This window comes from Buttiauxella sp. JUb87, assembly GCF_004361975.1.
Lineage (GTDB): Bacteria > Pseudomonadota > Gammaproteobacteria > Enterobacterales > Enterobacteriaceae > Buttiauxella > Buttiauxella ferragutiae.
Window position 1 is genome coordinate 1,326,443 of record NZ_SNVY01000001.1, and the last position, 57,671, is coordinate 1,384,113.

Sequence of the window (57,671 nt, forward strand, 5' to 3'; positions counted from 1 at the left end):
TAACCAGACACGACGTTGCCTCTCCCCTGCGTTAACCACTGGCGCAACAAGAACGTCTTCGCCAAATAGATATTGGTCGGTTATCTGCCAGGCTTGCTCATCCTCGGGATAGTGATAAAACAGCGGGCGCATTAACGGCTCGCCTGTCTCATGGGCTTGCTGCATGAGTTTGCGTAGATACGGCCGCAGCCTTTCTCGTAGCGTTGCGTAACGGCTGAGAATTGCAAAGGTGGATTCACCAAAACTCCATAGCTCGTTGCCGGCTCCGGTGTTGCATTGTGCGATACCGTCGCGGTAAGGGATTTCTGGCTCAGTAATGGGGTCGCGGTGTCCATGCATGCGCAGCACCGGGCTGAATACCGCCCACTGGAACCAGCGTATTAACAACTCATGAAATGCGGGATCGCTGACATCACCGCCATGGAATCCACCAATATCAGTGGTCCACCACGGGATACCCGCCATGCCCATGCTTAACCCAGCGCAGAGTTGGTTACGCATCGACTCAAATGATGAGTGGATATCGCCAGACCAAACCAAGGCACCGTAGCGCTGGCTACCGGCCCATGCGCAGCGCACCAGGCTTACCGGATTACTCTGCCCCGCTTCGCGCAGACCGTCGTAAAAAGCCTCGGTATAATGCAGTGGATAGATATTGCCCGTTTCGAGGGTATTACCTATGTGATAACGATAGTTATCAAAATCATAGACACCATATTCTGGCTCAGCCTCATCAAGCCAGAATAGGTTTACGCCATTGTCAAAATAGTTCCTCTTACAGACATCCCAGACGAACTGGCGAGTCTCAGGATTCGTAGGGTCGATAAAGCGGCTATTACCTAAAAAATCGAAGTTGATGTTTAGCCCTTTGCGGGTATTCACCAGCAAGCCCTGCTCGTTCATCGCAGGATAATTTTCACTTTTCACATCTACCGTCGGCCAGACTGAAACCATCAATTCCGTACCCATATCCTTGAGTTCTGCGGTCATCGCAGCGGGATCGGGCCATTCCCGTGAATCAAATTTCCAGTCGCCCTGCACCGGCCAATGGAAGAAATCGGCGACAATCACCGCCAGAGGAATACCGCGATCACGATACTCACGTGCCACACTCAGCAACTCATGCTGGGTGCGATAACGTAATTTGGATTGCCACAGACCCAGGGCAAATTCGGGCATCAAAGGGGGTTTACCGGTGGCGTTCGCATAGTTTCTGATGATTTGCGCAGGGGTATCACCTGCCGTTATCCAGTAATCAATATGCGATGCGGCCTGAGCATGCCAGCGCGTTTCGTTATTCGCAAAAATAACTTCGCCTACCGCGGGGTTATTCCATAAAAAACCATATCCCAGACTCGAGACCATAAAGGGCACACTGGCCTGAGAATTTCGCTGAGCTAATTCAATAGCACAGCCTTTTAAATTAATAAAAGGCTGCTGATACTGTCCCATCCCACACATTTTTTCATTTGGATTAGCTTCAAACCTGACATTTATTTCCATTGCATTTCCAGCTAATGGTTTCATTTCCCGGCCAGATATTTTTAATGCGCTGACTTTATTTTTTGATTGATGGCCCTCATCCCAAAAATGCTCTCCATTGTCTCTTTGCCGCCATAATTCTTCCAGTAAACACTCTTTTTTCTGATTATAAAAAGCAATCCGTCCTTGCTGGTCAACAGATGCGCTGATATTCCCATTAATCAGCGTCAGACTTGTATCATCTCGTTCAAACCGCACAGTAATATCGGGTTGTTCCAGCAAAGCCCAACCCGGAATTTCACTACTATCAGGTTGAATACCTGAAATAATTCTTAAACTATCTTTACCCCAAGGAAAAATGGAAAGGTAATAACCATTCCATGACCAATACAGTGAGTTATCTTTAATTTGTAGGGTGTTCATCATGACCTCATTTTATTTATTGGAAGTTATAATTATTTTTCCGGAAACGTTTCCGATAATGGTTAACATTAAGCAGCAAGTCAATGAAGGAACTAACCCAATAAGTAAAAGGATCTGAGAGTTGTGATCTCGTGTTTATTATTCAAATATCCCCAGGTCAACCGTGATATATTTATGCGGCAGTCATCCCAAATGGTAAAACTTAGCAGAGTAAAATATAGATATGGCGTAATCGTCCATGTGTGGGAAAAGGAATAGATGAATATCAAAGAGTTGGCAAAAATACTGGATCTCTCCATTGCCACCGTTTCAAGAGCACTAAATAGCCACCCTGAAGTCAGTATGGCAACGCAAAAGCGCGTACTTGAGGCGGCAAATTTCTATGGTTATCGGCCCAATGCTGCGGGCAGAAATCTGCGCAAGGGTAAGGTCAACACCGTTGCGCTCCTGCTACCATCGGGTGAACGGGACAACTTCTACACGGCCTCTTTTTTCATGCGCGTTGCTGCGGGTCTGCAAACCCGCCTGCGCCTGCAGGACATCGACACCATCCTGCACCTGGCACTGGACGATGCAGATGAAAAACTGTGGCTACAAAAAATTGTTGAGCAACGCAAAGCCGACGCCGTCATACTGACCAACACTCAAATCAACGATCCTCGTATTGAGTATTTGCATAAAAATAATTTCCCGTTTGCCACGCTTGGACGCAGCTCTACCCTGAATGGCCAATTCAACTGGGTAGATCTGGATTTTGCCACGGTGGCAAAAGAAGCGGTGCAACAGGGAAAAATGGCGGGATATCAAAATATTGCGCTGGTCACGTTGGAAAAATCGAGTGCGCAGGGAGCAATCTTCACGCAGGCCTGGCGCGAAGCCTTACGCCAGCAAAACCTGAAAGTGAATGAAGAATATCTCTTCCGGGGTGAAATCAGTGAGGCGTCCGGTTTCGAGGCGCTGCGTTATTTCCACCAGCTACCCATCCCTCCTGATTACATCATCTTTCTTAGCGACTTACAGATGCTAGGAGCAAGCTTTTATACCCGGCAACAGCGCTGTCACTACCCGTTCTTTGCCGGAGTTTTTAGCAGCGATATCTCATCATTTCTGCCGATAAAACCTACGGGTTTTGACGTCCCTTTCAGGGTGATAGGTGAAGATTTGGCAACCGCTATTCTCAATGCCATGCAGGGCGAACAACCTCCGGTGCATTCCTTACCAGAGTTATGCCTTGTCACCCGACGGGAACACAAAATGGGTTAACCTTTTATCTTGGGATCCAGCGCGTCGCGCAGCCCATCTCCCAGTAAATTAAACGCCAGCACCGTCAGGAAAATCGCCAGACTCGGGAAAATTGCCACATGTGGGGCAATCACCATATCGGCGCGTGCTTCGTTTAACATCGCGCCCCACTCTGGTGTTGGTGGCTGTGCGCCTAACCCTAAGAACGACAGACTCGCCGCGGAAATGATCGATGTGCCAATACGCATCGTGAAATAGACCACTATCGACGAAACCGTCCCCGGTAAAATATGGCGGAAGATAATCGTCGCATCCGAGGCGCCAATACTGCGTGCCGATTCAATAAAGGTTTGGTGTTTTAGCACCAGCGTATTGCCGCGCACCAGGCGGGCAAAAGCAGGAATACTAAAAATCGCCACCGCGATTATCACGTTCGACATGCCGGTACCCATTACTGCCACTACTGCAATCGCCAGTAAGATCCCAGGGAAGGCGAACAACACGTCACAAATACGCATAATGACGCGATCCCACCAGCCTTCGTAATATCCCGCCAGCAGGCCGCAAACGGTGCCAATTACCGCGCCGATCAACACCGAGAACACCCCTGCCGCCAGCGAGATTTGCGCTCCCACCAGCACGCGGCTGAAAATATCGCGCCCTAACGAATCTACGCCAAACCAGTGCACTATCGACGGCCCTTCGTTGAGCCGATCGTAATCAAAATAGTTTTCCGCATCGAACGGAGAAATCCACGGCGCGATAAGCGCGATAGCAACCAAAAACAGCACGAAAGCCCCGGCAAACATCGCCACCGGCTGCTTGCGCAAACGGCGCAGAAATTCGTGCCACGGGGTGCGCACTTGATTGGGCCGAACTATCGGCATCGCGTTCAGTACCGCCTGGCGTCGCCAGTTAAAGAGTCGCATCCTTACTTGTACCTGATAGCTGGGTTAATGGCGGCATACAGCAAATCCACCACTAAGTTGATGACAATAAATTCCAGCGAGAACAGCAACACTTCCGCCTGAATCACCGGGTAGTCGCGCATCTCGACCGAATCCACCAGCAAGCGCCCAAGCCCCGGCCAGTTAAACACTTTTTCGACCACAATTGAGCCACCGAGCAGGAAGCCAAACTGTAGCCCCATCATGGTAATCACGGGGATCATCGCGTTGCGTAGCCCATGTTTGAGAACTATCAGTGTTTCGCTGACCCCTTTAGCACGCGCGGTGCGCATGTAATCTTCTTGCAGCACATCGACGAAGGAAGCACGGGTGAAACGAGCCATCACTGCCGCCACTGCCGCGCCAAGCGTGACAGACGGCAGAATGTAGTGCTGCCAGCTATCGGCCCCTACCGTCGGCAACCAGCCCAGTTCTACGGAGAAAACCTGCATCAGCAGCATGCCGAGTGCGAAGGCCGGGAAAGAGATACCGGAAACCGCAATCGTCATACTCAGTCTGTCCGGCCAGCGATTACGCCAGACGGCAGAAATAATGCCAGTGAACAGTCCGAAAATGACCGCCCACCCCATGCTGGTGAGCGTGAGCCAGAATGTTGGCATAAAGCGGCTGGCGATCTCTTCGGAAACCGGACGGCGCGACACCATCGAGATGCCAAAATCGCCCTGCAAAATGTTGCCGATGTAGTGTAAGAATTGCTGCCAGAGCGGTAAATCCAGGCCTAACTGTTTGCGCACCATATCGATAACGGTGGCGTCTGCATCAGGCCCGGCGATTAACCGCGCCGGGTCACCTGGCAGCATATGGACGAACAGAAACACCAGCACCGCGACAATCAGCAATGTGGGGATCAGGCCCAGTAGGCGTTTGAGGAAATAGTTAAACATTGTCCCCCCTCAACCTAACCCTCTCCCCCAGGAGAGGGGATTGGATCGCGTGTCGTTCCCCCTCTCCCTCAGGGAGAGGGTCGGGGTGAGGGTGAAAACACGCCACCAAAATCATCACTCTTTCAAATCCGCATCATCAAAACTAAACCCGGCATCCGGCATCACATAAAAACCGCTGAGGTTTTTGCTGTGCGCAGAAACCAGTTTTTCAACCACCAGTGGCACCCACGGATTTTCCTTCCAGATAGTGTCCTGCGCGTCTTTATACAGTTTCGCTTTTTCATCACGGTTGGTGGTTTTCAGCGCGTCCGTCAGGTCTTTATCCACTTGCGGATTGCTGTAGAACGCGGTGTTAAACAGCGTTGGTGGCCAGTTAGATGAGGCAAACAACGGCGACAATGCCCAGTCAGCTTCGCCAGTCGAGGCCGACCAACCGGTGTAGAACATTCTCACACCGCTCTCTTTTTGCCCTTTGCCTTCCACTTCAGCAGCTCGTTGCCCGGCATCCATCGCGGTAACCTTCACTTTGATGCCCACTTGCGCCAGTTGCTGCTGAGTGAACTGCAACACTTTCTGCGCGGTACTGTGGTTATGAGACGACCATAAAGTGGTTTCGAAACCGTTCGGATAGCCTGCTTCTTTCAGCAATGCACGCGCTTTGGCCGGGTCATACGGCCACGGTTTGTAAATTTGTGCGAAGTCGATAGACGGCGGTACCACGCCTTCCGCTGGTGTCGCATACCCGGCAAATGCCACTTTCACCAGCGCCTGGCGGTTAATCGCATAGTTAATAGCTTCACGCACCTTCGGGTTATCAAACGGCTTTTGCGTCACGTTCATGCTGAGGTAACGCTGCATGATGGAAGGCGAAGCCACCAGTTCCAGCTTGTCGTTTTTCGCAAGCACCCCTGCCTGTTCGTAAGGAATTGGGAAGGCAAATTGCGCCTCGCCGGTTTGCAGCATGGCCGCGCGGGTATTGTTATCCACCACCGGGCGCCAGGTGATGGTGTCGAGTTTAGGTAAACCCTGTTTCCAGTAACCGTCGAACTTCTTGACCTTCACAAAATCGGTCTGGTTCCAGGTGTCCAGTTGATATGGGCCAGTGCCGACCGGATGGAAACCAATCTCTTTGCCATATTTTTTCAGTGCCGTCGGGGAAATCATCGCCGTTGCCGGATGGGCCAGAATATTGATAAACGCCGAGAATGGCTGTTTGAGGGTGATTTTTACCGTACTGGCGTCAACCGCTTCGGTCTTAGCAATCGCTTTATACAGGTTGTAGCGCTTGAGGTGGTTTTCCGGATTGCTGGCGCGATCAAGGTTGGCCTTCACCGCTTCGGCGTTGAAATCGGTGCCATCCTGGAATTTAACCCCCGAGTGCAGTTTGATGGTGTAAACCAGCCCGTCGTCAGAAACGGTATAGCTTTCCGCCAGCACGTTTTGCAGTTTCATCTCTTTATCCAGACCAAACAGCCCCTGATAAAACGACTTTGCCACCGCCTGCGACAGCGTATCGTTGGCATCATACGGGTCAAGCGTGGTGAAATTGGATGCCACAGCAACAACGACATCTTTTGCAGCGAATGCCGGAGCGGCAATCACGCTGGTTGCCAGACCTGCGGCCACTAGCCACTTGGTACTTTTTAATACGGTCATGAAGTTCTCCTGATTATCCCTGCCAAAAATATCACTGTGACCGGGCAACAAAGTGCCCTGGTCCAACATTCACAAGCGTTGCAACATGCGGTTCAAACCCCAGTTTGTGCGTGCTACTGGGGATGTCATCGGAAAGCAAAACAGGTTTAGGCCGACGGTGCGCGGGGTCGGCAACCGGTACAGCAGCCATGAGTTTGCGGGTATACGGGTGCTGCGGGTTTTCAAACACCGCGCGACGCGGGCCGATTTCGACAATTTGCCCGAGATACATCACCGCCACGCGATGACAAATGCGCTCAACTACCGCCATGTCATGGGAAATAAACAAAAAGGCGATGCCAAACTCACGCTGTAAATCGAGTAGCAAGTTGATGATTTGCGCACGAATAGAGACATCCAGTGCCGAGACAGACTCATCGGCAATCACCACTTTCGGATTGAGTGCCAGTGCGCGCGCAATGCAGATACGCTGTCGCTGGCCGCCGGAAAACTCATGGGGATAACGCCACGCATGTTCGGGCTGCAATCCCACGCGTTCGAGTAACCACGCCACGCGTTGTTGCGCCTGCGCTGTGGACATCACGTTATGAACCAGCAACGGTTCCATAATCGAATAACCCACCGTCAGACGCGGGTCGAGCGAGGCATAAGGATCCTGGAAAATAAACTGGATGTCTTTGCGCACATGCTGCATGTCGGCATTGGAGAGCGTGTCGATACGTTGGCCGTTGAAATGAATGCTGCCACCCTGAGTTTCTACCAGCCGCAACAGCGCCCGTCCGGTGGTGGATTTGCCACTGCCTGACTCTCCCACCAGCCCCAGCGTTTCGCCAGGCCATAAGTCAAAACTCACTTTTTCTACTGCGTATACGCGACTGGTGACGCGGTTGAAAATGCCACTGCGAATATCAAAACGCGTCACCAGGTCGCGCACTTGCAGCACCGGCACCGCGCCAGGCGTAATAGTGTCTTGTTCGGTTTCAGGTTCTGTACGGTCAGGATGTTCTGGATTCACCAGCGGGAATTTGCGCGGTAAATCACGGCCATTCATCGCCCCAAGACGCGGCACCGCAGCCAATAGCGTTTTGGTGTAAGGATGAACAGGCGCGTTAAAGATCTGTTCCACGCTGCCTGTTTCGACGGCCACGCCTCGATACATTACCAGCACGCGGTCGGCCATATCGGCCACCACGCCCATATCGTGGGTGATAAATATCACGCCCATATGCATTTCATCTTGCAGCACGCGGATAAGCTGGAGGATTTGCGCCTGAATCGTCACGTCCAGCGCGGTGGTCGGTTCATCGGCAATCAGCACCGCCGGACGACAAGAGAGTGCCATCGCTATCATCACGCGTTGGCGCATGCCACCAGAAAGCTGATGCGGATAACGCCCCAAAATAGCTTTTGCTTCCGGAATGCGTACCCGTTCGAGCATGCGCCTGGCCTCTTCCATCGCCGCCTGTTTATCCAGCCCCTGATGCAGGCGGATAGATTCGGCAATTTGTTCACCCACCGGAAATACCGGGTTGAGCGACGTCATCGGCTCCTGGAATATCATGGCGATATCCGCGCCGCGCACATGGCGCATTTGCGATGTACTCAGCGTCGCCGGTTCAATCACCTCACCGTTGCGGCGACGCAGCAAAATTTTTTCGCTTTCAACAATGCTCGCGGTCTTTTCCAGCAGGCGCATTAAGGCTAGCGCTGTGACTGATTTCCCAGAGCCGGACTCCCCGACAATCGCCAGTGTTTCGCCGCGCTTTAGCACAAACGACAAATCGGACACCGCCTGGGTGTCGGCATTTTCCTGGCGAAAACGAACGTTCAGTCGGCTAACAGACAGCACTTCGTCGTCGGGCAGTTCGTGACTATGGGGCATCAATGCTCCTGGCTGTGATAAATTCCGACGTTTGGGGCGTCCCCGACATAACCGTAGCCGCGGTACATCCCTTCACTATTAAATGGCAACGCCACATTGCCTTCGTTATCGATAGCAATCACCCCGCCACTGCCTTGCAGCGCCGGAAGTTTTTCCATCACTACGCGTTCTGTCGCTTGTTGCAGACTCAGCCCGCCATATTCCATCAACGCTGCAATATCGTAGGCCGCAAGCGTTTTCATAAATACTTCGCCAGTTCCGGTACAAGAGACGGCCACATTGGCGTTATTGGCATAGCAACCCGCACCGATAATCGGTGAATCGCCTACGCGGCCTGGCATTTTGTTGGTCATCCCGCCCGTAGAGGTTGCGGCGGCCAAATTGCCATATTGATCGAGTGCCACGGCTCCGACCGTGCCAAATTTGGTATCTGAATTGATCGGCTCGTCACCATCGTGATCAAGCACGGTTTGCTGGCTGGTTCGGGCACGTTGTAGTTGATCCCAGCGTTCCTGAGTGAAAAAGATGTCCGGCGAAACAGGCTCAAGGCCTTGTTGCTGTGCAAAGTTTTCTGCACCGCGCCCAATCAACAGCACATGTGGGCTGTGTTCCAGCACCTGGCGCGCTGCCAGAACGGGGTTGCGAATATGGCTGACACCCGCCACGGCACCCGCTTCGAGGGTGTTGCCATCCATGATGCAGGCGTCCAGTTCATGGGTGCCGTCGTGGGTAAAGACGGCGCCGATACCGGCGTTAAACAACGGGCATTCTTCGAGCAAGCGCACCGCTTCGGTGACGGCGTCTAACGCGCTGCCGCCCGCACCCAGCACGGACTGGCCCACCTCAACGATTTCCGATAAAGCTTTAATATATAGCAGCTCTTTTTCAGGGCTGAGTTGTGCACGAGTAATGGCTCCCGCGCCACCGTGAATCGCGATTACTGCTTTGCTCATTTCGACATTGCCTTGTCAGAGTTCGTTATATTGTCGGAGTCCGTTGTGTGGTCAGATGACGCTGCGCTTATCCGACCAGGGAAAGCTATAAATATCAGATAAATTGAATCGCTATGAGACGATTTTTGAATATAGAAAGATGTAAATGTGATGTAAAGGAAAATGCCGAATTCGATTACTCCCAATGGAACATTCAGCACCAGGCATTTCTCTGACATAATGTTCGCCATATTTTTCCCGCGTTGCAGGAGCTTTCATGGAATTTACCGCCGGTCTTATCCCCCTCGAAACCGCAATGGAACAGATGTTGTCGCGTATTGTTCCTGTCACCGAATCTGAGTCCATCCCTTTGCTGAAGGCTGCCGGGCGCATTACCTCGCACCCTGTCACTTCACCAATTGATGTCCCGGGGTTTGATAACTCTGCAATGGATGGCTACGCGGTACGCCTGAAAGATTTGGCGTTAGGTACGGCATTGCCGGTGGCGGGAAAAGCTTTCGCTGGTCAACCTTTTAGCGGTGAATGGCCGGAGGCAACCTGCATTCGCATTATGACCGGTGCACCGGTGCCAGCAGGTACCGACGCGGTGGTGATGCAGGAAGAAACCACCGTCACCGAAAGCGGCGTGCGTTTTAACGAAGCCGTGAAAAACGGGCAAAACGTTCGCCTGCGTGGCGAAGATATTCGCCAGGGCGCGAGCGTGCTACCTGCGGGTAAAAAACTGACTGCCGCGGAATTACCTCTAATTGCCTCACTGGGTATCGCCGAAGTCGCGGTGCTACGCGCGATTCGCGTCGCCGTGTTCTCAACCGGTGATGAACTGCAACTGCCAGGCACTCCGCTTGGCGAAGGGCAAATTTACGACACCAACCGCCTGGCGGTGCATATCATGCTTGAGCAATTAGGTTGCGAGGTCATTGATTTAGGGATTATCCGTGATGATCCTGAAACTCTGCGAGCGGCATTTATTGAAGCTGACAGCCAGGCCGATGTGGTGATCAGCAGCGGCGGCGTGTCGGTCGGTGAAGCGGATTACACTAAACAGTTGCTTGAAGAACTCGGTGAAGTTGGTTTCTGGAAACTGGCAATTAAACCAGGTAAACCGTTTGCCTTTGGTCGCCTGAAAAACAGCTGGTTCTGCGGCCTGCCGGGTAATCCAGTTTCCGCGGCACTAACCTTCTACCAATTGGTTCAGCCGCTGTTAGCCAAAGTAAGCGGCCAGCAAGGTCATGCCCTACCATCACGCCAGCGTGTTCGTACCGTCGGCCGCCTGAAAAAATCCCCCGGCCGCCTCGATTTCCAGCGTGGCATTATGCGTACCGGTGAAGATGGGCAATTAGAAGTATTGAGCACTGGCCATCAGGGTTCACATATTTTCAGCTCATTTAGCCAGGCCAACTGTTTTATCGTACTGGAGCTTGAGCGCGGTAACGTTGAGGCGGGTGACTGGGTTGACGTTGAGCCATTTAATCATCTGTTTGGGGGCTAACCATGAGCGCTGAACTGAGCGATCAAGAAATGATGCGCTACAACCGGCAAATTATTTTGCGTGGTTTTGATTTTGACGGCCAGGAAGCGTTGAAAGCCGCGCGTGTTTTGATTGTTGGGCTCGGCGGTCTCGGTTGCGCCAGCGCGCCGTATCTGGCGTCGGCAGGTGTCGGCCACCTGACATTGTTAGATTTTGATACTGTGGCGCTGTCTAATTTGCAGCGCCAGACCCTGCACCGCGATGCCACAATTGGGCAGCTAAAAGTCGACTCTGCACGCAATGCGCTGGCCGCAATCAACCCGCATATTCAGATTGAAACGGTTAATGCGCTGCTTGATGAAGCGCAGCTGCTGGAGTTAGTAGCGAAGCACGATCTGGTACTGGATTGCACTGATAACGTGGCGATTCGCAATCAGCTCAATCAGTGTTGTTTTACGCTGAAAAAACCGCTGGTTTCCGCTGCGGCCATTCGTATGGAAGGGCAAATCAGCGTTTTCACTTATCAGGATGGCGAACCGTGTTACCGCTGCCTGAGCCGCCTGTTTGGCGACAACGCGCTCACCTGTGTTGAAGCGGGTGTGATGGCACCGTTAGTCGGCGTTATTGGTTCTTTACAAGCGATGGAAGCCATCAAACTGCTGGCGCATTACGGCACGCCGGCCAGCGGGAAAATCGTGATGTACGATGCGATGACTTGCCAGTTCCGCGAGATGAAACTGCCGCGCAATCCGCAATGCGAGGTGTGCGGCACTCACTCGTCATAAAGCCCTACGCTACTGACCGCCGTGTGACTCTTGTGTGGGCGAATGCGGCGCACCGATTCACGCACCACCAGCATGCCGTTAAGCAGTAAATTCCCCACTGGCGCATCCGGGCGTATTAAACGTTGCTGGAGAATATGCACCGCTTCCTCACCCAACTGGTCACGCGGGACATGCACCGAAGTTAACGGTACATCGTGGATAGCTGCCAGGTTAAAACCATCGATGCTCATCACTGAAATATCATGCGGTACGCGCAAACCCGCGTTTTGCAGCGCACTGACCACTCCTGCCGCCATAAAATCACCACCCACCAAAAAAGCCGTGGGTAACTGCTGGCGCGGCGTGTTTTCCAGAAATTCGCTGATTAACTTTTCACTCTCTTTGGAGCTGAAACTTTGCGCGGTAATCAGGTGGCGTGCGTCATCAAATTGCAGGTTGCTGGCCTCCCAGGCGTCGCGAATACCGGCAAGACGCAACTCCATGGTATAGCGCCGTAAGCACAGCAAAGTGACGATCTCTTTATGGCCCTGTTCAAACAGATAACTCGCGGCAAAGTCGCCAATTAACTGGTGATCCGGTGCCACTCCCGGCAAACGCATTTTGCGGTCACGGCAGTTGATCAACACGCAAGGCTTACCGAGATCGACTGCCAGATCGTGAATGTGCGGATCGTCAATGCCCAGTAAGATCGCCGCTTCCGTTTCTGGCTCATTCATTTTGCTCAGGAACATGTTGGCGTCGCTGTCGTTTTCTTCCAGCGCGCAGTAACGCAGCCGCACTTCATGGGGTATCAGCGCCTTGCTCAGCCCCTGGGTGACGCGATAATAAAAAACGTCAGATCGCTCATCAAATGCACGCTGCGGCGCAAAAACGACCAGGCTGTTAAGTAACATACGCCCCGCCGCCATGCCCTCAAGCACGCCTTTTCGCTCGGCGCAGTTGAGCACCTGTTGCCGGGCCAGTTCGCTGGTATTCGATTTCCCGGCCAGCACGCGGGAAACCGTACTGATGGAGAGCCCTGTTTCTGCTGCAATTTCAGTGATTTTTAGCTTTTTACTCATTATGTGATCTATGCCCATTTTGGCAATGAAAAAATTTTCACGACAAATTGTAGGGCTTTATTACTGGTTTTTTCGTTATCGAACGCACGTAATTGGCTTTCAAATGAAAATTTTTGCACCGAAGTCGCTATTGCGAATGTTCTTGCTGCTCTACGCTTTCTCCATTGCCGAGATTGAACCTGCTATTTCTTGGCAAGCATTCATTAAAATAATTATTAATCAATGAGATACAAATTTATTCAATCAATGAATGGATAAATTTTTCCGATAGATACAGCTGCTTCGTGGAGAACGACATGAGTCATGGCATTAATCCGGGTGTCACTGCCGTAAAGGGCAGGCGCACCATCCGCAACCTGCGTTGGTGGGTTCTGGTGCTGTTCTTGTTAGGCGTTACCGTTAACTACATTACCCGGAACTCACTGGGTATTTTGGCTCCAGAGCTGAAAACCAGTCTTGGTATTACCACTGAACAATATTCCTGGATTGTCGCTTCATTCCAGCTTGCTTATACCCTCTTCCAACCGATTTGTGGCTGGCTGATTGACGTAATCGGCCTCAAGCTGGGCTTCTTAATTTGCGCAGGTCTTTGGGCGATAGTGTGCATCATGCACGCAGGTGCCGGAAGCTGGCTGCATCTGGCTATTTTGCGCTTCTTTATGGGAGGTGCTGAAGCTGCGGCAACCCCGGCTAACGCCAAAACGATTGGCGAATGGTTCCCGAAAAAAGAGCGCCCTATTGCTGCGGGTTGGGCAGGCGTTGGTTTCTCGATTGGTGCCATGCTGGCACCGCCAATTGTCTATTTTGCGCATGCCTCTTTCGGCTGGCAGGGCGCGTTTATGTTCACCGGCGTGTTAGCCATGTTGTGGGTTATTTTGTGGTGGATGTTCTATCACAACCCGGAACAGCACCCGAACCTCAGCAAAGAAGAACTGGAGTTCATCAAACAAGATAACGAACCTGCTGCGGTGAAACTGCCTTTCCTGACTGCACTGAAAACCGTCGGCAAAAACAAGCGTTTCTACGGTATTGCTATCCCTGCTTTTATGGCCGAACCGGCATGGGCGGTGTTGAGCTTCTGGGTTCCGCTGTATCTGGCAAATGAACGTGGAATGGATCTCAAACAAATTGCCATGTTCGCCTGGCTGCCGTTCCTCGCCGCCGACCTCGGCAGCGTGGCAAGTGGCTATCTGACCAAGCTTTATACCCGCTGGTTTGGTTACTCACGAACCAACTCCATCGTCGCCAGTTCGGTGACCGGGGCTTTCCTGATGATCTCGCTGGCACTGGTTGCCATCACTAAAGATCCGTACGTCACCATTGCATTGATTTCGATTGGTGGCTTCGGGCACCAGATTATTTCCTGCATGTTGAGTGCGCTGGTTGTGGACTCCTTTGATAAAGGCCAGATGGCGACGGTTAACGGCATGCGCGGTTCTGCGGCCTGGATCGCCAGCTTCTTATTCTCACTGTTGATTGGCGTCACCGCCGACAAAATTGGCTACAACCCGCTGTTTATCGCCATGGGCTTCTTTGACCTGATTGGCGCTGTATTCCTGGTTTCTTTTATTGCTGAACGCCGCACTAAGCGCGCCTGATAGATGGATTGTGAACGATGAAAACGTTGAAAACCTGGACACTATTAAAATCTGATGCCAACCACGTTGAGTTAAGCGTGGATGGGAAACATCGCCTGAATTTGTTCGTGTTGGAGCAAGGCATGTTCCGCGTGCTGATTAAGCGCGAAAACAAACTGGCACTGAACCGCACCTGGAGCATTGCGCCAGAAAGTGATGTGCCGTGGGAAGGCCGCGACCGTGAAAGCCTGCAAGGTTTCGCTCTGCCTGGTTTCACGGTAGAAGAATTAGATGACACTCTGCGCATCAGCACCGATAAACTGCGCGTCACTGTTCACCAGCCGCTGTGGCTGGAGTGGGAATATCTGAATCAGGATTCCCAGTGGCAATTGCTGGCAAGCGACCGCCCAACCAGCGCTTATCTGCTGAACGCCCATGGCGATGGCGTGGCGCATTATCAGCGCCGCTTCAAAGAAGAACGTTATTACGGCCTGGGCGAAAAAGCTGGCCCGTTGCAGCGTACCGGTAAACGCTACGAAATGCGTAACCTGGATGCGATGGGTTACAACGCGGAATCCACTGACCCGCTGTACAAGCATATTCCGTTTACCATCACGCGCCGCCCGGACGTGAGCTTCGGGATGTTTTACGACAACCTGAGCTGCTGCTGGCTGGATTTGGGTAACGAAATCGACAACTACCACCTGCCCTACCGCCGCTGGCAGGCAGAATCAGGCGATGTCGATTATTACCTGTTCCTCGGCCCGCAGGTTTTAGACGTCACCAAAGCGTTTGTGCGCCTGACCGGTAAAACGCTGTTTGGCCCGAAATGGAGCCTCGGCTACAGCGGTTCAACCATGCATTACACCGACGCACCGGATGCGCAAAACCAGCTGATGAGCTTTATAAAACTGTGCGACGAACACGCGATCCCATGCGATTCGTTCCAGTTGTCATCGGGCTACACTTCCATCAAAAACAAGCGTTATGTGTTCAACTGGAACTACGACAAAGTGCCGCAACCAAAAGTGATGAGCCAGGCATTCCACGATGCGGGCATCAAACTGGCGGCGAACATTAAGCCGTGCCTGTTGCAGGATCATCCTCGTTATCAGGAAGTGGTTGAGCAAGGTCTGTTTATTAAAGATTCCGAGCAAGATAGCCCGGAACGCTCGATCTTCTGGGACGATGAAGGTTCACACCTCGATTTCACCAACCCGGCAACGGTCAAATGGTGGCAAAACGGCGTCACTACGCAACTGCTGGAAATGGGTATCGACTCCACCTGGAACGATAACAACGAATACGAAGTGTGGGATGGCGAAGCACGTTGCTACGGCTTTGGCCAGGAAATCGCCATCAAAAATATTCGCCCAGTCATGCCGCTGTTGATGATGCGTGCCTCACTCGAAGCACAACAAGCCTTTGCACCGGAAAAACGCCCGTATTTGATTTCGCGTTCAGGTTGCGCCGGGATGCAGCGTTACGTGCAAACCTGGAGCGGCGATAACCGCACCAACTGGAATACGCTGCGCTACAACACTCGTATGGGCGTGGGCATGAGCCTGTCAGGTTTGTATAACGTCGGGCATGACGTCGGCGGTTTCTCTGGCGACAAACCAGATGCCGAGCTGTTTGTCCGTTGGGTACAAAATGGCGTGATGCACCCGCGCTTCACCATTCACTCATGGAATGATGACCAGACTGTCAACGAGCCGTGGATGTACGCAAGTGTGACTCCGGCAATCCGTAGCGCGATTGAAACACGCTATCGCCTGCTACCGTATTTCTACACGCTGCTGTGGCAAGCCCATGCTGACGACGAACCGATGCTGCGCTCCACCTTCCTTGATCATGAGCACGACGCGAAAACCTTCGAAGAGTGTGATGACTTTATGCTGGGCCGTGATTTGCTGGTCGCAAGTGTGGTGGAAGAAGGCCAACGCGAGCGCGAAATCTGGCTGCCAGAAAACGGCGCGGGTTGGTACGATTACTACACCGGCCAGTGGTATAGCGGCGGCCAGACAATTGTGGTTGATGCTCCGCTCGAACGCCTGCCGCTGCTGGTGCGCGCCGGTGCTGCCCTGCCGCACTCTGCACGCATTACGCATGTGTTAGCGAGCGCTGATAATGTGCGCGAGTTGAAAGTGTATCCGTTGCAAGGGACTGGCGTTTCACACGGCAGCCTGTTTGAAGACGACGGCGAGTCATGGGGTTATCAGCAAGGTAATGCGTTGTGGCTGAGCTGGGAAATTCGCTGTACGGCAGATGAGATTCATGTGTCGTTTAGCCGTAAAGGGGATTATCAACCGGCATGGAGCGAGATGAAGTTGACGCTTCCTGCTGGGGAAAAACGCCGTTTGGTTGTTGATGGCATTGAGCAGGATTTATTGAAGATTTAAGATATAAAAAAACCGCCGAAAGGCGGTTTAAAAATGCTGACGAAGCTATTTCGTAGGTCGGATAAGCGCAGCGTCATCCGACAATCAGGTACAAATGGAGGATGACGCTAGCGCTTATCCACCCTACAAAACTAAATTAACCGTCAATACCTTTACTGCGCAGGTAATCTTCGTACCCGCCGGTAAAGTCAATCACACGCTCTGGGGTAATCTCAATCACACGCGTTGCCAGCGAGCTAACAAACTCACGGTCGTGAGAAACGAAGATCAGCGTGCCTGGGTACATTTCCAGCGCCATGTTCAGCGACTCGATAGATTCCATATCCAGGTGGTTGGTAGGTTCATCCATCACCAGAACGTTCGGGCGTTCCATCATTAACTTACCAAACAACATGCGGCCTTTTTCACCACCGGAAAGCACTTTAGCAGGCTTTTTGATGTCATCCTGGCTGAACAGCAGACGGCCAAGAATGCTGCGCACCGCTTGCTCGTCGTCGCCTTCCTGCATCCACTGGCTCATCCAGTCGAACACAGTCAGGTCATTTTCGAATTCGTATTCATGATCCTGCGCGTAATAGCCGATTTGCACATTCTCAGACCACTTCACAGTACCTGCGTCTGGAGTCAGTTCAGCAACCAGGGTTTTAAGCAGAGTGGTTTTACCCACGCCGTTAGTACCCAGAATCGCCAGTTTTTCACCCACTTCCAGCAGCATGTTAACGCCTTTGAACAGTGGGCCGTTATCAAAGCCTTTAGACATAGCTTCAACTTCAAGCGCATTACGGAACAGTTTCTTGTCCTGCTCGAAGCGAATGAACGGGTTCTGACGGCTGGATGCTTTAACTTCGTCGAGTTTGATTTTATCAATCTGACGCGCACGAGAAGTCGCCTGGCGAGATTTAGAGGCGTTGGCACTAAAACGGCTAACGAAGGATTGCAGGTCTGCAATCTGCGCTTTTTTCTTCGCGTTGTCAGACAGCAGGCGTTCACGCACTTGTGTTGCTGCCGTCATGTATTCGTCGTAGTTGCCTGGATAAACACGCAGTTCGCCGTAGTCCAGATCCGCCATGTGAGTACACACCATGTTCAGGAAGTGACGGTCGTGCGAAATGATAATCATGGTGCTGTTACGTTCGTTCAGCACGGTTTCCAGCCAACGAATGGTGTCGATGTCCAGGTTGTTCGTCGGTTCATCAAGCAGCAGAATCTCTGGGTTTGAGAACAGTGCCTGCGCCAGCAACACACGCAGTTTCCAGCCTGGAGCAACTTCGCTCATCGGGCCGTAATGTTGTTCTACAGGAATGCCGACACCTAACAGCAGTTCGCCCGCGCGTGCTTCAGCGGTGTAACCGTCCATTTCGCCGTACAACACTTCCAGGTCAGCCACTTTGTAGCCGTCTTCTTCGCTCATCTCTGGTAACGCGTAAATGCGGTCGCGCTCTTCTTTTACTTCCCAGAGTTCAGCGTGGCCCATGATTACCGTGTCGAGCACGGTGAATTTTTCAAAGGCGAATTGATCCTGACGCAACTTACCGAGGCGTTCGTTCGGATCAAGTGAAACGTTACCCAGCGTTGGCTCTAAATCGCCACCGAGGATCTTCATAAAGGTAGACTTGCCGCTACCGTTAGCGCCGATCAAGCCGTAACGGTTGCCGCCGCCAAATTTGACAGAAATATTTTCAAACAGCGGCTTACTGCCGAACTGCATTGTGACGTTGCTGGAAACTAGCACAGAGATGTCCTGGTAAAAGAAGTTTTAAGATGTGAGATCCGGCACATTATGCCATAACTCAATGTGCAGATCGCCCTGCTTGTTCACTGGCGATAAAATAATCAATATGGAAAAAAATGTGATTTAATCCACATCTGATTTCCCTGGTCGCGAGAATGCACATATAATGCGCGGCTAAACCGCTCCGTTTCTTCACTAACTAGCCTGCATGGCCGTAAATAATTCGCATACCATGAATATGAAACTACGCACTATTTTACTGGCATTTGTGGCTGTCGTGTCTTTTAGCAAAACAGCTTCTGCCGTGACCTATCCTCTGCCTACTGATGGCAGCCGTTTGATTGGTCAAAACCAGGTTGTCACCATTCCTGAAGGTAGCACCGCACCGCTGGAAGAATTCGCAGCACGTTACCAGATGGGTCTTTCCAACATGTTGGAAGCAAACCCGGGTGTTGACCCGTATTTGCCAAAGCCTGGTACCATCCTGAATATTCCTCAGCAGCTGATTCTGCCGGACACCGTCCATGAAGGTATTGTTATTAACAGTGCTGAAATGCGCCTCTACTATTACCCTGCTGGCTCCAACACGGTTATCGTGCTGCCAATCGGTATCGGCCAGTTGGGTAAAGACACCCCACTGAACTGGACAACAAAAGTAGAACGTAAGAAAGCGGGCCCAACCTGGACGCCAACGAAGAAAATGCACGCAGAATATATTGCTGCCGGTACGCCACTGCCAGCGGTTGTTCCAGCTGGCCCGGATAACCCGATGGGTCTGTATGCACTGTACATTGGTCGTCTGTATGCAATTCACGGTACCAACGCAAACTTTGGTATCGGCCTGCGCGTAAGCCACGGTTGTGTGCGTCTGCGTAATGAAGACATCAAATTCCTGTTCGAGAAAGTGCCGGTCGGTACCCGCGTTCAGTTCATCAACGAACCGGTAAAAGCCACCGTTGAGCCAGATGGTACGCGCTACATTGAAGTGCATAACCCACTGTCGACCACTGAAGCGCAGTTCAACTCCACTGAGATTGTCCCTATCACGCTGAAAAACAACGTGACCGCGATTACCGCTCAGCCTGACGTTGACAGCACAGTATTGGATCAAGCTATTCAGGGCCGTTCCGGTATGCCGGTGCGTTTGAACTAAGCGAAGATTACAGCTTTGAAGAGCGGCCTACGGGCCGCTTTTTTTGTCCTCAAAATACCTGTTGTGATAATGCCCAAAACTTTCTGGAACGTTCCAGACAGGAATGTTTGGTATGCTAATAATTCATGATGTGACCGGTAGCACATTTTTGAGTTTAATTGTATGATGAATGCGTTTTCTAAAAGGTAATCACTATGCGTAACTCACTCACCGCACTATGGCAGTACCTGCGGGCATTTATATTAATTTACATATGCTTATATGCAGGTATTGCCATTTCGTCACTGCTTCCTATCACCATCCCCGGCAGCATTATTGGCATGCTGATTCTGTTTGTATTGCTGTCGCTGCAAATCGTCCCTGCCAAATGGGTTAAACCCGGTTGCCAAATATTGATTCGTAACATGGCGCTGCTGTTTGTGCCGATTGGCGTAGGTGTGATGCAGTATGTCGATGTAATAAAACAACAATTTGGCCCTGTCGTGGTCTCATGTTTTATCAGTACCCTGGTGGTGTTAGTGGTGGTGAGCTGGAGTTCCCAGTTAATGCATGGCGAGCGTAAAGTGGTGAGCGAGCGCGAGGGTGAGACAAAATGATTCATCATCTTTGGTGGTCTTTACCTTTAACACTGGCGACTTTTTTCCTGGCTCGCCAGGTTGCTGTCCGTTATAAATCGCCGGTTCTGAACCCGTTGCTGATTTCCATGATTGTGATAATCCCAATCCTGGTCTTGACCCGTACCCCTTACGAACATTATTTCGAAGGCAGTAAAGTATTAAATGACTTGCTGCAACCGGCCGTTGTTGCCCTCGCCTTCCCGCTTTACGAACAGCTTCACCAGATTCGCGCGCGCTGGAAATCCATTATCACTATCTGTTTTATTGGCAGCATGGTGGCGATGATTACCGGTACTTCGGTGGCATTACTGATGGGGGCAACTCCGCAAATTGCCGCTTCGATTTTGCCGAAATCAGTGACCACCCCTATCGCAATGGCAGTCGGTGGCAGTATCGGTGGGATCCCGGCGATTAGCGCAGTCTGTGTGATTTTTGTCGGTATTTTGGGTGCCGTATTTGGTCATACCCTTTTGAATTTAATGAACATTACCACTAAGGCGTCTCGAGGTCTTGCGATGGGGACGGCATCTCATGCCCTCGGCACCGCTCGCTGCGCGGAACTTGATTACCAGGAAGGGGCTTTTAGCTCATTGGCGCTGGTGATCTGCGGCATCATTACCTCACTGATTGCCCCGTTCCTGTTCCCGGTTATTTTGGCCGTTGTAGGTTAAAACTTGCGAGAGATCGCGCATTTTCATTCTTTATTTCATACGTTGCATTTGTAATTAGATTAAGATCACATATAAAGCCTATACAGACCCGTAAACTACGGGTCAATCACTTGTTATGAGGCTAATTTCCATGCGCTCACGTTTTCAGGCTGCTCTCGCACAACTCCCGGCTGCACTGCAAACCGCACTGCAACCCTTGATTACTGACTCTCATTTCCCGGCAATGTTTATTGCTTCCGAAGTAGAATCACTGAAAGCTCAGACCGGCCTTGATGACGATGCATTGGCCTTCGCCTTATTGCCACTCGCAGCCTCTTGTGCACGTGCTGATTTATCACAGTTTTATGTCGGCGCTGTGGCGCGCGGTGTAAGCGGTAACCTTTATTTTGGCGGCAATATGGAGTTTCTCGGCTCCACCATGCAGCAGACCGTTCATGCCGAGCAGAGCGCAATTACTCACGCGTGGATGCGCGGTGAAAAAGCACTCTCCGCCATTACGGTTAACTACACACCTTGTGGCCATTGCCGCCAGTTTATGAACGAGCTGAATAGCGGTGTAGCACTACGCATTAATTTGCCAGGCCGTAAACCCGCCACGCTTGGCGATTATCTGCCTGATGCCTTTGGCCCACGCGATTTAGAAATCAAAACCTTGCTGCTTGATGAAATGGACCATGGCTTTGAGTTGCAGGGCGATGAATTAAGCCGTGCCGCCATTGCCGCGGCAAACCGTAGCCATGCGCCGTACAGCAACGCGCCTTCAGGTGTGGCGCTGGAAATGCGTGACAGGACGATTTTCAAAGGGAGCTATGCAGAAAACGCGGCATTCAATCCTTCCCTGCCACCACTGCAGGCCGCACTGAATCTGCTGAGTCTTTCGGGTTATGACTATAACGATATTCAGCGGGCAATACTTGCTGAAAAAGCCGAAGCACCACTAACTCAATGGGATGCGACCGCTGCCACACTAAAAGCGCTGGGCTGTATGAATATTGACCGCGCACTTTTGAATTGATATTCACAGTACGGGCGTGCTTGCGTCCGTACTGTTTAAATTTAACGCAACCAACGCAGTGAATCTTGCTCTTACCCACCAGGTAAAGTAGCCTTGAATAAAATTCCCTCCTTTTTTAGAGCCGCAAGTCCATGTTGAAGCGCGTGTTTTATAGCCTGTTGGTGATAATCGGATTGGCTGTGGTCGCTGCGCTATGTCTTGACCGCTGGATAAGCTGGAAAACTGCGCCTTACGTCTATGATGAATTGCAGGACTTGCCCTACCGCCAGGTCGGCGTGGTGCTTGGAACCGCCAAATATTACCGCACAGGCGTGATTAATCAGTATTACCAATTCCGTATTCAGGGCGCGTTAAATGCTTATAACAGCGGTAAAGTAAATTACCTGCTGTTAAGCGGCGATAATGCCCAGCAAAGCTACAACGAACCCATGACCATGCGTAAAGATCTGATTGCCGGTGGTGTTGACCCGGCCGACATCGTGCTGGATTACGCTGGTTTTCGTACCCTGGATTCTATCGTTCGTACCCGCAAAGTCTTTGATACCAACGATTTCATCATTATCACTCAGCGTTTCCATTGCGAACGTGCGCTATTTATTGCCTTGCATATGGGTATTCAGGCGCAGTGTTACGCCGTTCCCTCGCCAAAAAATATGATGACTGTACGTATCCGTGAATTTGGTGCCCGATTAGGCGCGCTCGCGGATCTGTATATCTTTAAACGTGAACCGCGTTTTCTTGGCCCATTAGTGCCAATTCCTGCAATGCATGAAGTACCTGAAGATGCACAAGCTTATCCGGCTGTGACGCCAGAACAGTTGCTGGAGTTACAGAAAAAACCCTAAAGTAAGCCCTCAAGGAAGGAAGAATGGCTGTTAATAAAATATTACTGGCATTGGTTCCCGCACTCAGTCTGCTGGCTGCACCTGCACTGGCGCAGGCAGAAGAAGAATGCATGGCGCAGTTAAAAACACAGGCCGCGTTGCTGCATCCTACAAGTCAGCTAAATGAAAGTATCAGCGCCTGCAAAGTGTGGCCGTGGGCTCCAGACAAAACCATTATGGTGATGATGTTATCTGCGCCTGACGGTGAACCGGATTTTACCATCTATGATGTCGATGTGATGGTGACGGACACACAAAGCGGCAAGGTAATTGCGCGCAATACCCACCCGCAAGCCGTTCAGGATGATGCGATAGCAACTAGCTCTGTCACCATCGATACAGCACGTTACCAGCTCACCCCAGATTTACGCGCCTTTGCCATCCGCTTTGTCCATACTGGTTCTTCCAATGTTAACCAGTTCGGTGTTGAAAGCCTGAATATGTATGTGCTTAAAGACAAAACGCTGCCTTTGCTGGTTAATCACTTCAGTATGGTGATTGACAGCGGAGAGTGGGATGGGGCTTGCACGGGATATTTTACGAAAAACAAGCGAACTATTTCGGTGTTAAACACTACCAGCAACGGCTATGCCGATCTGCGAGTACACGATAAAAAAGTCTCAAATGAAACAAACCGGGATAAAGCCGGTAAATGTGCAGAAACAAAAGTTGGCGAAGAGGAAACAGATATTATTCTGCGTTTTGATGGGAAAGTTTATCCGGTGGATAAAAAAGAACAGTTTGACAGTGCATTTTGATTAAATGATCAGGGTGAGCCTTCGCCCACCCTGACAATAAATTACTTCTTACGTGCGTATTTCAATGAATCCAGTGCGACCGCGAAGATAATGATCGCACCCTTGATGATGTACTGCCAGTAAGGGTTCACGCCGATATACGTCAAACCGTAGTTGATGACGGTGAAGATGATAACACCGGTCACCACGCCCACGACCGTCCCCACGCCGCCGCTGAATGACACACCGCCGACGACGCACGCCGCAATCGCATCCAGTTCGTACATGAAGCCAAGGTTGTTGGTCGCAGAACCGATACGCCCAGCTTCTAACATCCCGCCGAAGGCGTAGAACACACCAGACAGCGCGTAAATCATGATCAGGTTCAGTGCAACGTTAACACCAGAAACTTTAGCGGCTTCAGGGTTACCACCGATGGCGAAGATGTTCTTACCAAAGCGCGTTTTGTTCCACAGAATCCAGACAAAGCCAATCGCAATCAACGCATAGAACGTGATGTACGAGAGCTTAAAGTTACCCATCTTGATAAAGCCCTGGGTAAAGGTCGAGAACCCGCTATCGAACCCCGCAATTGGCGATGCGCCAACAAAGTCGTAGTACAGGGAGTTGATACCGTAAACGATGATCATGGTACCCAAAGTGGTGATAAACGGCGTCACGTTCAGGTAAGCAATGATAATACCGTTAACCAGACCAATGATTGCGCCGATAGCACAAACGATCAGGATAACCAACGGGATTGGCATGGTGCTCATTTCAGGGAAAACTTTGTTTACGTTTTCCATTGATTGCAGGAATGTCGCCGCGACAACCGCCGCTAAACCTACCTGGCGACCTGCTGACAGGTCAGTACCCTGAGTCACAATCAGCCCCGCCACACCCAATGCAATGATGATACGCACGGAAGACTGGGTCAGAATGTTACTTAAGTTCATCAAGCTTAAAAACGTTGGGTCCTGGAAAATAATAATCGCCAGCAGCACCAACAATACGACATAAATGCCGCCTTCTTTCAGATAAGTTAGAAAACTTTTCTTATTTAACGCACTCATTTTAATAGCCCCTAAATTATCAAAGGTGCACAGACGCAAGACGTAATATTTCGTTCTGCGTGGTTGTTTTAGTGTCTACAATTCCGGCAACGAGACCATTGCTCATCACCAGGATACGATCTGTAATCCCTAACAACTCTGGCATTTCGGACGAAATAATGATGATTCCTTTCCCTTTTTTGGCGAGTTCAGCAATAAGCTGATAAATTTCAAATTTAGCCCCAACATCAATCCCGCGAGTCGGTTCATCTAACATTAAAATTTCTGGCTGTGTTAATAACCAACGGCCAATAATCACTTTTTGTTGGTTACCACCGGACAGCGAACCAATCGCCGTGCGATGACCTGGTGTTTTGACACGCATTGAGTCGATTACCCATTGGGTATCGCTTTTCATGCGCGAATTATCCAGTAAGCCAACTTTGTTTTTATAATTGCGAATATTAGAAATCAGTGAGTTAAAACCAATATCCAGGTACGCATAAATACCGGTTGAGCGACGTTCTTCTGTCACCAGGGCAAAGCCATGGTTAATCGCTTCGTTCGCGCTATGGTTATTAATCTTTTTGCCGTGCAACGTAATAGTACCGTCTGATTTTTCACGGATACCAAAAAGTGTTTCAACAATATCAGTACGTTTTGCACCGACCAGACCAGCAATGCCAAGAATTTCCCCTTTGTGCAAATCAAAGGAAACATCGCGAATCGAAGGCTGACGTAGTGAAGTCAGGTTACGGACTTCCATAATCACTTCACCCGGCACGTTTTCTTTTGTCGGGAAGCGTTGGTTTAGCGAGCGGCCCACCATCATGGAGATAATTTTATCCATATCCAGCCCTTCTAATGGCTGGGTGGCAATCCACTGCCCGTCACGTAAAATCGTGATTTCATCACACAGCTGGAAAATTTCTTCCATTTTGTGGGAGATATAAACAATACCGCAGCCGCGTTCTTTTAATTTACGGATGATTTTGAAAAGGTGATTAACTTCTTTTTCTGTCAGTGAGGATGTTGGCTCATCCATAATGACGATTTTGGCATTGTAAGAAAACGCTTTGGCAATTTCGATCATCTGCATTTGTGATACTGACAATGTGCCGACACGTGCTTTAGGGTCAATATCAATATCCAGTTCATCGAAAATATGTTTGGTATCGCGGTACATTTTGTCCTGGTCGACAAATACACCTTTAGTTGGGTAGCGCCCCAGCCACATGTTATCCATTACGGTACGTTGTAAAACCAGGTTTAATTCCTGGTGCACCATAGAAATACCATTTTCCAGCGCTTCTTTGGTGCTGGAAAAGTTAACTTCTTGTCCCTGAAAAAGAATACTGCCGGAATCTTTGGCATAGATCCCAAATAGGCATTTTAATAATGTTGATTTGCCTGCACCGTTCTCACCCATTAATGCGTGAATGGAATGAGGACGAACTTTTAAATTAACATTATCCAGTGCCTTAACGCCGGGGAATGATTTATTAATGTTGGTCATTTCCAACAAATATTCCGACGACTGATTTGTAATATTGTCGACCATAATTACGGTTCCAATAGTGTCACTGAGTGGATTGAGCCGGACGAAAATCACATCCGGCTCGACACTTTTTTTAAAACCATATCCAAAATAATTCGAGTTGCACAAAGGCGACAAGCTCGTGAGTCCCCGGCAGCTTACTTAAGTAAGTGACCGGGGTGAGCGAGTGCAGTTAACGCATCTGCGGCTCGAAGTATGAAGGATACTTATTTACCAGTAAATTCAGCCAGATTGCTCTGATCAACACCGACGTATGGGATACGAACGATTTTGTTCTCAATCTTCCACTTAGTGCCTTCAGCGGCAGGCTTACCATCGGCCAGGTTTTTAGCCAGATCGAAGGTTGCTTTAGCCTGGTTGTTGGCATCGTTCAGAACGGTACCGGCCATTGCGCCAGATTTAACCAGTGCCAGAGCTTCTGGCAGGGCATCAACACCAAAGACTGGAATAGAAGATTTGTTGTGCGCTTTCAGCGCTTCAACTGCACCCATTGCCATCGCATCGTTGTTGGCAATAACCACTTCGATTTTGTTAGCGTTCGGGCCAGACAACCATGCGTCCATCTTATCTTTTGCCTGAGCGGTATCCCACATTGCAGTATCTAACTGCAGCTGTTGAGTTTTCAGGCCTTTGGTATTCAGCTCTTTAATAACATAGGTAGTACGAGCTTCAGCATCCGGGTGGCCTGGTTCGCCTTTGAGCAGAACGAATTGAACCTGACCATCTTTGTTCAGATCCCATGCCGGGTTAGCTGCCCAATGTTTAGCAATCAGGTCGCCCTGGATGATGCCAGACTCTTTAGAGTCAGTACCCACGTAGTAAGCTTTGTCGTAGCTATCCAGCGCTTTACGAGAAGGTTCTTTGTTGTAGAACACGATTGGAATGTTCTGGCCGCGAGCTTTTTCGATAACGGTGCCCGCAGCAGCAGGGTCAACCAGGTTGATTGCCAGTGCTTTCACGCCTTTTGCCAACAGTACGTCAATCTGATCGTTCTGCTTGGACTGGTCGTTTTGCGAGTCGTTCATCAGCAGTTCTACGTCTGGAGAAGCTTTTGCGTCTTTCTCAATCGCTTTGCGAACCACTGACATGAAGTTATCGTCATATTTATAAATGGTCACACCAATACGGGTATCAGCTGCATGAGCGGCTGCGCCAAACAACATGCAAGACATAACAGCGGACAGGGTCAAAACCTTCTTATTCATGGTATCTCCGGTTTTTTGCAGGGTAGTACATTAGGTATTCAGGCAGGCAGCACTGTTACAAAAATGTTACTGAATGCCGAAAATTTTCTATAGTAAAAAACTCTTCCGTGTTCGGTAACGATCCATAACTGCTTTTATTGATGATTTTTTTGCTTAATACCTATGCGCAAACTGATGAGTCAGCGTTACATATAGTTTCAGCTGATAAAACGCTGACATCATAGTCATCGCAATGTTAATTAACTGTGAATTTACTCACAAATTGAAACCGGTTACATCAAAGACTTTATTCAGAGAGTGATCGATGCCGCAATTTGCCGTGGAGCCACCGAATGGCGGCGCACCAAAGTCGGCATAAAACAGTGCGTTGCACCAATATCGAGCGTTCCTGCCGCCCCTTGTAGCGCCAGTTCCGTCGCCAGACGCGCCATTGAAACAATGGGGTATCGCACCGTGGTGAGTTGCGGATCGGTGTAACGCGCGATGGGAATATCATCAAAACCGATCACTGAAACATGATGCGGCACGACAATCCCGTTATCTTTCAAGGCAGTTAACGCTCCGGCAGCCATGCTGTCGTTGTAAGCAAACACCGCACTGAGTTGCAGATTACGGCCAAGCAATTCCACCATTGCCGCTTCGCCACCCTGCATATCCGGTGAACCTACGCCTACCCAGCTTTCTGGCGGGGTAATCCCCTGCTCTGTCATGCCACGCATCCAGCCTTCACGGCGTTGTGCGTTATCTTCAATCGCATGACTGGAGGCCAGATAACCAATGCGTTGATGACCTTGATTAAACAGCATCCGTGTTGCCATCAACGCACCACTGACGTTATCAAGCCCCACGCAACGGTGTTCGTAGCCCGGCACAATTCGGTTAACCAGCACCATGCCGGGAATTTGATCGAGGAACTCAGCTAATTCTTGGTCACCGAGAGCTTTAGCATGAACAATCAATGCGTTACAGCGCTGACGAATCAACACTTCAATGGCATGACGCTCTTTTTCTTCCTGGTGGTAGCTGTTGCCGATGAGCACATATTTGTTGTGCTGCTGTGCCACAACATCCACGGCCTTCACCAGCGCGCCAAAGAACGGATCGGACACATCCATCACCACCACGCCGATGGTATCGCTGACCTGAGTTGCCAGAGCCTGGGCGTTAGCGTTTGGCCGATAACCCAGCTGCGCCACCGCCTGCATTACGCTTTCACGGGTGTCCGCACTGACCAGCGCGCTGTTGTTAAGTACACGAGAAACGGTCGCCACTGAGACACCGGCGATGCGGGCAACGTCACGAATGGTGATCATATTTTTCACCAGTCGAAAGAGGAGTTAGTCTCATGAATGCACCCTGTATTTGGCAAGGTGGCTATTCTGGCAGCGACGCGGGAATGACTACGTGAGGATGATCACATCGATGAAAACGGTTACATACAAATCGTTAACGTTTGTGATGTATATCATTATCTTGTTGTATGTTTCAGAGAAACCCCAGCAGCACGTGCTGTGAGTTGTCGCCATAGCCATTCAATTGGCCCCTGGCGGAAGAAACGCAGCCATAGCATTGAAAAGACAATGTTGATGACCCAGACCGCGGGAACGAAAGCCAGCAGCGACAGGCGGTCATACTTCATATAACCGCCCATCTGGAAGAAGAATGCGGTGCAAATCAGCGTTTGCAGCAAGTAATTCGATAGCGCCATGCGCCCGACATGCGCGACAGCATTCACCAGTCGCCAACGCGAAAGCTGCGGCCAGTAGCCAAATGCCAGCGCGGCATAACCGATAGTTTGAAACGGCGCACTCAATTCACGCGGGGCTTGCAGCAAGAAAGCACACCAGCGATAACCCCAGCCAAGGTGCCACTGGGCATAAATAGCCGGAATGTTGATTAACATACCGACGATAATCAGCCACCAGCCGGTGCGGCGGTAATGATGCAAACTGAACTCCCCACGCAACCAACCGCTACGCATTAATGACGCACCAAGCAGCATCATTCCAGCCAGTTGCCAGCCGTACTGCGCGCCTAACGCCACTAAATTTGAGGAAAGTAAGTCAATGCGATTACTGATTGCTTCGCTCCCGCCCTGCAATTTCCACCATTGCTCATACTGCAGGTTGGCCGCATCCGGCACCCAGGAACGGTTCGGCGCATCACCAGAGATAAAGCCCAGCAACAGCAATACCCCAATGCCGGTGAGATAGAGAATTACCCCGGTATTAAACAGTGAGCGAATCCCCGGCGCGTCGCGAATCAAGCGCCAGCACACCAGGCCGACTAAACCATAAGCCAGCAAAATATCGCCATCCCATAACAAGATAGCGTGCATGAAACCCAACAAGACTAATAACGTCAGACGTGACTGAATCCAGCGTTTGCCGCGATGTAACAACATCTGCAAGCCAGCGCCAAATAATAAAGCGAATAAGGTGAGGAATTTGACCTGGGCAAAGAGATCAAGAATGGCCCATGTCCAGGCCTCGCGGTCAGTAATAGCACCGGACCAGGCAGGGTTCAGATACGCCGCCTTCGGCAAACCGAAGGCCACGATATTAAGCAGCAGAATGCCGAGAATAGCGACGCCACGGACAAAATCCAGCGTACCGTTTCTCTCCATACACCCTGCCTGATAAATGTTAGTTATGACGCACAGCGCGCAGAAATTCCTGACGGGTATTCTGGCTGGATTTGAACAAGCCGCCTAACGACGTGGTCGTCGTGGCACTGGTTGCGTCCTGCACACCACGCGCTTTCACACAATAATGGACCGCATCAATAGATACCGCCACATTGTTGGTGCCAAGCAGCGTTTGCAGGGCAATCAGGATTTGCTGAGTTAAGCGTTCCTGAACCTGCGGGCGCTGGGCAAAGAATTGCACAATACGGTTAATTTTTGACAGGCCAATGACGGTATCTTTTGGCAGATATGAAACTGTCGCTTTACCGTCGATAGTCACGAAATGGTGTTCACAGGTACTGGTGAGCGTGATGTTGCGCACGGTGACCATTTCATCGACCTTCATCTTATTTTCGATGACGGTGATTTTTGGGAAGTTGGCATAATCGAGGCCGGAGAAAATCTCATCGACATACATTTTGGCGATGCGATGCGGCGTTTCCATCAAGCTGTCGTCGCTCAAATCAAGATTCAGCAACTGCATGATTTCCGTCATATGCTCGGCAATCTGACGTTTGCGGGTTTCGTTATCAAGTTCACGCAATTGCGGACGCAGCGGGGTTTCCAGGCCGCGTGCAACTAATGCTTCGTGAACCAATGCGGCTTCTGGACTTAATGATGGCATACTATTTTCTCCTGCAGGTGTGGCTGACCTCGGCCCTACATGGGGCAAAGTGTGCGCTTATTGTGCGTGAGCACGGTCGCATAATCCAGTAGTGCGGACGATAATTAATGAAATCGTCAAAACCTTCGCCAAACTAAACCGCCACCAACCAACAATGCCAACCCTGCGACATATAAAGCTGGCTCCAGTTGCCCGGTTAGCGAAGTCGAGGTTGCCGATAACATTGGCCCAACCAACTGCCCCATCGCGTATCCGCTGGTCAGTAATCCCGCCATATAACGGGTATGTTGCGGTGCCAGTTCACGGCCATATTGTAATGACAATTGCACCGCACATAAGAACCCGCCGCCCACTAACAACGCCCCCAGAACCAGCCCGCTGATACCGGGAATGATATCTGAGGCGAATACTCCAAGCGCCTGCAACCAAAGTACCAGCGCTAAGCGTTGATGGGTTTGCAGCCAAAATCGTGTGGCAATACCCAGCAAAATACCGCATACCGCCGCACCGCCAAATATCGGCCAGACGAATTGCGCGAATACGCTACCAGGAAAACGTGCGCTAGCCATTTGCGATAAAAACGTCGCGGGCAGAATATAGCCAAATCCGGCGAGGCTGTAGCTCAACACCAGCCGTTTGAGCGGCGCGGTTAAAACCAGCGGTTCGGGTGCCGTTTCCGGGCGATGTAACTCCCCTTTGCGTGGCAAGTTGCGGGCGATTAATAAGATCAATAACAACGCCAGAACGCCATAAACCAACCAGCCGTGAGCTGCGGATAAACCATAACTGTGGATCGCCACCGCCAGCAAACCGCTGATAAATATCCCGGCACCAGGACCGGCAAATACCGCAGCGCTTAAACCGGGCTTGCCTAAACGCGCCAGTTGCTCGTTGCTCCAGGCGGCAATTAACACCATTGCCCAGCCACTGACACAGCCAATCAGGAAGCGAATCAGCGCGTGCCACAATGCGGAATCGACGGTGGCGGATAACAGCGTCAAAACCACCGCCCCCCAAACACCGAGCATCAAACGGAATTCGACACGCCGGTGCGCGCGCATGGCATCCCACGCGCCAATCAGATAGCCGAGATAGTTAATCGCGGCTACCAAACCCGCACTGGTTAAGGTAAGTTGCCCTTCCGCTATCATCAGCGGGACTTGTGGCGTAAAGGCAAAGCGGCCAATGCCCATTGCCACCACCAACACCAGAAATCCCGTCAACGCGATACGAAGTGCCACATCGCCCCCAATTGTTACGATTTCGTTGCCAGCATGATGCCGCATGACTAGACTGGGGTGAAGTGAAAGTTATTCATTGATATTGAATATATTTAAGGACATTTATATGGAACTGCTTGAAGAACACCGATGTTTTGAAGGCTGGCAGCAGCGCTGGCGCCATGATTCCGCGGTATTGAAATGCCCGATGACGTTCAGTATTTTTCTGCCAACTCCGCGCACCACTCCCCCACCCGTTCTGTACTGGCTGTCAGGCCTGACTTGTAACGACGAAAACTTCACCACTAAAGCGGGCGCACAACGTGTCGCTTCTGAACTGGGCATTGTTCTGGTGATGCCGGACACCAGTCCGCGCGGTGAAAATGTGCCGAATAATGAAAGTTACGATCTCGGCCAGGGCGCAGGTTTTTACCTGAACGCGACAGAGCAGCCGTGGGCTGACCATTTCCGCATGTACGACTACATTAATCACGAGTTGCCCGCGTTAATTGCCGATAATTTCAGCATCAGCGATAAAGCCTCTATTTTCGGCCATTCGATGGGTGGCCACGGCGCACTGAGCATCGCGTTGAAAAACCCTGGCCGTTATTGTTCGGTTTCTGCATTTGCGCCGATTGTGAATCCAACGCGCGTCCCGTGGGGGAAAAAAGCGTTTGCGGCTTATTTAGGTGCAGACGAAGAGAAATGGCGCGAATGGGATAGCTGCTGTTTATTGACGCAGGCCGATAGCGCGCAGGCGATTCCGGTGCTTATCGATCAAGGGGATGCCGATCAGTTCTTAGCAGATCAACTACAACCCGCGCAGTTTGCTGAAGTGGCGCGGCAGAAAAACTGGCCGTTAACTCTGCGGGTGCAGCCAGGTTACGACCATAGTTATTACTTTATTGCTTCGTTTGTGGAAGACCATTTGCGGTTCCACGCGGAGCATTTGGGGTAACTGTTTGATTTGGTTTGCCCTCACCCCGGCCCTCTCCCACAGGAGAGGGAGAAAACTGGGCTATCCCCTCTCCCTCAGGGCTGTCTCTTAGTCACAACTTTGAGGGGCGATTTAAGCCGGACCCGAAATTCAAGGTCAAAGTCAAAAGCCAAGGCGGTTTTGACTTTGTTCCCGGCTTCAATCGCGCCGTTTTTTACCCTTCAGTCGGGGTCACGTGGTCGGGAACCACGTGAGAGAGCGATCGTCGGGAACGAGTCGCGAACGACCCCGAATGTTGGGTGAAAAACGGTGTTTACCGCTTGCGGCGATTGATTTGCCGTGCGCCTGGATTATCAAGGGGTTGGCGTTAACCCCTTGATTCGTTCACCGTTTGCGGGAATCACAGAGATAACTGAACGCACGAGTGAACGGAAAATCAGCGAGGCTTACAGATCTCACCCTGACAAGATTGCCAGGGCGAGGGGGGAAAATCAGAACGTGTAATCCACCGCCATAAAGTAACGACGACCATCTTCGTTATAACTGTAATCGTCGCGGCTCAAATCTTTATCGCCGAGGTTCAGCACACCCGCGCGCAATTTGATGTCTTTCGTCGCCTTCCATGCCGCACCGGTATTCCACACCACATAACCGCCAGGTGTTGGTGCGCCATCAGTCGTGGCACGCTGCTCGCCGGTGTAGTTCGCAGAAACATAGAACGACCAGTCATCCAGCGGCAACCAATCCACCGTGCCGTTGGCGGTATGGAATGGCAGTGAAGCCAGCGGCTTATTGCCACCGCCACTCAAATCTCGCCCATCGTTATAGGTGTAATTCAGCGTCAATTTCCATTGATCGTTGAATGGCACTTTCACCTCAGTTTCTACGCCACGAACACGCGCTTTGTTAACGTTGTAATATTTGAAAATTGGCCGACCCGCGCTGTCAAAACCAACAAAGTTTGGATACGACGGCGCCAGTGCACGGTTCTGCGTGCGGTTAATATCAATCATGTCGTCGAGGTTGTTCTGGAAGGTGGTGATACTGCCAGACACACCATCCAGTAGACCTTCATCGCCTGCGTAATACAGACCGAACTCGAAGCTCTCACTGGTTTCTGGTTTCAGATCGGGGCTGCCGACAATCTTACAAGAGCCACGGCAAGAGTTGCTGGTCCAGTCGGGACTCAGTTGCAGCAACGATGGCGCTTTAAATGCCGTTGCCCAGCCGCCTTTCATGGTGATGGTATCGGTCGCGCTATACACCAGATAGGCACGCGGGCTCCAGTGATCGCCGTAAGTTTCGTGGTCGTCCATACGTACGCCGGTGGTCAACGCCAGCGGTTCGAAAATCCGCCATTCATCTTCCAGGAACAAGGCGTACTGGCTGGCAGAGGTTTCGCTGCTGTTACTGCCGGAGAGGTTAACTGGGTCAGTTAATTTATCGTGACGCCATTCGCCGCCAAAGGTCAGTAATTGGTTGATGTCGCCCAAAGGCAGCACCAGTTTGCCGTCGAGGCTGTTGTTGCGCGAGGTGATAGGTGAACTGTTGCCTGGATTGAGGTTATCGATTTTATCGCCATAAAAACGCAGTTCGGTATTGCCGTAATCCCAACGCCCGTTATGGGAAATCGAGTAATCCTGGCGCTCCATACGGTTTTTATTCAGCGAGTCAGAATCACGGTCCTGGCGGTCAAAACCATAACCAAAGCTCATGTCCTGGTTTTCGGTTGGCGTCAGGGCAAATTCCGCACTGCCGCTGCGCGTGGTATAGCCTTCAATGCGCGGCGTTTCACCCGTAGTACTGGTGCTGGAAGATTCTTGTTTGTCTTTTTCGCGCTTGCCAAGGTTGCCGTAAACTTTGACGCCGAGCAGGTTGTCGATGATGGGGCCGCTGGCAAAGAAGTTGCTGTTATAAGAATCCCCGCGATCGCGATTTTCCTGAATGGTGGTATCTGCCGTCACGGTGCCGTGCCAGGCCTTGCCCACTTTGCGCGTAATAATGTTGACCACGCCGCCTAACGCATCGGAACCGTAAAGTGAAGACATCGGCCCACGCACCACTTCGATACGTTCAATGGCGTCAACCGGGATCCAGTTCAGGTCAAAATCGTTATGACGGAAGACGGCATTACGCGAGTTCACCCGCTTGCCATCCACCAGAATCAGCGTGTAGCTGCTGTCCAGACCACGAATACTGACGCCCTGGCGGTTATCCCCTTCATTAGTCAGTTGCACACCTGGGACTTCCTGCAAAACATCTTTCAGGTTCTGGATAGGCTTTTTCTTCAGATCTTCTTGAGTAATAACGCTAATACTGGCTGGGGCATCTTTGAGGTTTTGCTCGGTGGCAGACGCAGTCACCACCATCGTGTCTTCACGTTGTTCGGCAATTACCGGAAACGCAGCGGTGATTATTGACGCGCAGAGTCCTCCCCGGACGATGGGATTCAACCTTAACATTCCTTTCTCCATGAGGTGAATTACAAGCTAAAAGGCTCACATTCCTTGGTGCGTCGCCCGCTACATTGGCAAACGACGTCGAACCTTACTCACCGACATCCAGCCGGGGTAAAGCGTGGCGACACCATAAATTAAACGAGAATGGTTATCAATCAAATTGTTAAATTTTGTAAGGTATCGAGTGCAGTTGTAACGGCAGGAACGGGGTTTGTAGGGCGGATAAACGAAGTGTCATCCGCCATTGTGAAGTGAATTATTGACCGCTATTTATTGACCGTAATAGGCGCTTTTACCGTGCTTACGCAGATAGTGTTTATCGAGCAATTGCGGCTGCATATTGCCGACTGATACCCAAGAAACGGCGGTACGGCGAAGGAATATCCAATAGATAATCAGGGTAAAAAAGGGCTTTCTTGATAAATAAAAAAGGGCAACGAATATATCGTTGCCCTTTTTTTATTAACGAACCTTGTAATATTGTCGGTTCGAAATTTATTACTTCTTAAACGTTTTTGGGAAGGTCATTTCGCTGTATTTCACAAAACGAGACCCTTTGGTAATTTTGTAGCCGAACCAAATTGCCAGGAACAGCGGGATACCGATATAGGTCGCTGTCACCCCAGCCCAGTCAATCTTATCGGCCAGGAACGCTTCGTAGTTCTGGCCCAGTGTGATAATCAGACACAGGGCGAAGGCAAAGATAGGCCCGACAGGGAAGAAGCCTGAAACATACGGCAGGTCGTTGAGATCCAGCCCTTGCTTCACATAACCACGACGGAAACGGTAGTGGCTGATCGCGATACCTAACCAGGCAATAAAGCCAGTCATACCGGATGTGTTCAGCAGCCACAGGTACACGGTCTGGTTGCCATACATTGATGTCAGGAAGCACAAGCCCGCCACAACCGTGGTTGCATACAACGCATTACGCGGCACACCACCAGCGGACAGCTTAGAGAAAATACGTGGCGCTTTGCCATCACATGCCAGGGTGTAAAGCATACGAGTCGATGCGTACATCCCGGAGTTACCCGCTGACAGTACTGCAGTCAGGATAACGGCGTTCATCACTGCCGCAGCTGAGAGCAGACCTGCATGTTCAAATACCAGAGTGAACGGGCTAACGCCGATGTCTTTCACATCGTTACGCAGCAGGCTCGGATCGGTATAAGGAATGATCAGGCTGATAATCAGAATCGCGAACACATAGAACAGCAGGATACGCCAGAACACCTGACGCACAGCGCGTGGAATGTTCTTACCCGGATCTTCAGATTCACCCGCAGCAACACCGATAAGCTCAGTCCCCTGGAAGGAGAAGCCGACGATCATCGCCACACCAATCATGGCGGAGAACCCACCCGCAAATGGCGCATCGCCTACCGCCCAGTTGCTCCACCCCGCAGGTTGTGCACCTTTGAAGATGCCAAGAATCATCATCACGCCGACAATGATAAAGATGATAACCGTCGTCACTTTAATCAGTGAGAACCAGTATTCTGCTTCGCCAAAGCCTTTAACAGAGATGTAGTTGAGCAGGAACATGATGCCGAGGAACAACGCACTCCAGATCCAGCCTGGGGTGTCCGGGAACCAGTAGTTCATCACCAATTGTGAGGCGACCAGGTCAACCGCGATAGTGACTGCCCAGTTGTACCAGTAGTTCCAGCCCAGCGCGAAGCCGAAGCCTTCTTCAACGTATTGCTGCCCGTAGGTGGCAAACGAACCAGAAACCGGCATGTATGCCGCAAGCTCGCCCAGGCTTGTCATCAGGAAGTACACCATCAGACCAATCAGCATGTAGGACAACAGCGCGCCGCCAGGACCCGCCTGAGAAATGGTTGCACCAGAGGCAACAAATAGCCCGGTACCGATGGATCCGCCAATGGCGATCATCGTTAAGTGGCGCGCTTTTAGCTCACGTCGTAAGCCAGGCGCTTGTGTTGTTTGATCTTGAGAAACCATAGAAAATTGCGGTCCTTCCAAAAAATGAGGCGCGATTGTAGCAAACCAGCCCTATACATGTAGTAGAAATACGAAGTTATAAGAGAGCTTCATGATCGGAGAAGAATTATAAGTAACGCACTTATGATAGTAGATGAAAAGAGGGAGTGAGCCAGGCTGTCGTGCTACGCGGGAATCCATTCCCCATGCGGTTTGGCGGGTTATTTTATTTAAAATCAACCTTCATTAATTCAGGGATACTGAAATCGCGGGTGGTGTCGACACAGCGATTAATGTAGTCAACGAAGCGCGGCGGCGGCGACATGCCTAAATCCAGCAGTTTTTTATTCGAGAAACGCACATTTAACATCGAGAATTCACCGTATAAACGCATCGCTCTTAGCATAAGACGCTCGTTACATGGCCCATAAATAGTTTTGAATTCTCTACGGTTTTTGACAAGCTCGCTATAATCTACTTGCTGATAAGTCGCATAAATAGGGTTCTGATCTAATGCAGCTGCCATAGCGCGGTCAATTTCAACAAATCGGGTACTTCCCGTATCCCCGGCAGAAATATGGTAAACCTTGTCAGTGAGTTCAATATGTTGAGTTAATAACAACAAAGCTTCAGCGCAGTAATCCACCGGAATCACATCAATCTTATCTTCCATCGCGCACATGAATTTCCCAAGCATCAGAGCCATACGGAATACCCAGAAAATACTGCTGGATGGACGACACCCTTCTTCACTGTGGCCGACTACAATCGACGGACGTGCAATCACCAGCGGGAGCTGCGGGCATTGTTCGACGATTAATTGTTCGATGGTGGATTTAGACCAGGTGTATTGCACCAAATGCTCTTCTTCAGGCTTACGTGTCATGCTCTCAGTGACCAGGGTTCCCGCCTCAGGCACGCAAGACATAGCAGTTCCCACATGCACAAAGCGCACTAAACCAGAAACATCAGCCATGCGTTTAACGAATTTTAGTGTGCCTTCAACATTCACTTTCCAGATTAATGCGTTATCACCAAATGAAGCGACGGCAGCGGAGTTAATAACATGAGTCACCGAGGAAAGTCTTTCATCATTCAAAAAGTCTTCGGAATAAGCCAGGTCACCCAGCAATATATTTTTTTCATTAATTTTAGCGAGTAGTGTTTCGTTACACCCAAAATTAGCCAGGTTATTTCTGACACGAGCGACACCTTCACCAGCCGTGTTTGCTCTAACCAGTAGCAGAATGGATTCAAAAGATGAATCTGATAGCGCCCGCGCCAATACAGCGCCGCCCAGAAAGCCTGTTGCGCCGGTAATCAGTAGTTTGCTCATATTGAAATACTCTGAATTTAAAAACGCCATACTATGTGGCGCTTTATAAACAGCGAATCAATAAACGCAGCAATATAAAATAGATTTACGGTTAATCGTATTTTACACTGCACTGACTCCATTAATTAACTTTCGTTTAATTACGGTGTATTGATTTATATAAACCCATCTTACTCATCGCAATATTTCAAAAAACGCTGTAAGGCGTTGGATATATGCTTCTGGCGATGGTGAATACGATACAGCGTCCGCACCAGGCGTGGTAACGGCACAGGCACTTCCACCAGCGATCCCGCGGCCAACTGTTCTTCAATCACCCGACGTGACAGGCAGCTAATGCCCAGGCCATGACGCACGGCGTGTTTAATCGCTTCTGAATTGCCTAATTCCATACAAAGCTGGAATTGCGGCAAATGCGATAACAACAGGTAATCAACGATTTCACGCGTACCGGAGCCTTTCTCGCGCAGGATCCACGGCTGTTCCGCCAGGCTATCCAGGGTGATCGGCTGTTGCAAGAAAGGTGCACTCGGCGGCGCAAACACCACCAGCTCATCTTCAAGCCAGGGCTCGGTGACCAGATCCGTCATATGGCTCGGCCCCTCTATCAGGCCAATATCGACACGGAAATCTGCCACTGCGTTAATCACATCCTGGCTATTACCGACGTTCATTTCCAACGGTAGCGCCGGGAAATCACGGCGATAGTGGGCAATCATTTCCGGCAGAATATAGTTGCCGATGGTGCTACTGGCATAAACGCGAATCGCGCCGTTATCTTCTTTAAATAACTGTTCGACTTCCGTTGCCTGTTCCAGCAAGCCCACGACGCGCGGATACAGCAAACGACCATGTTCGTTGACCACCAAACGTTTACCAACACGATCAAATAGCTGCACACCCAATTGCCCTTCGAGATCGGACAGCGCAGCACTTACTGCCGACTGCGACAGCGACAGCATCTGTGAAGCCTGGGTGGTAGAACCGCTTTTGAGGACTTCGGCAAAAACTTCGAGTTGCCGCAGAGTGATGTGCATCGTGATTGCGCCTTAACACTTATTCAGATTGGTTATAAATATATAATCAATTTTATTTTTAAGCCAGCAAGCCATACACTTTTGCCAACACTAAGGAGAAGGTTATGGCTACGTTATCAATTCCCACTCATCGTCATTCATTGTGGCATTTCCTGCCAGGTCTTGCGCTTGCAGGCGCAATTACTGCGCTGGCACTGTGGTTGGGTAACATTCCTTCCGTTGCGGGCCTTGGCCTCGGAGCACTAACTCTCGCCATTTTATGCGGGATGGTCATTGGCAATACGCTGTACCCAAAAATCTGGCAACACTGTGATGGTGGCGTGCTGTTTGCCAAACAACATCTGTTGCGCCTCGGCATCATTCTTTATGGCTTTCGACTGACGTTTTCGCAAATAGCCGATGTCGGGGTCAGCGGTGTGATTATCGATGTGCTGACATTAAGCAGCACCTTTGCCCTCGCCTGTTGGTTAGGTCAGAAAGTGTTTGGTCTGGATAAACAAACCAGTTGGTTAATTGGTGCCGGTAGCAGTATTTGTGGTGCCGCAGCGATTCTGGCAACCGAACCGGTAGTTAAAGCTGAAGCCAGTAAAGTTACGGTAGCTGTAGCGACGGTGGTGATTTTCGGCACGCTGGCAATCTTTATTTATCCGATGATTTATCCGTATGTGACGCACTGGTTTACACCGGAAACCTTCGGGATTTATACCGGTTCGACCATGCACGAAGTGGCGCAAGTGGTGGCGGCGGGTCATGCCATCAGCCCTGAGACTGAAAATGCTGCGGTAATTGCGAAAATGCTGCGCGTGATGATGCTGGCTCCGTTCCTGATTTTCCTGGCCGCTCGCGTTAAGCAGTTGGCTCCGGCAGGTCAGGCGCAGAAAAGTAAAATTACCATCCCGTGGTTTGCAGTGCTGTTTATTGTCGTCGCGATGTTTAACTCGCTACACCTGCTGCCAACATGGGCTGTCAATGCCTTGATAACACTGGATACTTTCATGTTAGCCATGGCAATGGCCGCGTTGGGTTTGACCACCCACTTCAGCGCGCTGAAAAAAGCCGGTGTGCGCCCGCTGTTGATGGCCCTGGTGCTGTTTATCTGGCTCATCGTTGGGGGTGGTGCGATTAACCTCGGCGTGCATCATTTTATGTCCTGATATTTCCTGCCTAACCCGCTATCATTATCGCTTTCCCGGTAGCGGGTTTTGACAGGAGAAAGAATGATGAAGTTTATTGGCGCACACGTTAGTGCCTCTGGTGGTCTGGAAAATGCCGCGATTCGCGCACACGAGCTTGAAGCCACTGCTTTTGCCCTGTTCACCAAAAACCAACGTCAGTGGCGTGCCGCGCCGCTGACCGAAGAAGTTATCAGCAATTTCAAACGTGCCTGTGAAAAGTACCATTACGGTCCAGGCCAAATCCTCCCCCACGATAGCTACCTGATTAACCTCGGTCACCCCGTTGAAGAAGCGCTGGAAAAATCCCGTCAAGCCTTTATTGATGAGCTGGAACGCTGCATGCAGTTGGGCCTGTCACTATTGAACTTCCATCCGGGCAGCCACCTGATGCAAATCCCTGAAGAAGAGTGTCTGGCGCGTATCGCGCAGTCGATTAACATTGCGCTGGATAAAACCAAAGGCGTGACGGCGGTGATTGAAAATACAGCAGGCCAGGGCAGCAACCTTGGCTTCCGTTTTGAACATCTGGCGGCGATTATTGATGGCGTAGAAGATAAATCACGCGTTGGCGTGTGTATCGATACCTGCCACGCCTTTGCTGCGGGATATGACCTGCGTACTGAAGCTGATTGTGAAAAAACCTTCGCTGAATTCGAGCGTATTGTTGGCTTCAAATACTTGCGCGGCATGCACCTGAATGACGCGAAAAGTGCCTTCGCTAGCCGTGTTGACCGTCATAACAGCCTCGGCGAAGGCAATATTGGCCACACGCCGTTTAGCTGGATCATGCGTGATAGCCGCTTTGACGGAATTCCGTTGATTCTAGAAACCACGAACCCGGATATATGGGCCGAAGAGATTGCGTGGCTGAAAGCACAACAGCATCAAGAAGCTGCTGCATAAGCAAAAAAAAGCTCCCGGTGGAAACCGGGAGCTTGAAATCAGTAAAGTGTATTACACCGCTTTAACCGCTAATTCAGTTTCTGAGCGTTTGAGGAAGGCGTAAGACAACCCTGCCAGCAAGGTACCTGCCACAATCGCAATCAGGTAACCGACAACCGGTGTAATCGCGCCAGGAATCAGCAACACAAACAGACCGCCATGTGGCGCCATCAGTTTGGCACCCACCGCCATGGAAATCGCACCTGTCACTGCACCACCAATGATACAGCACGGCAGAACACGCATTGGATCACGAGCCGCGAACGGGATAGCCCCTTCGGTGATAAAGCACAGGCCGAGAACCATCGCCGCTTTGCCGCCTTCTTGTTGTGCTTTGTCGAATTTACGACGCGCAACAAATGTTGCCAGGCCCATCGCTAACGGTGGCACCATGCCAGCAGCCATAATCGCCGCCATTGGTGCGTACGTTTGAGTGCTGAGCAAGCCGACGCCAAAGGCGTAAGCCGCTTTATTTACCGGCCCGCCCATGTCAGTACACATCATACCGCCAAGGATTGCGCCCAACAGAACCGCATTCGCCGTGCCCATGGTTTGCAGCCAGTGAGTCAGACCCTCGAGGATTTTCGCAACCGGCGTACCGATCAGATAAATCATCGCCAGACCCACAATCAGGCTTGAGAACAATGGAATGATGAGGATCGGTTTCAGCGCTTCCATACTGGTTGGCAGTTTCAGCTTAGTGCTGATCAGCTTCGCAATGTAACCTGCGAGGAAGCCCGCAATAATACCGCCGATAAAACCTGAACCAGTACTAACCGCTAACATACCGCCGATAAGACCTGGCGTCAGGCCTGGACGGTCAGCGATAGAAAACGCGATGTAGCCCGCCAGAACAGGAACCATCAACGCAAAGGCTGAACCGCCACCGATTTGCATCAGTGCCGCCGCCAGCGTACCCGGCTCTTTAAACGCTTCGATACCGAAAGCAAATGACAGCGCGATACACAGACCGCCCGCGACTACCATCGGCAACATGAATGACACACCGGTCAACAAGTGGCGATAAGCGCCCGCAGACTCTTTCTTGCCTTCTTTGGCGGCAGTGTTGCTTTGCCCAACCGCTTCATAAGGTGTCGCTTCAGCAACGGCTTTATCCAGCTCCTGCGCGGTTTTCTTCAGCGCCAAACCGGTTGAGGTGCGGTACATCGGTTTTCCGGCAAACTTAGCCAGATCCACTTCGATGTCTGCCGCAACAATCACCAAATCCGCTTGCGCGACTTCTTCTGGCGTAATCGCATTACCCGCACCAACCGAACCGCGAGTTTCAACCTTTACCCACCAGCCGCGTTTTTTCGCTTCGGTTTCAATGGCTTCAGCAGCCATAAAGGTATGCGCGACGCCCGTTGGGCAAGCGGTTATGGCAACCACACGTTTCGGCCCTTTAGCCAAAGCCACAGGTGCTGCGTTTACCGGTGCCGTGTAAGGTTTGGCTTTGTCTTTCGCTTCACCTAAAAACAGTTCCGGGTGCTGAACTGCACGGTCAATATCACCCAGATATACCTTTTTGCCGTTCAGCGAGCTATCTGCAGGAATGGCATTACCTACCACAATCGCCATTTCGGCATCGTTCGGGTTGTCGATAATCTGTAGACGCGCCTTCTGAGCTGCGGAACCCAACAGCGTTTTAGCGAGGTAAGCGCGAGCCTGTCCAAGACCAGGTTCGATAATCAGCAGCGTTTTCATTGTTCCTCTCCTGCTGTCAGTTAAAAGGTTTCAGATCAACACGAGCCATCATGGCCGCCAGTTGAGTACGATCGGTAATACCGACGTTGCTCTGACTTACCGCCAGTGCCGCAACTGCCGTCGCCAGGCGTAAGGTATGTTCACTGGATTCACGCATTAACAGGCCGTAGATCAGCCCACCGACCATGGAATCCCCGGCACCTACGGTGCTGACGACTTCACAACTTGGTGGTTTCGCTATCCATTCACCGGATGCGTTAACCCAAAGTGCGCCTTCAGCACCCAGAGAAATCACCACATGAGCAATCCCCTGTTCACGCAGCGCGTGGGCAGCATCAATCACATCTTTCATATCCGGAAGTTTACGACCTGCCCAGATTTCCAGTTCACGGCGGTTCGGTTTCACCAGCCATGGTGCCGCTTTCAGACCGGCGACTAATGCTTCGCGGCTACTATCGAAAATAATGCACGGACACTGGCTGCGCAGACGGGTCATCCAGTCGGTGAAGGCTTCTGGAGAAACACCTGCGGGTAAGCTGCCACTGACGCAGACCATGTCGAACTGACCAAGCCAGCTCAGGGAATCCGCAACAAAGCGATCCCAATCCGACTGCGTGACTTCAAAACCAGAGAAGTTGAAATCGGTAACTTCACCGTCCTTCTCGGTTAGCTTAACGTTGATACGGGTACGGCCCTGCACCACCTGAAAACGGTTAGCAATGCCCAGTTCGCTGAACAATTGCTGAAAACCATCCTGGTTGTCTTTACCCAGGAAGCCGCCAACGGTAACGTCGATGCCCAGATCTTTCAGAACCTTAGCAACGTTGATGCCTTTACCCGCAGCGTGCAGGCCAGTGGTACGTACCAGGTTAACTTCACCACGTTCAACTTCCGGGGTGTAACCGACAAGATCGTATGCCGGGTTCAGAGTAATTGTTGCGACGCGACGACTCATGCTGCCCCCTCGCCAAGACCGGCTGCGACTGCTTCACCAATCGCTTTCAGCGCTTGTTCAGCATCATCACCTTGTGCGGTAAAGCGCAAGTGATGGCCTTTCTTCACGCCAAGCGCCACAACTTTCATCAGGCTGCGGCCATTGGCAGGCTTGCCGGTGCCATCAAGGTTGGTCACGGTTATCTCACTGTTAAATTGTTTAATGGTGTTCACCAGCACGGTGCCCGGGCGAGCATGTAAACCGTGTTCGTTACGGATCTGGAATTCGGCGCTCAGGCTATTTTGTGCAGGCGCTGCGTCACTGGTCAGCAGCGTCAGCAACTCTGGCGCATCTGCGTTCAGCAAGCGGTCAGCCGTGTTGTTGATCAGCATGTCGCTCAGGCGGTTAAGGACCTGTAAGGGTTGATCGTCGGCCACAGCAACCGTCATCAAAAGCGATACCGGCTGGCCTTCAGTTTCAAATACAGCAGCAGGACGGCTGATAGCGACAGCGCTGGCAAGATTGCCTTCTGTGCTGTCGTTCAGCCAGATGCCCTGGCCTAAATAAAGGGGTTTGCTGGAAATAACATGGCTAACAAATTCGGTGTTTGCCGCACCAGCCTGTTTGATGCGCCCGGCATTTAATGCTTGCAGCGTCATCAAGTCGGTTGCAGTGACATCCAGCGCCAGTAGTGAGTTATCGAACAGCAAAGATGAAGACTGTTTTTCGCCCATCAGCAAAGCGCGAAGTTCTTCTGCTGAAGTGGCGTTTTTAAGTTGTTCAGCTACCTCGTCATCGCTTAATACATGTGTCAGCTGACGCAGTAAACCGAGGTGCTCATCAGAGCTGGCGGCGATACCAATAGCGACATAAGCAGTCTGGCCTTCGCCCCACTCGATCCCTTGTGGGAACTGGAACACCTGAACGCCGGTTTTCAATACTAAATCGCGGGTATCAGTGGTGCCGTGCGGAATGGCAATACCGTTACCCAGATAAGTAGAGGTTTGCAGCTCGCGAGCCAGCATACCTTCAACGTAGCCAATGCTGACATTGCCAGCTTGCGCAAGTGCTGCGGCAACCTGACGTATCGCTTCTTCTTTATTTCCGGCGCTAGCACCGGGATGTATGTCTTGCACAGATAACTGGAACATGGTTCTCCTCTCCTGCTGAATTGAAACGATTCAGCTGCAATGAGAAAAAATGCGCCATCCCACTCCTGATACAAAATAAGACGACGCTGAAACGTTTCAAGGAGTGTGAAGATTCCCCGCGATTCAGGCAAGTCATGTTGTGATTTCGTTGCCGAAATTTAGAGGTTACGCACATTTTTACCGCGATAGTCGCGGCAATTACAAACAACGACACGGTACGTTCAGCACTCAATGTAGAAACTTCAGCTTTTGCTGAACCTAAACAGGAACAGCGTTTTAACTTTTCGGGCTGCTTTTGATTTGAACAACTGTTTATTTCCTGACAAGGCGCGTAAACTCCGCGCGTTCATTGATAAGCGACACTGAGAGCATGCAAAACTCCCCGATAGCAGCAACCCGCAAGCCCCTTGATATCACTTCTTCTGCCTTTTTGATTGTAGCTTTTTTGACCGGAATTGCGGGTGCATTACAAACCCCGACTCTGAGCCTGTTTCTGACTGAAGAAGTTCATGTCCGTCCGGCGATGGTAGGTTTCTTTTTTACCGGCAGTGCGGTTATCGGTATTTTGGTCAGCCAGTTTCTTGCTGGCCGCTCCGATCGCAAAGGCGATCGTAAATCGCTCATTTTTGTTTGCTGTTTATTGGGCGCTTTAGCCTGCGTGCTGTTTGCCTGGAACCGTAACTATTTCGTGTTGCTGTTTGTCGGGGTTTTCCTCAGTAGCTTTGGCTCTACCGCGAACCCACAAATGTTTGCCCTGGCGCGCGAACATGCAGACCGCACTGGTCGCGAGGCCGTGATGTTCAGCTCTATTTTGCGTGCGCAGGTATCGCTCGCCTGGGTTATTGGCCCGCCAATCGCTTACGCACTGGCTCTTGGGTTTGGCTTTACCGCGATGTATCTCAGTGCCGCACTGGCGTTTGTGGTGTGCAGTGTGATGGTGCGAATGCTGTTACCGTCGATGCGCAAAGAATTGGCAGTGAAAACCACCACGCTTGAAGCCCCCCGCCGTAACCGTCGTGACGCCTTACTGCTGTTTGTTGCTTGCACCATGATGTGGGGCTGTAACAGCCTGTACATCATTAATATGCCGCTTTACATCATTCATGAATTACATCTGCCGGAGAAACTAGCGGGTGTGATGATGGGGACAGCCGCCGGGCTTGAGATCCCAACGATGCTGATTGCCGGTTACTACGCCAAACGCTTCGGTAAGCGCTTCCTGATGCGTATTGCGGGCGTTGCAGGACTGCTGTTTTACATTGGTATGCTAACGCTGCATAACGAATTTATGCTGCTGGCTTTGCAGCTGCTGAACGCGATTTTCATCGGCATTTTGGCGGGTATCGGCATGCTCTATTTTCAGGATTTAATGCCAGGCCAGGCAGGGGCTGCAACCACGCTGTATACCAATACCACGCGTGTCGGCTGGATTATTGCCGGGTCGATGGCCGGTGTGGTAGCTGAAATCTGGAACTACCACACCGTGTTTTATATCGCGCTGGGCATGATTGGCATCACAGCCTGGTGCATGGTACGCATCAAAGACATTTAGCCTGGTCGCTTATTTAGTGCTGCTTGATATACAGCTCCTTGCTATAGACGTAATCCTGCGGGTTATGCAGTGGGAAACCGCCGACATAAGGCTTTAGCACTTTGATCATTGGCTGATAATACAGCGGGATAAGCGGAGCTTGTTGATTGATTCTGCGTTCGGCTTCGGCGTACAACTCGTTGCGTTTTTTGGCATCAGTGCTGCTGGCAGCCTGCGTAATCAGTTGATTATACTGAGCATCCTGCCAGTGCCCGACATTTTCAGGGTTGTTTGCCAGTAGCGTATTCAAAAAGGTAGAAGGTTCGTTATAAGTAGCATCCCAGGACTGACGCGATAACATAAAATCCCCGCTCCGCCGGGAATCGAGATAGGTTTTCCACTCCATGTTACGCAGAGTGACGTTAGCTCGTAGATTTTTCTGCCAAATTGAGGCCAACGCTATCGCCGTTTTTTCATGCAGATCGTATTTGTTGTAAAAAATCTCAAACGACAGTGGATGCTCTGCATCATATCCAGCCTCCTTTAACAACGCTTGTGCCTCGGCGATACGCGTTCGCATGGGTTGCGCCAGATCGGGTAATGCAGGAGGCATGAAATCCGCGACCTGAGCAGGCGTCAAAGTTGTAGCAGGCACGCGCAGACCTAGCACTTTTTCAGCAATCAGCTCCCGGTCTGCTGTCAGGTATAACGCACGGCGGACTCGCACATCGTTAAACGGTGCTTTCATGGTATTGAAGGTGTAAAACTCGGTATTCAGGCGTGGAAGAGTCAGCAACTCTTGTGGCGTTTGTCGTTGAATCGCAGAGATTTGCTGGGCGGGAACCCAGGTTAAATCAACATCCCCAGCCCGGTAGCGGTTATAACCTGAAACAGCATTGTCGATGACCAGATACTCAACCTGCTCCAGCACTGTTTTCTGATTATTCCAGTAATGTGGATAACGTTTCGCGATAATTTTCTCATTCACTATCCAGCGCTCCAACACGAACGCCCCGTTGGTCACAATATTCTCTGGCCGCGTCCAACGGTCGCCATACTGAGCCACCTGGCGGTGCGGTACCGGGAATGTCGTGGGCCATGCCAGCATGGAAATAAACCATGGCGTAGCCTGGTCGAGCTTGATCTCCAGCGTATGTTGGTCCACAGCACGGATACCCAGTTCCTGAGGAGCGAGTTTTCCGCTGACAATCTGTTGGGCATTAACAACGTGTGCCGCGGCTAAATAGTCAGCAAAGGGGCTGGCAATCGCCGGGTCAACTGCCCGCTGCCAGCCGGTGACAAAATCTTGCGCCGTCAACGCCGATCCGTCTGACCACGTTAGCCCGGGGCGTAAGCTGAAAATGTAAGTTTTTCCATCGTCACTTTTTTGCCAACTCTGTGCCTGCGCGGGTTGGGGATTCCCTTCGCCATCCAGCCATATCAGCCCTTCAAAAAGATCCAGTGCCACCTGCGCGGCAGTATTTTCCTCCACTCTTTGCGGATCAATGCTGTTCGGATCGCTGTGATTGTTATAGCGGAAAATTTGCTGGGGGGAGAGCACGGTTCCTGGTGGGATTTCAGCGGCCTGCAGAGGCAGCACTGCCATCAGGCTGACCAGCCATAACAGTAGATTTTTACTCATGGTATTTCCTTTTCCCAATGATTGATTCCTGCTGATAGATTCAGACAGGCAAAGGCAAGGAATTTATATCATGATCAACATGTTAAATATTTGACCCTATTCTGGTTATGGTAGAATAGAGGGCCAGGTTATGGGCCGTTAAGGGGCCGTCGCCGCTTCGAGATATATCAGATAATCCATGGCTTGCTGGCGCGTGGTGCCACACATTTCACGCGTGGCTTGCAGGCTGGCGCAGACCTTCGGCCTGAGCGGCGAAAGAAAAATTTTACAACGCATGTCAGCGCCAAGTTGAATGCAGGAAGTATTGGCCGGCTTGCCATGCGGCATGCCAGGGATTGGGCTTGATACGGAAGGCGCGGTACAACATGCGCCGCAATCGGGACGACAGTCCATCTGCAATGCTCCGGTGGGCTGACAAGGATCTGGACTGTAGCAGTAGTCACGTGGCTTTACTATGTGCATTTATCGGCTTTCAGCAGTGAATCCGCTTGCCTGAAACTCGCCCCGCGAGTAATTTGTCGCAATATTTTCGACTCTCAATTTTTTACAGGAAACATCGATGGCAAGAGCTAACGAAGTCAAAAAAGGTATGGTACTGAATTACAACGGCAAACTGCTGATTGTTAAAGATATTGATATTCAGGCACCGAGCGCACGTGGCGCTGCAACCCTCTATAAAATGCGTTTTTCTGATGTCCGTACTGGCCAGAAAGTTGAAGAACGCTTTAAAGGTGACGATATCGTCGACACCATTACCCTGACCCGCCGTTACGTTGATTTCTCTTACATCGATGGCAACGAATACGTGTTCATGGATAAAGAAGATTACACCCCGTATATCTTCTCTAAAGATCAGATTGAAGACGAGTTGCAGTTCATTCCAGAAGGCGGCATGCCAGACATGCAGGTTCTGACCTGGGATGGCCAACTGCTGGCACTTGAACTGCCACAGACTGTGGATCTGGAAATTGTTGAAACCGCACCAGGCATCAAAGGCGCGTCAGCAAGCTCCCGTACCAAGCCCGCAACGATGTCGACTGGCCTGGTGATTCAGGTTCCAGAATATATGGTGACCGGTGAAAAGATCCGCATCCATATCGCTGAAAAGCGTTCTATGGGTCGTGCAGATTAATTGCTGTTTAGAATGCAAAAACGCGCCAATTGGCGCGTTTTTTTATGTCTGTAAAACCCCCTCATCCCGACCTTCCCCCTGAAGGAGAAGGAGACAATCAGGGAATTTTTAGCTTACTTCAGCAAGTCCGGGAACAGGGTCTGTTTCAGAGCCAGTTCCACACCGCGTACTTCAGCCAGACCTTTCAGGCGGCCAATTGCTGAATAACCAGGGTTGGTTTTCTTGTGCAGGTCGTCAAGCATCTGGTGGCCGTGATCCGGACGCATTGGGATCGGACGCACATCACCGGCATTTTTACGACGCTGTTCTTCAGTCAGAATCGCTTTCACCACCGCAACCATGTTCACATCACCTTGCAGGTGCGCGCCTTCATGGAAGGTTTTCGGGTTATCTTCGCGGCAAGTTGCGCGCAGATGGGTAAAGTGAATGCGATCGCCGAAGGTTTCAATCATCCGCACCAGGTCGTTATCAGCGCGAACGCCATAAGAACCGGTACACATGGTGAAGCCGTTATAAATGCTGTTGACGGTTTCTTTCAGCCACTGCATATCTTCAATGGTAGAAACGATACGCGGCAAGCCAAGAATTGGACGCGGTGGATCGTCCGGGTGAACTGCCAGACGCACGCCAACTTCTTCTGCTACGGCAACAATCGCACGCAGGAAGTACGCCATGTTTTCACGTAATTGATCTTTGCTGATGCCGTCATATTCCGCCAGACGCGCACGGAATTGGTCCAGGGTGTAACCCTCTTCCGCACCGGGTAAACCGGCAATGATATTGCGGGTCAGTTTTTCTTTTTCGGCATCAGACATATTGTTGAAGTAGTCCAGCGCCTGACGCTGCTCTTCTTCGCTGTAATCCGCTTCAGCGCCTTTGCGCTTCAGGATGTGCAGCTCAAATGCCGCAAAGGCAATCTGGTCAAAACGCAGGGCTTTTGAGCCATCTGGCAATTCATATTCCAGGTCGGTGCGCGTCCAGTCCAGAATTGGCATGAAGTTGTAGCACACGGTGTCGATGCCACATTCTGCCAGGTTACGAATGCTTTGTTGGTAGTTTGCGATATGCTTATCGTAGTCACCGGAGTGAGTTTTAATTTCTTCGTGCACCGGGATACTTTCTACTACAGACCAGGTCAGCCCTTTCGCTGCCAACACGGCTTGACGCTCTTTAATGTCAGCAACCGGCCACACTTCGCCATTTGGGATGTGATGCAGAGCAGTAACGACACCGGTCGCGCCCGCTTGACGCACATCATCCAGAGATACCGGGTCTTTTGGGCCATACCAACGCCATGTTTGTTCCATCGACAGTTCCTCAGTTAAGTTGTCATACCAATTATAAATGCTGTATTGACTACTACCATACCGGATTCTTCTTTTCGGTCAATTTTTGCGGTGATATTGGTTGATCCAGCTCACATTAAAGGGATAAAGCCAGCACACCAATTTAATTTGTTGTCATATAACTTTAGACTGCGCAATGTTACTAATTCGTTAATCAGGATTTACAATTATGAATACAATTGCTTCGGTCACGCTCCCCGCCAGCGTTCAGCAGCCACGCTATGATCGCAAAGCGTTAAAAACCCGCATCGTCCATTTTGGTTTTGGCGCATTTCATCGTGCACACCAGGCGCTGTTAACCGATCGGGTACTCAATAAATTGGCGGGCGATTGGGGCATTTGTGAAATTAGCTTGTTCAGTGGCGACAAACTGATGAGCGCGCTGCGGGCCCAGGATCATTTATATACCGTGCTGGAAAAAGGCCGTGACAGTAACCAGGCAATTATTATTGGTGCGGTGAATGAGTGCCTGAACGCAAAACTTGATGGCCTTGATGCAATCATTGAGAAGTTCTGCGAACCGCAGGTGGCGATTGTTTCCCTGACTGTGACTGAAAAGGGTTATTGCATCGACCCGGCGACCGGAAAACTCGACAATAGTAACGAACGAATTATTCACGATTTGCAAAATCCTGCCGAGCCCCATTCTGCACCAGGCATTCTGGTGGAAGCACTTAATCGCCGTCGCGAGCGCGGGTTGTGTCCCTTTACCGTACTTTCCTGCGACAACATTCCCGACAACGGCCATGTCGTTCGCCACGCGGTGATTGGCATGGCAGAAACGCGCAGCCAGGAGTTAGCCGACTGGATCCGTGAGCACGTGACCTTCCCAAGCACCATGGTCGACAGAATTGTCCCTGCGGCAACGCCGGAATCACTGCAAGAAATCACCGATGCCTTAGGCGTAGAAGATCCATGCGCGATTTCAGGCGAACCGTTTATCCAGTGGGTGATTGAAGATAACTTTGTCGCTGGCCGCCCGGCATGGGAAGAAGTGGGTGTTGAGATGGTCGACGACGTGATGCCATGGGAACAAATGAAGCTGCGCATGCTTAACGGCAGCCACTCTTTCCTCGCGTATCTCGGCTATCTGGCGGGCTATCAGCACGTCAATGATTGTATGGCTGATAACAATTTCCGCCTGGCTGCGCATCGCTTAATGATGCAGGAACAAGCGCCGACACTGCGCGTGACTGGCGTCGATTTGCAGCAGTATGCACATAAGTTACTCGACCGTTTCGAAAACCCGGCGCTGAAACATCGCACGTGGCAAATCGCGATGGACGGTAGCCAGAAACTGCCGCAACGTATGCTGGAAAGTGTGCGCTGGCATCTCCAGCAAGGTGATGAATGGCCTTGTCTTGCACTGGGCATCGCAGGCTGGATGCGTTATGTCAGCGGCACTGATGACGCTGGCAATGAGATTGATATTCGTGATCCGCTGGCCGGAAAAATAAAAATGCTGGTTGAAAGCAGCACTACTGAAGAACGGGTACTCGCCCTGCTCAACCTGCATGAAATCTTTGGTAGCGACCTGCCTGTTGATGAACAATTTGTTGCCCGTATCCAAATTGCGTGGAGCGAATTATGCAACCTCGGCGCGCGCGAAGCAGTAGCAAAACTGGTCGATTAATTTAACGATCTATGCCCTTAAACGCGCTGAACAAGGAAGCGAGGCGCGTTCAGTCTTCCTTTTTTCATCAATATTGTTCAGGATTGTGATCATTCAATCACGTAAGGTTTACTAAACCTGTCCGGAGCACCTGTGACTAAAACCAACCTTATTACCGGCTTTCTCGGTAGCGGCAAAACCACCACCATTCTGCATTTGCTGGCCAATAAACCTGAGCATGAAAAATGGGCTGTGCTGGTGAACGAATTTGGCGAAGTCGGCATCGATGGTGCATTGTTAGCTGACAGTGGCGCATTGTTGAAAGAAATCCCCGGCGGTTGTATGTGTTGCGTGAATGGTTTGCCAATGCAAGTTGGCCTGAACACGTTGCTACGCCAGGGTAAACCCGACCGTTTGCTGATTGAACCAACCGGCCTCGGGCATCCCAAACAAATCCTTGATATGCTGACCGCTGAAGTTTACCAACCGTGGATAGAGCTCAACGCCACGCTCTGCTTGCTGGATCCTCGCCAATTGCTTGATGAACGCGCAATTAATAATGATAACTTCCGCGATCAACTGGCTGCCGCCGATATTATTATTGCCAATAAAGAAGACCGGGCCTGCGATGAAAGCCGCAATGCATTGGCCGAATGGCAACAGCGCGAAGCTGCGGGGCGTGAAATTATTGCAGCGAGTAACGGCAACATCGACATCCGTCTTCTCGATAGACCACGTATAAATCTCCGCGAGCTTCCTTCCAGCCCTGAACACAGCCACAGCCACGCCGCATCAAAGGGGCTTGCCGCGTTAAGCCTGCCGGAGCATCAACGCTGGCGACGCAGCATTAATAGTGGCCAGGGTTATGTTGGTTGCGGTTGGATTTTTGATGCCGATACACTTTTTGACACTGTCGGGATTCTGGAATGGGCCAGACTTGCCCCCGTCGACCGCGTGAAAGGTGTGCTGCGAATTGCGGAAGGTCTGGTGCGCATTAACCGCCAGGGACTTGATTTCCATATTGAAACGCAAAATGTCGCACCACCGGACAGCCGCATCGAGTTAATTCATAGCGGTGAAGTTGACTGGAACGCACTGCAAACTTCCCTGTTGAAGTTACGTTTAAGTTTGTAAGTCTACCCTTTCGCCCTTTGTTAAAATGCCTCGTGATATTGTATGAAAAATCTTCGATTATCGGCAATCCTGGCGCTGAACGCGCTGGGTTTAGCCCTCTTTTTTAGTTGGTATCTACCCCCAGGCCACGGCTATTGGTTCGTAATCGATTCAAACATTTTCCATTTCTTTAACCAGGCGCTGGTTAAGAGCCATACCTTTTTGTTACTTGTTGCTGTGACCAATAATCGGGTGTTTGATGGTATTTCGTTATTAGCGATGGGTTCACTGTTTTTCAGCTTCTGGCGTAAAGAATCAGCCACCGGTCGCCGCCGCATGTTCATCATGGGGATTGTGATGCTATTTTGCGCAGTGATTATTAATCAGCTCGGCCATTTGATTCCGGAATCTCACGTCAGCCCTTCGCTGTATTTCACCGATATTTATCGCGTCAGTGAATTGCTGCATTTCCCGACGAAGGATGCTTCCAAAGACAGTTTCCCTGGCGATCACGGGTTAATGTTGCTGATTTTCACTGGCTTCATGCTGCGCTATTTCGGCAAAAAAGCGTTTGGTATTGCCGTTATTATTTTCCTGATTTTCATGATGCCACGCATGATGATTGGCGCACATTGGTTTACTGATATCTTCGTAGGCTCGCTCTCTATTGCGCTTGTTTGTTTGCCATGGGTGCTATTAACCCCAATAAGCGACGGGTTAATTAGTCTGTTGGATCGCTATTTACCGGAACGCTCCAATACAAATAATTAACATCTGAAAAACACGAATGAATCCCAATCATCAGAGAATGGAATGAACTCTGATGATTTTTCATCTCGCCATCAAAAAAGGCTAATATTTAACCTTTACATTTCCCCACAAAAATGAAGTGATTGCACATATAAACACCAATCATGATTAACAAATGAGCAATATTCTTTATCGTTTATTAACATCACAATTTCTTATAAAAAATCAGTGAAAACCACTCGCCACGTCTGTGTTGATAGGGTACCCTCGGATACGTTTTGTGCTTAAAGCCAAATCATTCTCAGTGTGAATAAATTTGTGCGTCATGCCACAGTTTTGCGTATAAGCAATTGTTTCATGGCGTTCAGGTAATTAGTCTCGTCACGTTGGCATTTTGCATAACGATATTTATCGTTAAGGACTTCAAGGGATAACAAACATAATGGTCAAATCTCAGCCTATTTTGAGATATATCTTGCGGGCGATTCCCGCAATTGCTGTGGCAGTAATGCTGTCAGCATGTAGTTCGACAAACACCGCAAATATGCATTCTGAGACGCATGCAGTCGGCAATAAAGATGGTTTTTTACTGCAAGCTTCTCAGGATGAATTCGAAGAGATGGTCCGTAATGTAGATGTGAAAACACGTCTCATGGATCAATATGCAAGCTGGAAAGGCGTTCGTTATCGTCTTGGCGGCAGCAATAAAAGCGGTATTGATTGTTCAGCATTTGTACAACGCACATTCCGCGAACAATTTGGTTTAGAGTTGCCTCGTTCAACTTCTGAACAACAGGACTCAGGTAAATCGATTTCACGTAATAAATTACGTACTGGTGATTTAGTTCTGTTCCGTGCAGGTTCGACCGGTCGACATGTTGGTATTTATATCGGCAACAATCAGTTTGTACATGCTTCCACCAGCAGTGGTGTGACGATTTCAAGCATGGACGAACCGTACTGGAAGAAGCGTTATAACGAAGCCCGACGCGTACTGAGCCGCAGTTGATGCGGTTCTTGCAGACAGTTAATCCCTTGGCTGTTTGCAAGAAAACAATTCGACGAGACAAGAAGCGCTGCCCAGGCAGCGTTTTTTATTGTCTGAAATTCAGTAAGTTCTAACAGTAAACGATTCCAAAATGATCATAATTTCCGTTAGAAACTTTATGACGCAATGGCAGTTTTTGCGTTATAGTCCAAAAAAACGCAAATAAACCATAAGTCTCTTGCGCTTGCAGGAACCCGTTATCCATGTTTTCGAAGAATATATTTTCACGCTACTTTACCTCTATCCGGCAAATTGCCGCCTTCAGTATTTTGGCGGGTATCCTTGCTGCGCTATTGATTGGTGGAATAACCAGCCTCACGCTACACAGTAAGCGTGAAGCCAGTTATGACATGCTGACGCAAGATATACGTGACTATCTAAGCCGCTTTTTCAATGAACTTCAGTCCACCACCAGCAGTATCCAGCCGTTAACGCTTTCTGATTGCCATCAAGTTGCGGGTGAACTCACCTCGCGAGCCGCCTTTAACGCCAACGTCCGCGCCTTTGTGTTAGTGCGAAATGGTGAAGCTTACTGCTCTTCCGCAACGGGCAGCATGCTGATGGATATGCACCAAATCGTCCCTGACATCGATCTTAATCAAAGCGTCGATATTGATATCCTGCACGGCACGCCAATGATGCCCGGCAAACCGACAGTTACCGCATGGTTTAAAAACCCGGTGATTGCTGGCCGCGGCGTTTTCGCTACTCTGAATGTTGACCTCACGCCTTATTTATTATTCAGCACTCGTCAAAGCGATTTGGTTTCGATGGCGATTATCGTCGGCAATAAAGCACTAACCACGCAATCCAACAACGTAATGAATGTGTCAGAGTTGCCAACGCACCCTACACGCATCATTACTCTTCAGAATTACCCCATCAAATTAGCGCTATATGGTGAAACCTGGCCTGCTGAAGACATTCAAATATCCATTCTTACAGGTTTAGTTTTCGGCATACTGAGCAGTGCGTTATGTGCCTGGTTGCTTACTGTGCGCCTACGTTCAGGAAAAGAGATTCTGACCGGCATTAAACGCGGGCAATTCTCTGTGGTGTATCAACCCGTCGTGAATGCCAAAGAGCTTAAGATGTCCGGGGTTGAAGTGTTGATGCGCTGGAACCATCCTATTGCCGGCCCCATTCCTCCAGATGCATTTATCGCCTTTGCAGAAGCCCAGCAATTGATTGTTCCCCTCACCCGCCACTTGTTTGAACTGATCGCGCGGGATGCCAAAAAACTCCAGCATGTTTTACCGCCCGGTGCACGACTTGGTATCAATCTCGCGCCCAGCCATTTGCACTCGCCAACCTTCAAAGAAGATATTCAAGCTTTTGCCGCCTCGATGCCCCCTCATCACTTCCAGTTGATTTTTGAAATCACCGAACGCGATATGGTTAAAGAAAATGAAGCCAGTTGCCTGTTTACCTGGATGCACGAGCAGGGATATGAAATTGCTGTCGATGATTTTGGAACAGGACACAGCGCACTAATCTATCTCGAACGCTTTAAACTGGACTATCTCAAGATTGATCGTGGCTTTGTTAACTCGATCGGCTTTGAAACCGTCACCTCTCCGGTGCTCGACGCCGTGCTTACTCTGGCACGTAAACTCAGTATGACCACCGTCGCCGAAGGGGTTGAAACCCGTGAGCAAGCCAAATGGTTGATTGACCAGGGGGTGAATTACTTACAGGGTTACTACTTCTCCCGCCCTCTCACCTTTGAGCAATTGCAGGAATGGGAAGGCCAGCAAAAAGAGTACCAAGAGCTTACATAAGAAAGGACAGCACAGATGCAGCTTGAAGTCTGACGGGTATAACTTATGATTCATCATCATGAAGTTATTATGCGGTGGCGTGTTACCTGAGAATTGATATTATTTTGGGATAAAATAATGAGGTAATATCTCCGCTCTGACAAGGATAGGCCCATA

Annotated in this window: 46 protein-coding genes and 1 pseudogene (1 of these 47 cut by a window edge); 21 read left to right on the plus strand and 26 right to left on the minus strand. The window is 50.5% G+C overall.

Translation table 11 applies throughout. From position 1 onward, the window contains the following. Positions 1-1,905, minus strand: the 5' portion of a protein-coding gene (locus tag EC843_RS06250) for a glycoside hydrolase family 31 protein (protein ID WP_064545056.1). 144 nt of this gene lie to the left of the window's left edge; 1,905 of the gene's 2,049 nt are visible here — the first part of the coding sequence; it begins with the start codon at positions 1,903-1,905; its stop codon lies beyond the left edge, outside the window. Positions 1,906-2,163: 258 nt separating this feature from the next. Here EC843_RS06250 and EC843_RS06255 point away from each other — a divergent pair, with 258 nt between their 5' ends. After that, the gene (locus EC843_RS06255) at positions 2,164-3,168 is read left to right on the plus strand and encodes a LacI family DNA-binding transcriptional regulator (protein WP_133521919.1); all 1,005 of its coding nucleotides are present in this window, start codon (positions 2,164-2,166) and stop codon (positions 3,166-3,168) included. Here EC843_RS06255 and gsiD read toward each other — a convergent pair. From gsiD to iaaA, 5 genes are all read right to left on the minus strand, one after another. Next, on the minus strand, positions 3,165-4,076 hold the full coding sequence (gsiD, locus tag EC843_RS06260; RefSeq protein WP_064545052.1) for a glutathione ABC transporter permease GsiD: 912 nt from the start codon (positions 4,074-4,076) through the stop codon (positions 3,165-3,167). The two genes, EC843_RS06255 and gsiD, sit on opposite strands and share 4 nt — an antisense overlap. Before the next feature lie 2 nt (positions 4,077-4,078). Continuing rightward, complete coding sequence (gene gsiC / locus EC843_RS06265) at positions 4,079-4,999, minus strand: glutathione ABC transporter permease GsiC (protein ID WP_064545050.1); 921 nt, start codon at positions 4,997-4,999, stop codon at positions 4,079-4,081. Positions 5,000-5,113: 114 nt separating this feature from the next. Continuing rightward, positions 5,114-6,655, minus strand: a complete 1,542-nt coding sequence (gene gsiB, locus EC843_RS06270; protein WP_133521920.1) for a glutathione ABC transporter substrate-binding protein GsiB — start codon at positions 6,653-6,655, stop codon at positions 5,114-5,116. A gap of 31 nt (positions 6,656-6,686) precedes the next feature. Next, positions 6,687-8,537 (minus strand): glutathione ABC transporter ATP-binding protein GsiA, encoded by a 1,851-nt coding sequence (gsiA, locus tag EC843_RS06275; protein WP_133521921.1) that lies wholly within the window; start codon positions 8,535-8,537, stop codon positions 6,687-6,689. Beyond that, positions 8,537-9,490, minus strand: coding sequence for a beta-aspartyl-peptidase (gene iaaA / locus EC843_RS06280; RefSeq protein ID WP_133521922.1), 954 nt, complete (start codon positions 9,488-9,490; stop codon positions 8,537-8,539). The genes gsiA and iaaA overlap by 1 nt, the downstream gene beginning before the upstream one ends. A 256-nt stretch (positions 9,491-9,746) precedes the next feature. On the opposite strand from iaaA, the gene moeA reads away from it, so the two are divergent. Both moeA and moeB read left to right on the plus strand, forming a co-directional pair. Continuing rightward, on the plus strand, positions 9,747-10,979 hold the full coding sequence (moeA, locus tag EC843_RS06285; protein ID WP_133521923.1) for a molybdopterin molybdotransferase MoeA: 1,233 nt from the start codon (positions 9,747-9,749) through the stop codon (positions 10,977-10,979). A 2-nt stretch (positions 10,980-10,981) separates the two neighbouring features. Continuing rightward, positions 10,982-11,743: a molybdopterin-synthase adenylyltransferase MoeB gene (moeB, locus tag EC843_RS06290; RefSeq protein WP_133521924.1), complete on the plus strand. Its 762-nt coding sequence runs from the start codon at positions 10,982-10,984 to the stop codon at positions 11,741-11,743. On the opposite strand, the gene EC843_RS06295 is transcribed toward moeB, so the two are convergent. Then, positions 11,731-12,804: a LacI family DNA-binding transcriptional regulator gene (locus EC843_RS06295; RefSeq protein WP_133521925.1), complete on the minus strand. Its 1,074-nt coding sequence runs from the start codon at positions 12,802-12,804 to the stop codon at positions 11,731-11,733. The genes moeB and EC843_RS06295 overlap by 13 nt on opposite strands. Before the next feature lie 296 nt (positions 12,805-13,100). Here EC843_RS06295 and EC843_RS06300 point away from each other — a divergent pair, with 296 nt between their 5' ends. After that, positions 13,101-14,402 (plus strand): MFS transporter, encoded by a 1,302-nt coding sequence (locus EC843_RS06300; protein ID WP_133521926.1) that lies wholly within the window; start codon positions 13,101-13,103, stop codon positions 14,400-14,402. Between the two features lie 17 nt (positions 14,403-14,419). Further along, the gene (locus EC843_RS06305; protein ID WP_133521927.1) at positions 14,420-16,783 is read left to right on the plus strand and encodes a glycoside hydrolase family 31 protein; all 2,364 of its coding nucleotides are present in this window, start codon (positions 14,420-14,422) and stop codon (positions 16,781-16,783) included. A 136-nt stretch (positions 16,784-16,919) separates the two neighbouring features. Here the strand turns inward: EC843_RS06305 and EC843_RS06310 are convergent, their stop codons facing one another. Next, a complete protein-coding gene (locus EC843_RS06310; RefSeq protein ID WP_064545022.1) occupies positions 16,920-18,515 on the minus strand; it encodes an ABC-F family ATPase in 1,596 nt (531 codons plus the stop codon). A gap of 232 nt (positions 18,516-18,747) precedes the next feature. Here EC843_RS06310 and ldtB point away from each other — a divergent pair, with 232 nt between their 5' ends. The 6 genes from ldtB (at position 18,748) to EC843_RS06340 (ending at position 23,613) form a co-directional block, all read left to right on the plus strand. Further along, positions 18,748-19,668 (plus strand): L,D-transpeptidase, encoded by a 921-nt coding sequence (gene ldtB / locus EC843_RS06315; protein WP_064545113.1) that lies wholly within the window; start codon positions 18,748-18,750, stop codon positions 19,666-19,668. Positions 19,669-19,862: 194 nt separating this feature from the next. Continuing rightward, positions 19,863-20,264 (plus strand): CidA/LrgA family protein, encoded by a 402-nt coding sequence (locus tag EC843_RS06320; RefSeq protein ID WP_133521928.1) that lies wholly within the window; start codon positions 19,863-19,865, stop codon positions 20,262-20,264. Further along, entirely contained in the window at positions 20,261-20,956 is a 696-nt protein-coding gene (locus EC843_RS06325; protein WP_064545019.1) for a CidB/LrgB family autolysis modulator, read from the plus strand. Before EC843_RS06320 ends, EC843_RS06325 begins: the two co-directional genes overlap by 4 nt. Before the next feature lie 130 nt (positions 20,957-21,086). Beyond that, positions 21,087-21,971 carry a cytidine deaminase gene (gene cdd, locus EC843_RS06330; RefSeq protein WP_133521929.1) on the plus strand — a complete coding sequence of 295 codons (885 nt, stop codon included), beginning with the start codon at positions 21,087-21,089 and terminating at the stop codon, positions 21,969-21,971. 131 nt (positions 21,972-22,102) lie between these two features. Then, a complete protein-coding gene (sanA, locus tag EC843_RS06335) occupies positions 22,103-22,816 on the plus strand; it encodes an outer membrane permeability protein SanA (protein ID WP_133521930.1) in 714 nt (237 codons plus the stop codon). A gap of 23 nt (positions 22,817-22,839) precedes the next feature. Next, a complete protein-coding gene (locus tag EC843_RS06340) occupies positions 22,840-23,613 on the plus strand; it encodes a hypothetical protein (RefSeq protein ID WP_133521931.1) in 774 nt (257 codons plus the stop codon). Between the two features lie 41 nt (positions 23,614-23,654). On the opposite strand, the gene mglC is transcribed toward EC843_RS06340, so the two are convergent. The 7 genes from mglC to EC843_RS06375 form a co-directional block, all read right to left on the minus strand. Next, positions 23,655-24,665 (minus strand): galactose/methyl galactoside ABC transporter permease MglC, encoded by a 1,011-nt coding sequence (gene mglC / locus EC843_RS06345; RefSeq protein WP_064545011.1) that lies wholly within the window; start codon positions 24,663-24,665, stop codon positions 23,655-23,657. 19 nt (positions 24,666-24,684) lie between these two features. Then, positions 24,685-26,205 carry a galactose/methyl galactoside ABC transporter ATP-binding protein MglA gene (mglA, locus tag EC843_RS06350; RefSeq protein WP_064545008.1) on the minus strand — a complete coding sequence of 507 codons (1,521 nt, stop codon included), beginning with the start codon at positions 26,203-26,205 and terminating at the stop codon, positions 24,685-24,687. A 203-nt stretch (positions 26,206-26,408) separates the two neighbouring features. Further along, entirely contained in the window at positions 26,409-27,407 is a 999-nt protein-coding gene (gene mglB / locus EC843_RS06355; RefSeq protein ID WP_064545006.1) for a galactose/glucose ABC transporter substrate-binding protein MglB, read from the minus strand. A 290-nt stretch (positions 27,408-27,697) separates the two neighbouring features. Beyond that, a complete protein-coding gene (galS, locus tag EC843_RS06360) occupies positions 27,698-28,720 on the minus strand; it encodes an HTH-type transcriptional regulator GalS (protein ID WP_064545004.1) in 1,023 nt (340 codons plus the stop codon). A gap of 155 nt (positions 28,721-28,875) precedes the next feature. Continuing rightward, complete coding sequence (yeiB, locus tag EC843_RS06365; protein ID WP_133521932.1) at positions 28,876-30,033, minus strand: DUF418 domain-containing protein YeiB; 1,158 nt, start codon at positions 30,031-30,033, stop codon at positions 28,876-28,878. A 19-nt stretch (positions 30,034-30,052) separates the two neighbouring features. Continuing rightward, entirely contained in the window at positions 30,053-30,718 is a 666-nt protein-coding gene (gene folE, locus EC843_RS06370) for a GTP cyclohydrolase I FolE (protein ID WP_064545000.1), read from the minus strand. Positions 30,719-30,834: 116 nt separating this feature from the next. Continuing rightward, positions 30,835-31,959, minus strand: a complete 1,125-nt coding sequence (locus EC843_RS06375) for a YbfB/YjiJ family MFS transporter (protein ID WP_133521933.1) — start codon at positions 31,957-31,959, stop codon at positions 30,835-30,837. Positions 31,960-32,065: 106 nt separating this feature from the next. Here EC843_RS06375 and fghA point away from each other — a divergent pair, with 106 nt between their 5' ends. Then, positions 32,066-32,896, plus strand: a complete 831-nt coding sequence (gene fghA / locus EC843_RS06380) for an S-formylglutathione hydrolase (RefSeq protein ID WP_133521934.1) — start codon at positions 32,066-32,068, stop codon at positions 32,894-32,896. A gap of 470 nt (positions 32,897-33,366) precedes the next feature. Here the strand turns inward: fghA and cirA are convergent, their stop codons facing one another. The 5 genes and pseudogenes from cirA to yieE all read right to left on the minus strand — a co-directional run bounded on the left by cirA (position 33,367) and on the right by yieE (position 39,654). Continuing rightward, positions 33,367-35,337: a catecholate siderophore receptor CirA gene (gene cirA, locus EC843_RS06385; protein ID WP_064544996.1), complete on the minus strand. Its 1,971-nt coding sequence runs from the start codon at positions 35,335-35,337 to the stop codon at positions 33,367-33,369. A gap of 267 nt (positions 35,338-35,604) precedes the next feature. Next, positions 35,605-35,682, minus strand: a pseudogene (gene araD, locus EC843_RS06390) (L-ribulose-5-phosphate 4-epimerase); the annotation flags it as partial. Positions 35,683-35,832: 150 nt separating this feature from the next. Continuing rightward, a complete protein-coding gene (locus tag EC843_RS06395) occupies positions 35,833-37,302 on the minus strand; it encodes an amino acid permease (RefSeq protein ID WP_064544994.1) in 1,470 nt (489 codons plus the stop codon). A 205-nt stretch (positions 37,303-37,507) separates the two neighbouring features. Next, positions 37,508-38,617, minus strand: a complete 1,110-nt coding sequence (locus EC843_RS06400) for an SDR family oxidoreductase (RefSeq protein WP_064544992.1) — start codon at positions 38,615-38,617, stop codon at positions 37,508-37,510. A 170-nt stretch (positions 38,618-38,787) separates the two neighbouring features. Next, complete coding sequence (gene yieE / locus EC843_RS06405) at positions 38,788-39,654, minus strand: DNA-binding transcriptional regulator YeiE (RefSeq protein ID WP_064544990.1); 867 nt, start codon at positions 39,652-39,654, stop codon at positions 38,788-38,790. 104 nt (positions 39,655-39,758) lie between these two features. Here yieE and EC843_RS06410 point away from each other — a divergent pair, with 104 nt between their 5' ends. Beyond that, positions 39,759-40,808: a YeiH family protein gene (locus EC843_RS06410; RefSeq protein WP_121815216.1), complete on the plus strand. Its 1,050-nt coding sequence runs from the start codon at positions 39,759-39,761 to the stop codon at positions 40,806-40,808. A 66-nt stretch (positions 40,809-40,874) separates the two neighbouring features. Beyond that, positions 40,875-41,732: a deoxyribonuclease IV gene (nfo, locus tag EC843_RS06415; protein WP_133522076.1), complete on the plus strand. Its 858-nt coding sequence runs from the start codon at positions 40,875-40,877 to the stop codon at positions 41,730-41,732. 51 nt (positions 41,733-41,783) lie between these two features. Here the strand turns inward: nfo and fruA are convergent, their stop codons facing one another. The 3 genes from fruA to fruB are packed head-to-tail and all read right to left on the minus strand — an operon-like array spanning position 41,784 to position 45,560. After that, entirely contained in the window at positions 41,784-43,475 is a 1,692-nt protein-coding gene (gene fruA / locus EC843_RS06420) for a PTS fructose transporter subunit IIBC (RefSeq protein WP_133521935.1), read from the minus strand. A gap of 16 nt (positions 43,476-43,491) precedes the next feature. After that, positions 43,492-44,430, minus strand: a complete 939-nt coding sequence (gene fruK / locus EC843_RS06425) for a 1-phosphofructokinase (RefSeq protein WP_064544984.1) — start codon at positions 44,428-44,430, stop codon at positions 43,492-43,494. Next, a complete protein-coding gene (gene fruB / locus EC843_RS06430; protein ID WP_133521936.1) occupies positions 44,427-45,560 on the minus strand; it encodes a fused PTS fructose transporter subunit IIA/HPr protein in 1,134 nt (377 codons plus the stop codon). Before fruB ends, fruK begins: the two co-directional genes overlap by 4 nt. A 370-nt stretch (positions 45,561-45,930) precedes the next feature. Here fruB and setB point away from each other — a divergent pair, with 370 nt between their 5' ends. Then, positions 45,931-47,112, plus strand: a complete 1,182-nt coding sequence (gene setB / locus EC843_RS06435) for a sugar efflux transporter SetB (protein WP_064544979.1) — start codon at positions 45,931-45,933, stop codon at positions 47,110-47,112. A 13-nt stretch (positions 47,113-47,125) separates the two neighbouring features. Here the strand turns inward: setB and EC843_RS06440 are convergent, their stop codons facing one another. Both EC843_RS06440 and EC843_RS06445 read right to left on the minus strand, forming a co-directional pair. Next, on the minus strand, positions 47,126-48,733 hold the full coding sequence (locus tag EC843_RS06440; RefSeq protein ID WP_133521937.1) for an ABC transporter substrate-binding protein: 1,608 nt from the start codon (positions 48,731-48,733) through the stop codon (positions 47,126-47,128). A gap of 138 nt (positions 48,734-48,871) precedes the next feature. After that, positions 48,872-49,126 (minus strand): YkgJ family cysteine cluster protein, encoded by a 255-nt coding sequence (locus EC843_RS06445; protein ID WP_064544974.1) that lies wholly within the window; start codon positions 49,124-49,126, stop codon positions 48,872-48,874. Positions 49,127-49,292: 166 nt separating this feature from the next. On the opposite strand from EC843_RS06445, the gene yeiP reads away from it, so the two are divergent. After that, positions 49,293-49,865, plus strand: a complete 573-nt coding sequence (gene yeiP / locus EC843_RS06450; protein ID WP_064544972.1) for an elongation factor P-like protein YeiP — start codon at positions 49,293-49,295, stop codon at positions 49,863-49,865. Between the two features lie 113 nt (positions 49,866-49,978). Here yeiP and uxuA read toward each other — a convergent pair whose 3' ends face one another. Beyond that, positions 49,979-51,172 carry a mannonate dehydratase gene (gene uxuA, locus EC843_RS06455; protein WP_064544970.1) on the minus strand — a complete coding sequence of 398 codons (1,194 nt, stop codon included), beginning with the start codon at positions 51,170-51,172 and terminating at the stop codon, positions 49,979-49,981. 208 nt (positions 51,173-51,380) lie between these two features. Here uxuA and EC843_RS06460 point away from each other — a divergent pair, with 208 nt between their 5' ends. The 5 genes from EC843_RS06460 to EC843_RS06480 all read left to right on the plus strand — a co-directional run bounded on the left by EC843_RS06460 (position 51,381) and on the right by EC843_RS06480 (position 57,515). Next, positions 51,381-52,844 carry a mannitol dehydrogenase family protein gene (locus EC843_RS06460; protein ID WP_133521938.1) on the plus strand — a complete coding sequence of 488 codons (1,464 nt, stop codon included), beginning with the start codon at positions 51,381-51,383 and terminating at the stop codon, positions 52,842-52,844. Between the two features lie 132 nt (positions 52,845-52,976). Further along, positions 52,977-53,957: a GTP-binding protein gene (locus tag EC843_RS06465; RefSeq protein WP_133521939.1), complete on the plus strand. Its 981-nt coding sequence runs from the start codon at positions 52,977-52,979 to the stop codon at positions 53,955-53,957. 42 nt (positions 53,958-53,999) lie between these two features. Continuing rightward, positions 54,000-54,707, plus strand: coding sequence for a phosphatase PAP2 family protein (locus EC843_RS06470; RefSeq protein ID WP_064544964.1), 708 nt, complete (start codon positions 54,000-54,002; stop codon positions 54,705-54,707). A gap of 421 nt (positions 54,708-55,128) precedes the next feature. After that, entirely contained in the window at positions 55,129-55,695 is a 567-nt protein-coding gene (gene mepS / locus EC843_RS06475; protein ID WP_064544962.1) for a bifunctional murein DD-endopeptidase/murein LD-carboxypeptidase, read from the plus strand. 242 nt (positions 55,696-55,937) lie between these two features. Continuing rightward, complete coding sequence (locus EC843_RS06480; protein WP_064544960.1) at positions 55,938-57,515, plus strand: cyclic di-GMP phosphodiesterase; 1,578 nt, start codon at positions 55,938-55,940, stop codon at positions 57,513-57,515. Positions 57,516-57,671: the final 156 nt, after the last annotated feature.

Coding starts and splice junctions, on each gene's coding strand:
- gsiC (WP_064545050.1), bottom strand. CDS start 4,999: ATGTTTAACTATTTCCTCAAACGCCTACTGGGCCTGATCCCCACATTG.
- uxuA (WP_064544970.1), bottom strand. CDS start 51,172: ATGGAACAAACATGGCGTTGGTATGGCCCAAAAGACCCGGTATCTCTG.
- sanA (WP_133521930.1), top strand. CDS start 22,103: ATGTTGAAGCGCGTGTTTTATAGCCTGTTGGTGATAATCGGATTGGCT.
- moeA (WP_133521923.1), top strand. CDS start 9,747: ATGGAATTTACCGCCGGTCTTATCCCCCTCGAAACCGCAATGGAACAG.
- ldtB (WP_064545113.1), top strand. CDS start 18,748: ATGAATATGAAACTACGCACTATTTTACTGGCATTTGTGGCTGTCGTG.
- EC843_RS06325 (WP_064545019.1), top strand. CDS start 20,261: ATGATTCATCATCTTTGGTGGTCTTTACCTTTAACACTGGCGACTTTT.
- cdd (WP_133521929.1), top strand. CDS start 21,087: ATGCGCTCACGTTTTCAGGCTGCTCTCGCACAACTCCCGGCTGCACTG.
- EC843_RS06395 (WP_064544994.1), bottom strand. CDS start 37,302: ATGGTTTCTCAAGATCAAACAACACAAGCGCCTGGCTTACGACGTGAG.
- setB (WP_064544979.1), top strand. CDS start 45,931: ATGCAAAACTCCCCGATAGCAGCAACCCGCAAGCCCCTTGATATCACT.
- EC843_RS06460 (WP_133521938.1), top strand. CDS start 51,381: ATGAATACAATTGCTTCGGTCACGCTCCCCGCCAGCGTTCAGCAGCCA.
- EC843_RS06440 (WP_133521937.1), bottom strand. CDS start 48,733: ATGAGTAAAAATCTACTGTTATGGCTGGTCAGCCTGATGGCAGTGCTG.
- EC843_RS06320 (WP_133521928.1), top strand. CDS start 19,863: ATGCGTAACTCACTCACCGCACTATGGCAGTACCTGCGGGCATTTATA.
- EC843_RS06445 (WP_064544974.1), bottom strand. CDS start 49,126: ATGGACTGTCGTCCCGATTGCGGCGCATGTTGTACCGCGCCTTCCGTA.
- EC843_RS06300 (WP_133521926.1), top strand. CDS start 13,101: ATGAGTCATGGCATTAATCCGGGTGTCACTGCCGTAAAGGGCAGGCGC.
- mepS (WP_064544962.1), top strand. CDS start 55,129: ATGGTCAAATCTCAGCCTATTTTGAGATATATCTTGCGGGCGATTCCC.
- EC843_RS06480 (WP_064544960.1), top strand. CDS start 55,938: ATGTTTTCGAAGAATATATTTTCACGCTACTTTACCTCTATCCGGCAA.
- fruK (WP_064544984.1), bottom strand. CDS start 44,430: ATGAGTCGTCGCGTCGCAACAATTACTCTGAACCCGGCATACGATCTT.
- moeB (WP_133521924.1), top strand. CDS start 10,982: ATGAGCGCTGAACTGAGCGATCAAGAAATGATGCGCTACAACCGGCAA.
- folE (WP_064545000.1), bottom strand. CDS start 30,718: ATGCCATCATTAAGTCCAGAAGCCGCATTGGTTCACGAAGCATTAGTT.
- EC843_RS06410 (WP_121815216.1), top strand. CDS start 39,759: ATGGCTACGTTATCAATTCCCACTCATCGTCATTCATTGTGGCATTTC.
- mglC (WP_064545011.1), bottom strand. CDS start 24,665: ATGAGTGCGTTAAATAAGAAAAGTTTTCTAACTTATCTGAAAGAAGGC.
- EC843_RS06400 (WP_064544992.1), bottom strand. CDS start 38,617: ATGAGCAAACTACTGATTACCGGCGCAACAGGCTTTCTGGGCGGCGCT.
- fruB (WP_133521936.1), bottom strand. CDS start 45,560: ATGTTCCAGTTATCTGTGCAAGACATACATCCCGGTGCTAGCGCCGGA.
- EC843_RS06295 (WP_133521925.1), bottom strand. CDS start 12,804: ATGAGTAAAAAGCTAAAAATCACTGAAATTGCAGCAGAAACAGGGCTC.
- yeiB (WP_133521932.1), bottom strand. CDS start 30,033: ATGGAGAGAAACGGTACGCTGGATTTTGTCCGTGGCGTCGCTATTCTC.
- EC843_RS06470 (WP_064544964.1), top strand. CDS start 54,000: ATGAAAAATCTTCGATTATCGGCAATCCTGGCGCTGAACGCGCTGGGT.
- mglA (WP_064545008.1), bottom strand. CDS start 26,205: ATGGTCGACAATATTACAAATCAGTCGTCGGAATATTTGTTGGAAATG.
- galS (WP_064545004.1), bottom strand. CDS start 28,720: ATGATCACCATTCGTGACGTTGCCCGCATCGCCGGTGTCTCAGTGGCG.
- mglB (WP_064545006.1), bottom strand. CDS start 27,407: ATGAATAAGAAGGTTTTGACCCTGTCCGCTGTTATGTCTTGCATGTTG.
- fruA (WP_133521935.1), bottom strand. CDS start 43,475: ATGAAAACGCTGCTGATTATCGAACCTGGTCTTGGACAGGCTCGCGCT.
- cirA (WP_064544996.1), bottom strand. CDS start 35,337: ATGTTAAGGTTGAATCCCATCGTCCGGGGAGGACTCTGCGCGTCAATA.
- EC843_RS06305 (WP_133521927.1), top strand. CDS start 14,420: ATGAAAACGTTGAAAACCTGGACACTATTAAAATCTGATGCCAACCAC.
- iaaA (WP_133521922.1), bottom strand. CDS start 9,490: ATGAGCAAAGCAGTAATCGCGATTCACGGTGGCGCGGGAGCCATTACT.
- yeiP (WP_064544972.1), top strand. CDS start 49,293: ATGGCAAGAGCTAACGAAGTCAAAAAAGGTATGGTACTGAATTACAAC.
- yieE (WP_064544990.1), bottom strand. CDS start 39,654: ATGCACATCACTCTGCGGCAACTCGAAGTTTTTGCCGAAGTCCTCAAA.
- gsiA (WP_133521921.1), bottom strand. CDS start 8,537: ATGCCCCATAGTCACGAACTGCCCGACGACGAAGTGCTGTCTGTTAGC.
- fghA (WP_133521934.1), top strand. CDS start 32,066: ATGGAACTGCTTGAAGAACACCGATGTTTTGAAGGCTGGCAGCAGCGC.
- gsiB (WP_133521920.1), bottom strand. CDS start 6,655: ATGACCGTATTAAAAAGTACCAAGTGGCTAGTGGCCGCAGGTCTGGCA.
- nfo (WP_133522076.1), top strand. CDS start 40,875: ATGAAGTTTATTGGCGCACACGTTAGTGCCTCTGGTGGTCTGGAAAAT.
- EC843_RS06340 (WP_133521931.1), top strand. CDS start 22,840: ATGGCTGTTAATAAAATATTACTGGCATTGGTTCCCGCACTCAGTCTG.
- EC843_RS06255 (WP_133521919.1), top strand. CDS start 2,164: ATGAATATCAAAGAGTTGGCAAAAATACTGGATCTCTCCATTGCCACC.
- gsiD (WP_064545052.1), bottom strand. CDS start 4,076: ATGCGACTCTTTAACTGGCGACGCCAGGCGGTACTGAACGCGATGCCG.